General features: G+C 71.0%; 49 protein-coding genes and 2 pseudogenes (2 of these 51 running past the window's edge). 22 read left to right on the top strand and 29 right to left on the bottom strand.

Annotated elements, in window-relative coordinates; genetic code table 11:
• From GBN72_RS31255 to GBN72_RS31245, 3 genes are all read right to left on the bottom strand, one after another.
• On the bottom strand, positions 1-1594 hold the 5' portion of the coding sequence (locus GBN72_RS31255; RefSeq protein WP_246213023.1) for a sugar ABC transporter ATP-binding protein. It extends 23 nt beyond the left edge of the window; only the first 1594 of its 1617 coding nucleotides appear in the window; it begins with the start codon at positions 1592-1594; the stop codon falls past the left edge of the window.
• Complete coding sequence (locus GBN72_RS31250; protein ID WP_151775337.1) at positions 1591-2763, bottom strand: sugar ABC transporter substrate-binding protein; 1173 nt, start codon at positions 2761-2763, stop codon at positions 1591-1593. The genes GBN72_RS31255 and GBN72_RS31250 overlap by 4 nt, the downstream gene beginning before the upstream one ends.
• A gap of 67 nt (positions 2764-2830) precedes the next feature.
• Complete coding sequence (locus GBN72_RS31245) at positions 2831-3793, bottom strand: ABC transporter permease (RefSeq protein ID WP_246213022.1); 963 nt, start codon at positions 3791-3793, stop codon at positions 2831-2833.
• A 290-nt stretch (positions 3794-4083) separates the two neighbouring features.
• Here GBN72_RS31245 and GBN72_RS31240 point away from each other — a divergent pair, with 290 nt between their 5' ends.
• The 6 genes from GBN72_RS31240 (at position 4084) to GBN72_RS31215 (ending at position 9133) form a co-directional block, all read left to right on the top strand.
• Positions 4084-4827 (top strand): dienelactone hydrolase family protein, encoded by a 744-nt coding sequence (locus GBN72_RS31240; RefSeq protein ID WP_151775336.1) that lies wholly within the window; start codon positions 4084-4086, stop codon positions 4825-4827.
• An 82-nt stretch (positions 4828-4909) separates the two neighbouring features.
• Positions 4910-6208: an FAD-dependent monooxygenase gene (locus GBN72_RS31235; RefSeq protein ID WP_151775335.1), complete on the top strand. Its 1299-nt coding sequence runs from the start codon at positions 4910-4912 to the stop codon at positions 6206-6208.
• Positions 6205-6675, top strand: coding sequence for a YybH family protein (locus GBN72_RS31230; protein WP_151775334.1), 471 nt, complete (start codon positions 6205-6207; stop codon positions 6673-6675). Before GBN72_RS31235 ends, GBN72_RS31230 begins: the two co-directional genes overlap by 4 nt.
• Positions 6672-7523: a fumarylacetoacetate hydrolase family protein gene (locus GBN72_RS31225; RefSeq protein WP_151775333.1), complete on the top strand. Its 852-nt coding sequence runs from the start codon at positions 6672-6674 to the stop codon at positions 7521-7523. Before GBN72_RS31230 ends, GBN72_RS31225 begins: the two co-directional genes overlap by 4 nt.
• Before the next feature lie 4 nt (positions 7524-7527).
• The gene (locus GBN72_RS31220; RefSeq protein ID WP_151775332.1) at positions 7528-7914 is read left to right on the top strand and encodes a RidA family protein; all 387 of its coding nucleotides are present in this window, start codon (positions 7528-7530) and stop codon (positions 7912-7914) included.
• A gap of 10 nt (positions 7915-7924) precedes the next feature.
• Positions 7925-9133 carry a DUF3500 domain-containing protein gene (locus tag GBN72_RS31215; protein WP_151775331.1) on the top strand — a complete coding sequence of 403 codons (1209 nt, stop codon included), beginning with the start codon at positions 7925-7927 and terminating at the stop codon, positions 9131-9133.
• On the opposite strand, the gene GBN72_RS31210 is transcribed toward GBN72_RS31215, so the two are convergent.
• Both GBN72_RS31210 and GBN72_RS31205 read right to left on the bottom strand, forming a co-directional pair.
• Entirely contained in the window at positions 9118-9642 is a 525-nt protein-coding gene (locus GBN72_RS31210; RefSeq protein WP_246213021.1) for a MarR family winged helix-turn-helix transcriptional regulator, read from the bottom strand. The two genes, GBN72_RS31215 and GBN72_RS31210, sit on opposite strands and share 16 nt — an antisense overlap.
• A 51-nt stretch (positions 9643-9693) precedes the next feature.
• Positions 9694-10827 carry an FAD-dependent monooxygenase gene (locus GBN72_RS31205; protein WP_151775330.1) on the bottom strand — a complete coding sequence of 378 codons (1134 nt, stop codon included), beginning with the start codon at positions 10825-10827 and terminating at the stop codon, positions 9694-9696.
• A gap of 179 nt (positions 10828-11006) precedes the next feature.
• Between GBN72_RS31205 and GBN72_RS31200 the strand changes: the two genes are divergently transcribed.
• Entirely contained in the window at positions 11007-11801 is a 795-nt protein-coding gene (locus GBN72_RS31200) for a lysophospholipid acyltransferase family protein (RefSeq protein WP_151775329.1), read from the top strand.
• Positions 11802-11981: 180 nt separating this feature from the next.
• On the opposite strand, the gene GBN72_RS31195 is transcribed toward GBN72_RS31200, so the two are convergent.
• The gene (locus tag GBN72_RS31195; RefSeq protein WP_151775328.1) at positions 11982-12566 is read right to left on the bottom strand and encodes a TetR/AcrR family transcriptional regulator; all 585 of its coding nucleotides are present in this window, start codon (positions 12564-12566) and stop codon (positions 11982-11984) included.
• Positions 12567-12649: 83 nt separating this feature from the next.
• Between GBN72_RS31195 and GBN72_RS31190 the strand changes: the two genes are divergently transcribed.
• The 3 genes and pseudogenes from GBN72_RS31190 to GBN72_RS35690 form a co-directional block, all read left to right on the top strand.
• Positions 12650-13453, top strand: coding sequence for an SDR family NAD(P)-dependent oxidoreductase (locus GBN72_RS31190; protein WP_151775327.1), 804 nt, complete (start codon positions 12650-12652; stop codon positions 13451-13453).
• 358 nt (positions 13454-13811) lie between these two features.
• A pseudogene (locus GBN72_RS31185) lies at positions 13812-14040 on the top strand (CopG family transcriptional regulator).
• A pseudogene (locus tag GBN72_RS35690) lies at positions 14037-14249 on the top strand (DNA-binding protein); the annotation flags it as partial. The pseudogenes GBN72_RS31185 and GBN72_RS35690, both read left to right, overlap by 4 nt.
• Here the strand turns inward: GBN72_RS35690 and GBN72_RS34380 are convergent.
• The 4 genes from GBN72_RS34380 to GBN72_RS31165 all read right to left on the bottom strand — a co-directional run bounded on the left by GBN72_RS34380 (position 14212) and on the right by GBN72_RS31165 (position 25705).
• Positions 14212-14409: a hypothetical protein gene (locus GBN72_RS34380; RefSeq protein WP_164540968.1), complete on the bottom strand. Its 198-nt coding sequence runs from the start codon at positions 14407-14409 to the stop codon at positions 14212-14214. The pseudogene GBN72_RS35690 and the gene GBN72_RS34380 overlap by 38 nt on opposite strands.
• A complete protein-coding gene (locus GBN72_RS31175) occupies positions 14406-14768 on the bottom strand; it encodes a transposase (RefSeq protein ID WP_164540979.1) in 363 nt (120 codons plus the stop codon). The genes GBN72_RS34380 and GBN72_RS31175 overlap by 4 nt, the downstream gene beginning before the upstream one ends.
• A 131-nt stretch (positions 14769-14899) precedes the next feature.
• Positions 14900-19210 (bottom strand): FG-GAP-like repeat-containing protein, encoded by a 4311-nt coding sequence (locus tag GBN72_RS31170; protein ID WP_151775325.1) that lies wholly within the window; start codon positions 19208-19210, stop codon positions 14900-14902.
• A 384-nt stretch (positions 19211-19594) separates the two neighbouring features.
• Positions 19595-25705 carry an RHS repeat domain-containing protein gene (locus tag GBN72_RS31165; RefSeq protein ID WP_246213020.1) on the bottom strand — a complete coding sequence of 2037 codons (6111 nt, stop codon included), beginning with the start codon at positions 25703-25705 and terminating at the stop codon, positions 19595-19597.
• A 501-nt stretch (positions 25706-26206) separates the two neighbouring features.
• Here GBN72_RS31165 and GBN72_RS36135 point away from each other — a divergent pair.
• Positions 26207-26515 (top strand): transposase, encoded by a 309-nt coding sequence (locus tag GBN72_RS36135; RefSeq protein ID WP_151775324.1) that lies wholly within the window; start codon positions 26207-26209, stop codon positions 26513-26515.
• Between the two features lie 54 nt (positions 26516-26569).
• The gene (locus GBN72_RS31155) at positions 26570-26905 is read left to right on the top strand and encodes an integrase core domain-containing protein (RefSeq protein WP_151775323.1); all 336 of its coding nucleotides are present in this window, start codon (positions 26570-26572) and stop codon (positions 26903-26905) included.
• A 57-nt stretch (positions 26906-26962) separates the two neighbouring features.
• Here the strand turns inward: GBN72_RS31155 and GBN72_RS31150 are convergent, their stop codons facing one another.
• Positions 26963-29773, bottom strand: a complete 2811-nt coding sequence (locus GBN72_RS31150; RefSeq protein WP_151775322.1) for an AfsR/SARP family transcriptional regulator — start codon at positions 29771-29773, stop codon at positions 26963-26965.
• Between the two features lie 213 nt (positions 29774-29986).
• Between GBN72_RS31150 and GBN72_RS31145 the strand changes: the two genes are divergently transcribed.
• On the top strand, positions 29987-30814 hold the full coding sequence (locus GBN72_RS31145; protein ID WP_151775321.1) for an AfsR/SARP family transcriptional regulator: 828 nt from the start codon (positions 29987-29989) through the stop codon (positions 30812-30814).
• 706 nt (positions 30815-31520) lie between these two features.
• Here GBN72_RS31145 and GBN72_RS31140 read toward each other — a convergent pair.
• Positions 31521-32852, bottom strand: coding sequence for a class I SAM-dependent RNA methyltransferase (locus tag GBN72_RS31140; protein ID WP_151775320.1), 1332 nt, complete (start codon positions 32850-32852; stop codon positions 31521-31523).
• 250 nt (positions 32853-33102) lie between these two features.
• Entirely contained in the window at positions 33103-35178 is a 2076-nt protein-coding gene (locus GBN72_RS31135) for an APC family permease (RefSeq protein WP_151775319.1), read from the bottom strand.
• A 246-nt stretch (positions 35179-35424) separates the two neighbouring features.
• Between GBN72_RS31135 and GBN72_RS31130 the strand changes: the two genes are divergently transcribed.
• Both GBN72_RS31130 and GBN72_RS31125 read left to right on the top strand, forming a co-directional pair.
• Positions 35425-36096 (top strand): potassium channel family protein, encoded by a 672-nt coding sequence (locus GBN72_RS31130; protein ID WP_151775318.1) that lies wholly within the window; start codon positions 35425-35427, stop codon positions 36094-36096.
• Positions 36096-36764, top strand: a complete 669-nt coding sequence (locus GBN72_RS31125; RefSeq protein ID WP_151775317.1) for a potassium channel family protein — start codon at positions 36096-36098, stop codon at positions 36762-36764. The genes GBN72_RS31130 and GBN72_RS31125 overlap by 1 nt, the downstream gene beginning before the upstream one ends.
• 90 nt (positions 36765-36854) lie before the next feature.
• On the opposite strand, the gene GBN72_RS31120 is transcribed toward GBN72_RS31125, so the two are convergent.
• From GBN72_RS31120 to GBN72_RS31095, 6 genes are all read right to left on the bottom strand, one after another.
• Positions 36855-37634 (bottom strand): DUF3159 domain-containing protein, encoded by a 780-nt coding sequence (locus GBN72_RS31120; protein WP_151775316.1) that lies wholly within the window; start codon positions 37632-37634, stop codon positions 36855-36857.
• A gap of 3 nt (positions 37635-37637) precedes the next feature.
• The gene (locus tag GBN72_RS31115; protein WP_151775315.1) at positions 37638-38036 is read right to left on the bottom strand and encodes an OB-fold nucleic acid binding domain-containing protein; all 399 of its coding nucleotides are present in this window, start codon (positions 38034-38036) and stop codon (positions 37638-37640) included.
• Positions 38037-38116: 80 nt separating this feature from the next.
• Positions 38117-38815 carry an ABC transporter ATP-binding protein gene (locus GBN72_RS31110; RefSeq protein WP_151775314.1) on the bottom strand — a complete coding sequence of 233 codons (699 nt, stop codon included), beginning with the start codon at positions 38813-38815 and terminating at the stop codon, positions 38117-38119.
• A 197-nt stretch (positions 38816-39012) separates the two neighbouring features.
• The gene (locus GBN72_RS31105; protein ID WP_151775313.1) at positions 39013-39777 is read right to left on the bottom strand and encodes a DUF3710 domain-containing protein; all 765 of its coding nucleotides are present in this window, start codon (positions 39775-39777) and stop codon (positions 39013-39015) included.
• Position 39778: 1 nt separating this feature from the next.
• Positions 39779-40273: a dUTP diphosphatase gene (gene dut, locus GBN72_RS31100; protein ID WP_151775403.1), complete on the bottom strand. Its 495-nt coding sequence runs from the start codon at positions 40271-40273 to the stop codon at positions 39779-39781.
• Between the two features lie 14 nt (positions 40274-40287).
• A complete protein-coding gene (locus GBN72_RS31095; protein ID WP_151775312.1) occupies positions 40288-40872 on the bottom strand; it encodes a PaaI family thioesterase in 585 nt (194 codons plus the stop codon).
• 57 nt (positions 40873-40929) lie between these two features.
• Here GBN72_RS31095 and GBN72_RS31090 point away from each other — a divergent pair, with 57 nt between their 5' ends.
• A complete protein-coding gene (locus GBN72_RS31090; RefSeq protein WP_151775311.1) occupies positions 40930-41508 on the top strand; it encodes a DUF3093 domain-containing protein in 579 nt (192 codons plus the stop codon).
• A gap of 11 nt (positions 41509-41519) precedes the next feature.
• Here GBN72_RS31090 and GBN72_RS31085 read toward each other — a convergent pair whose 3' ends face one another.
• From GBN72_RS31085 to GBN72_RS31060, 7 genes are all read right to left on the bottom strand, one after another.
• Positions 41520-42590: a hypothetical protein gene (locus GBN72_RS31085; RefSeq protein WP_439959840.1), complete on the bottom strand. Its 1071-nt coding sequence runs from the start codon at positions 42588-42590 to the stop codon at positions 41520-41522.
• A 13-nt stretch (positions 42591-42603) separates the two neighbouring features.
• A complete protein-coding gene (locus tag GBN72_RS31080; protein ID WP_005481602.1) occupies positions 42604-42900 on the bottom strand; it encodes a DUF4193 domain-containing protein in 297 nt (98 codons plus the stop codon).
• A gap of 382 nt (positions 42901-43282) precedes the next feature.
• A complete protein-coding gene (locus GBN72_RS31075) occupies positions 43283-44548 on the bottom strand; it encodes a sensor histidine kinase (RefSeq protein WP_439959839.1) in 1266 nt (421 codons plus the stop codon).
• Positions 44549-44552: 4 nt separating this feature from the next.
• On the bottom strand, positions 44553-45206 hold the full coding sequence (locus GBN72_RS31070) for a response regulator transcription factor (RefSeq protein WP_151775310.1): 654 nt from the start codon (positions 45204-45206) through the stop codon (positions 44553-44555).
• A gap of 191 nt (positions 45207-45397) precedes the next feature.
• A complete protein-coding gene (locus GBN72_RS34375; RefSeq protein WP_164540975.1) occupies positions 45398-45571 on the bottom strand; it encodes a hypothetical protein in 174 nt (57 codons plus the stop codon).
• Positions 45572-45895: 324 nt separating this feature from the next.
• Positions 45896-46714, bottom strand: coding sequence for an inositol monophosphatase family protein (locus tag GBN72_RS31065; protein WP_439959842.1), 819 nt, complete (start codon positions 46712-46714; stop codon positions 45896-45898).
• 95 nt (positions 46715-46809) lie between these two features.
• A complete protein-coding gene (locus GBN72_RS31060) occupies positions 46810-47940 on the bottom strand; it encodes a ferrochelatase (RefSeq protein ID WP_151775308.1) in 1131 nt (376 codons plus the stop codon).
• 237 nt (positions 47941-48177) lie between these two features.
• On the opposite strand from GBN72_RS31060, the gene GBN72_RS31055 reads away from it, so the two are divergent.
• The 3 genes from GBN72_RS31055 (at position 48178) to sepH (ending at position 52215) form a co-directional block, all read left to right on the top strand.
• Entirely contained in the window at positions 48178-49428 is a 1251-nt protein-coding gene (locus GBN72_RS31055; RefSeq protein WP_151775307.1) for an MFS transporter, read from the top strand.
• Positions 49376-50707, top strand: coding sequence for a D-arabinono-1,4-lactone oxidase (locus GBN72_RS31050; protein ID WP_151775306.1), 1332 nt, complete (start codon positions 49376-49378; stop codon positions 50705-50707). Before GBN72_RS31055 ends, GBN72_RS31050 begins: the two co-directional genes overlap by 53 nt.
• A 482-nt stretch (positions 50708-51189) precedes the next feature.
• The gene (gene sepH / locus GBN72_RS31045; protein WP_151775305.1) at positions 51190-52215 is read left to right on the top strand and encodes a septation protein SepH; all 1026 of its coding nucleotides are present in this window, start codon (positions 51190-51192) and stop codon (positions 52213-52215) included.
• Positions 52216-52321: 106 nt separating this feature from the next.
• On the opposite strand, the gene GBN72_RS31040 is transcribed toward sepH, so the two are convergent.
• Positions 52322-53212 carry a sulfurtransferase gene (locus GBN72_RS31040; protein ID WP_151775304.1) on the bottom strand — a complete coding sequence of 297 codons (891 nt, stop codon included), beginning with the start codon at positions 53210-53212 and terminating at the stop codon, positions 52322-52324.
• A gap of 225 nt (positions 53213-53437) precedes the next feature.
• Between GBN72_RS31040 and GBN72_RS31035 the strand changes: the two genes are divergently transcribed.
• A complete protein-coding gene (locus GBN72_RS31035) occupies positions 53438-54232 on the top strand; it encodes a VOC family protein (RefSeq protein WP_246213018.1) in 795 nt (264 codons plus the stop codon).
• A 20-nt stretch (positions 54233-54252) separates the two neighbouring features.
• On the opposite strand, the gene GBN72_RS34370 is transcribed toward GBN72_RS31035, so the two are convergent.
• Positions 54253-54840, bottom strand: coding sequence for an AMIN-like domain-containing (lipo)protein (locus tag GBN72_RS34370; RefSeq protein WP_164540973.1), 588 nt, complete (start codon positions 54838-54840; stop codon positions 54253-54255).
• Positions 54841-55026: 186 nt separating this feature from the next.
• Between GBN72_RS34370 and GBN72_RS31020 the strand changes: the two genes are divergently transcribed.
• A complete protein-coding gene (locus GBN72_RS31020; RefSeq protein WP_174887236.1) occupies positions 55027-55833 on the top strand; it encodes an LURP-one-related family protein in 807 nt (268 codons plus the stop codon).
• A 101-nt stretch (positions 55834-55934) separates the two neighbouring features.
• On the opposite strand, the gene pdxR is transcribed toward GBN72_RS31020, so the two are convergent.
• Entirely contained in the window at positions 55935-57386 is a 1452-nt protein-coding gene (gene pdxR / locus GBN72_RS31015) for a MocR-like pyridoxine biosynthesis transcription factor PdxR (protein ID WP_151775299.1), read from the bottom strand.
• A 47-nt stretch (positions 57387-57433) separates the two neighbouring features.
• Here pdxR and GBN72_RS31010 point away from each other — a divergent pair, with 47 nt between their 5' ends.
• On the top strand, positions 57434-57671 hold the 5' end (the start) of the coding sequence (locus GBN72_RS31010; protein WP_246213017.1) for a carboxymuconolactone decarboxylase family protein. 281 nt of this gene lie beyond the right edge of the window; the window shows 238 of its 519 coding nt (coding positions 1-238); its start codon is at positions 57434-57436; the stop codon falls past the right edge of the window.

Below are 57671 nucleotides of genomic sequence, written 5' to 3'. Positions count from 1 at the left end.
GCTCGCGCAGCCTGGTGCGCGGGCTGTTGGTGTAGATGGCCTGGACGATGTCGTGGGGGGTGAGCTCACCGGTGAGCTCCCGCTCGACCACACCGTTGTCGAAGACGAGGACGCGGTCGCACAGCAGCGCGAGTTCGTTCTCGTCGGAACCGGCGACGAGCACGGCGCGGCCCTCGCGGGCGGCCTCGCGGACCGCCTCGACGATGGTCTTGCGCGCGCCCACGTCGACGGCCTGGGTCGGTTCGTGGAGCACCAGCAGCGACGGGTCGGTCGCCAGCCACTTGGCCAGGAGCACCTTCTGCTGGTTGCCCCCGCTCATGGTGCCGAGCGCCGCGTGCGGCCATGGGGGCCGGACGTCGAGACGCTCGATCCAGTCGGCCGCCCGCTGCTTCTCGGCGCCGCCGCCGAGCGGCCGCAGCTTGGCCGATGCCTTCGCGGTGCAGGTCTGCGGGAACGCGATGTTCTCCGTCACGGTCATCGCGCCGACGAGGCCCGCCGACTCGCGGCCCTCCGGGACGAGCGCGATGCCGTTGCCGATCGCGGACGCCGGCGACAGGCCCTTGAGCGCGACGCGTCCCGCGGGCAGGGTCACGGTGCCGCCCTTGGCCCTGGCCACACCGCTGATCAGGTAGGGCACGTCGTCGTGCCCGGACCCGCTGAGGCCCGTGACACCGACGACCTCCCCGGGGCGGAGGGTCAGGGACAGCTCGCGGACCCCGCCTCCCGTGAGCCCGTCGATCACGACGGGGGCGGCTTCGCTCTCCGCGGCCTCGGCGGTGCGGCGCTCGAGGCCCTCGACCTCCCGCCCGAGCATGAGGTGCGCGAGCTCGGACTTCGTCATGCCCTCCACCTCCTTGCCGGCCACGACGACCTCGCCGTCGCGGAGCACGGTGACCCGGTCGGCCGCCTCGACGACCTCCTCCAGGCGGTGCGTGATGAGCAGGGCGGAGGTGCCGGTCGCGACGATGCGGTCGAGCAGGCCGAAGAACCGCTCGAGCGACTCACGGCCGAGGGCGCGTGTCGACTCGTCGAAGATGACGATGCCGCCGCCTTCCTCGAGGTCCTGCACGGCACGGGCGATCGCGACGACCGCCTTCTCGTCCTCGTGCAGGTCCGCGACCTTGGCGTCGAGGGGGATCCGGCGCGGACCGAGCCGTTCGAAGACGGCCTCCGTCGCCTCGGCCTCGGCCTTCCAGTCGATCCGGCGCCAGAAACGCGAGCCCTTGTACCGGCCGAGCCGGGTGTTCTCCAGCACGGTGGCGTCCGGCACGAGGCCGAGGCTCTGATGGACGACGGCGACCCCCGCGGCGCGGGACTCGTCGGGCCGGACCGGGAGGCGCAGTTCGACGCCGTCGACCGTGACGCGGCTGCCGGGGTCAGGTCGGTGGAGGCCGGTGAGGATCTTGGCGAGGGTGGACTTGCCGCACCCGTTCTGCCCGACGAGCGCGTGGATCTCTCCGGGACGCACGTCCATGGTGACGTCGCGCAGCACGGTGGCGCTGCCGAAGGTCATGGAGACCGCCTCGACGGCCAGCCGGGGGCCCGGCGGGAGGGCGGCGTCTCCCGCCGGGGCCGGCACGGTGTGTCCGCTCACGCGATGCCCCACAGCTTCTTGAAGTCCTCGGAGAAGCCGGCCGGGCCGAACCACTCGCCGGAGAGCTCGGCCTCCTCGGTCAGCTCGACGTCGCCGATGTTGTCCTTGGTGAACAGCCGGGTGGGGATGGTGTACTCCGGCACCGGCTGACCGAGGATCAGGCGCAGCGCCGCGTCGGTGTTGACCCAGCCCTGGTAGGCCGCGGCCTGGGCGGTGGCGGCCGCCAGCGAGCCGGACTTGACGGCCTTCATGCCGCCGAGGGAGACGGAGCCGGTGACGACCTTGATGTCCGTGCGCGACGCCTGCTGGACACCGCCCTGGGTGGGCTGCAGGTACTGCTCGAACTGCGAGTCGACGTAGGTGATGGCCGGGTCCTTGAGCAGCGCGGCACTGGTCGAGGAGGGGATGAGCGCGAAGTTGGAGGACGTGACCTGGTTGACCGTCAGCTTGCAGTTCGGACAGTTCTTCTCAAGCGTGGCCCGGCCTTCGGCGACGTAGGCGGCGGGCGACGGGCCGTCGGAGCTCTGGTTGATCAGGATGTTGGCCTTGCCCCGGGAGTCCGCGGTGATCCAGTCGAACAGGCGGACCTGCTGCTCGCCGCCGGGAACCGGCACCCAGGTGAGCGTCTTGGAGGCCGGGTGCGCCGGGTCGGGCACCTGGTTGCTGATGACGACCGGGATGCCCGCCTTCTGCGCGGCATCGAGGCCGTTGCCCGCCAGCTTGTACGGGATGGCGTCCGCGATGACGGCCGCGGCCCCGGCGTCCGTCGCCTGGCCGATGCAGCCACCGATGTCGGTCGGCGTGCCCTTGCCGTCGCAGACCTGGACGCGCAGGCCCGCGGCCTCGGCGGCGGCGGTGAGGGTCTTCTCGGTGGTGGTGAACTGCGGGGCCTGCTTGGTGATCGGGATGTAGAAGATCGTCCTGCCGGCCAGGGAGTCGACCTTGTCGAGCTTCTCCGTCGGGACGGGGTAGGCGTCCAGCGGCTTCATCGCGGTGGCCAGTTCGTCGCCGGCCGCGGAGGACGGGGCGGCGTCGGCGGATCCGGTGGCTTCGGAGTCACCGCCGCAGGCGGTGAGGGTGCCGGCGAGGAGGGCGATGCCGGCGGCCGCGGCCCATGTGCGGGGGCGTCGGCGTGGGGTGAGGCGTGCGGGTCGGCGTGCGGATCTCATGGCGAAACTCCGTTGTCTGCTGAGGGCCGGGCGGGGCAGGAGTGTTCCGGGGAGGAACGGCGGGTGGTCAGCGCGAGCGGTTGCGCAGCACCGTCGAGATGGTGACGGCGACGACCAGGACGCCGCCGTAGAAGACACTCGTGATCCACGAGGTGGCTCCCAGGAGCTGGAGCCCGAGCACGCCGGTCGCCAGGAAGAAGACGGCTATGAGGGTGCCGATCGGGTTGAACCGTCCCGGCTGCAGGATCGCCGTGCCGAGGAACGTCGCCGCGAAGATCGGCAGCAGGTAGCTCTGCGACACGTTGGGGTCGAAGCCGCCGGTGGCCGCGGCGGAGAGCACACCGCCCACGCCGGCGATGAGGCCCGCGACGACGAAGGCGCCCACCCGCAGCCGCGTGACGCGCACACCGGCCAGCCGGCTGACCTCGCGGCTCTCGCCGACGAACCGCATGTTGCGGCCCAGCGGCGTGAAGTGCAGGACGTAGGCGAACCCGAGCATGAGCACCAGCCCGTAGAAGAAGCTGATCGGGAGGCCGGCGACCGGCAGGAGCGCGATGTCCTTGAAGTCCGTGGGGAGACCGCCGACCGGCATCAGGTCGGAGACCCACAGCGCCAACCCCAGCAGGAAGGTGCCCATGCCGAGCGTCACGACGATGGTGTTGACGCCCACCTTGACCACCAGCCAGCCGTTCACGGCGCCGACCACGGTGGACAGGACGAGCGAGGCGAGCACCGCGGCCCCCACGCTCCACCCGTGGTTGACGTTGAGGATCGTCAGCATGATGGCCGCGAGTCCGAAGTTGGAGGCGACCGACATGTCGACGAACTCGCCGACGACGATCGTGCAGAGCAGCGCGGCGGTCAGGAAGACGAGTGCCGCCTGGTTCTGACTGCCGAAGATCACCTTGAAACTGCCCGACGTCAGGAACGTGTCGGGACGCAGAACGGCGAAGAGGGCCGCGAGCACGATCCAGACGCCGATGACCGCGAAACGTGAGGCGAACCAGACCGCACCCTTACCGCTCTTCACGGACACGGGAGAGCTGGGGGCAGGTACCGGCGACGGCGTCACGCCGGTGGCCGGCTGTGCGGCCGAGGACATGTCTGACATGGGATCTGACGCTCCCTGACTAACTGGCGCGATGCGGGCTGTGATGTCGATCACCGATCGGATCGTGTACGAAACGATATACACAATCGCCTGCGACGCAACCCTTCGAGCACGTCAAATCGCAGTTGAAATCGTACACGATCTCCTTTACGGTTCTCGGGCACCCTGTGGTGCGCACCACATCGGCATGCGCGGAGAGGCGGAACACCGTGACCTGGAAAGTCGGCCGGGACGTCGAGTACCGGCACGAGGGGACCCGCATGATGGGCCTGGTCGTGCCCCCGCCGGGCCGGGCGGCCGACGACTCCGCCGCCGCGGTCCTGCTCCTGCACGACGCCTTCGGCATCAGCGAGGAGATGACCTGCCACGCGACGCGGCTCGCCGGGGCCGGACACCCCGTGTTCATGGCCGACCTGTGGGGCGAGCGCGCCGCTCCCGCCTCCCCGGCCGAGATAGGACCGCTGATCGGCTCCATGACCGGGAACCGCGACCGGTGGCTGGGGCGCGTCGCCGCCGCCCGCGCGGCGCTCGCCGGGCAGCCGGAGTTCTCCGGCCGCCCGCTGGTCCTCCTCGGCTACTGCTTCGGCGGCTCCTCGGCGCTCGAGTACCTCCGCACCGGGGCCGAGGTCGCCGGCGTCGCCGCGGTGCACCCCGGGCTCGACCTGCTCGGCCAGGACTGGAGCACCCCGGGTTCGGGCTCGGTGCTGCTGATGATCGGCGCCGACGACCCCATGGCGACCCCTGCCCTGCGCAGCCGGCTCGTGGACCACCTGAGCTCCGCCGGGCTCGACCACCAGCTCCACCTCTACAGCGACACCACCCACGCCTTCACCAGCCGGAAGGCCGCCGACTCCCCCCAGCCCGAGCTGTTCGCCCACAACCCGCTCAGCGCCGGACGCGCCTGGACAGCCACCACCGGCTTCCTCACCGAACTCTCCGCTCCCGCCTCCTGACGGCGCCCCACGCCCCTCTCCCCAACCCCCGACCCCGCACCCCGCACCCCGCACCCCGCACCCCGCACTCGACGAGGACGACATGACCACATCAGATCTCGACATCGCGATCATCGGCGCCGGGCCGGCCGGCCTGCTCACCGCGCTCCGCATGCACCAGCAGGGCTTCCGCCCGACCGTCTACGAGGTCGTGCCCGAGCTCAAGCCGCTCGGTGTCGGCGTCGACATCAAGACCGTCGGCACCGCCGAGATCGACGACCTCGGCCTGCTCGGGGAGTTCCGCGCGATCTCCGTCGACGCGGAGGACTCGATCTTCTACAACCACTTCGGCCAGGAGATCTACGCCGAGAAGTGCGGCGTGCACATGGGCTATCTGCACGAGCAGCGCTTCGTGCACCGCGGCACGCTCCAGATGCTGTTCCACAAGGCCGCGCTCGAGCGCCTGGGCCCGGACGCGATCCACCTCGGCGTCGGGGTCACCGGCTATTCGCAGGACGGCACCGGCGTGACCCTCCACCTCCGGTACGCCGACGGCAGCACCGGGCAGGCCCGTCACGCCGCGGTCGTCGCCGCCGACGGCATCAAGTCCGCCATCCGCAGGCAGATGTTCCCCGACCTCGCCGAGCCGCACTTCTCGGGCATCACCATGTGGCGCGGCACCACCCTCATGAAGCCCTTCCGCAACGGCCACACGATCCTGCACATCGGTGACCCGAACATCGCCTCGATGATCGTCTACCCCATCGCCGACGACTTCGAGGGCACCGGCAGGACGCTGGTCAACTGGGTCGCCGAGACCAACGGTGAGGAGACCATCGAGGACTGGAACCAGGTCGGCGACATCAGCGAGGTCATCCCGCTCTTCGACACCGTCGACCTGCCCTTCCTCGACGTCCGGCGGATGATGCGCGAGGCCCGCGAGGTCTACCTCTTCCCGCTGATCCGCCACGACCCGCTGGACAACTGGGTCGACGGCCGGGTCGTCCTGCTCGGCGACGCCGCCCACGCGATGTACCCCCGCGGCGGCAACGGCATCACCCAGGCGATGCTCGACGCCCGTGTCGTCGTGCAGAAGCTCGCCGAGACGCCGGACGACCCGCACGCGGCCTTCGTCGCGTACGACGCGGCCCGCCGCGAGGGCGTCAACCGGATCGTGCTGAACATGCGCGGCGAGGGGTACGAGGTCATCCGCCGCATGGTCGCCGAGCGCACCGGGGGCGCGCCCTTCGACGACATCGAGCAGGTGCTCCCGCTCGCGGAGGCCGACGAGATCTTCAGCAAGTACCACGCGCTGGTCGGCTCGCCCCGCCCCGGCTTCGAGGCCGGCGAGGCGACGGGCTACCGCACCGACGACCGCGCCGGGTACGGGGCCACGGCATGAGCGCCGCCCCGGTCGTCCTGGCCGACGAGGCCACGCGCGCGGCGATCCTCGAGGTGGAGGAGCGCCGCCGGCGGGCGCTGCTGGAGATCGACCTCGACACGCTGCGCGACCTGTACGACGACTCGCTGATCCACACCCACGCGCCGGGTCTGACCCACACGAAGGCCCAGCTCCTGGAACACGTCGCGAACCGGGCGCCCTACAAGGGCGCCATGCGCGGCGAGCTCACCATCCGGGTGATCGGCGACGTCGCGATCATGACGGGCCGTCTCACCAACCGCCTCGGCAGCCCGGACGGCTCCGAACGCACGGTCGCCGGCCAGGTGATCCAGGTGCTGCGGCGCTGCGAGGACGGCGCCTGGCGCTTCGTGAGCTTCCAGATGACCCCGGACGGCGAGCACGTCTGGACCCCCACCACCGAGGAGAAGGCCGGCCTCGACAGGATCGCCCAGGAGGAACAGCAGTGAAGATCGCACGCTTCCACACCACCGACGGGCCGACGCGGCTCGGCCGTGTCGACGGTGACCGGGTCACCGACATCTCCGACGTCGTCGGCGGCACGTCGCTGCGGACGGTCCTGCCCCTGCTGCCCTCGCTGAAGCAGGCGATCCTCGCGGCCGACGGGCCGTCGCACCCGCTGGCCGACGTGGTCCTCGAGGCCCCGATCGACGATCCGCAGAAGTACCTCGGCATCGGCATGAACTACAAGGAGCACGCCGAGGAGGCGCGCGCGGCGGGCATCCCGGTGCCGGAGAACCAGATGTGGTTCAACAAGCAGGTCTCCTGCATCGTCGGCCCCTACGACGCCGTCGTGAAGCCGGGCATCTCCGACGCCCTCGACTACGAGATCGAGCTCGGCGTGGTGATCGGCCGGCGCTGCAAGCACGTGTCCGTCGAGGACGCCCGCTCGGTCGTCGCCGGCTACCTCGTCACCAACGACGTGTCGGTCCGCGACTGGCTGCAGAAGAAGTCGCCGACGTTCACCCTCGGCAAGTCCTTCGACACCCACGGCCCGATCGGCCCCTGGCTGACCACCGACGACGAGATCGCCGACCCGCACGACCTGCGGATGACCCTCAGCGTCAACGGCGAGGTCCGCCAGGACTGGCCGACCAGCGACATGGTGCACGACATCCACGAGCAGATCGCCTACCTCTCGCAGGTCTTCACCCTCATGCCGGGCGACATCCTCGCCACCGGCACGCCGGCGGGCATCGGCGCGTCGCGGGGCGAGTTCCTCAAGGTCGGCGACGTAGTCCGCGCGGAGATCGAGGGCCTCGGCCACATCGAGAACCGCGTCGTCGCCGAGGGCTGAGCGCATGGGCACCCGCACCAGCGTCGACCTCCCCGGGTTCGGCCACGTCAACCCGATCCCCGCCGCCGGCCGGATCGGCCCGTTCGTCGCGACCGGCGCCATCACCGGCCGCGACCCGGCGACCGGCGAGATGGCCCCCGATGCCGACCGGCAGTTCGCGCACGTCTTCGCCCATGTCCGCACCCTGATGGCCGAGCTCGGCGGCACGACGGACGACATCCTCAAGATGACGTTCCACCTCGCCGATCCCGACGACCGCGAGGCACTCAACCGTGAGTGGCTGGCGATGTTCCCCGACCCGGCCTGCCGGCCCGCCCGGCAGGCGATCGCGGCCCGGCTCGACCGCGGCGCCGTCGTCCACTGCGACCTGCTCGCGGTGCTCAGCGACTGAGGAAGGAACCATGACGCACCTGCCCGATTCCGCAGGCTCCTCGCCCGGCCCCATGACCTACGAGGCACCCGTCACCATCAAGCGGATGCTCTTCGCCACCTGGGCCCTGCTCGACTCGCTCCGCCCCGACCTCAAGGCCGCGGCGATCGTGCCCGACATGGACGCTCCGGGCCGTGTCGACTGGGACTTCATCCCCAAACCCGACCGGGCCGGCATCCCGCTGCACGCGCTCGACCGGCACCAGAAGGTCATCGCGCACTCGCTGCTCAAGGCCGGCCTCGGCATGCGCGGCTACAGCCAGGCGCTTTCCGTGATGGCCACGGAGAACATGCTGCGCGAACTCGAGGTGACCGAGCGCGGCTTCGGCGTCCTCGCCGGCAACTTCCGTGACCCGGAAGGCTACTGGTTCAGCTTCTGGGGGCGGCCCGGCTTCGAGGACACATGGGGCTGGCGGGTCATCGGCCACCACCTGTCCCTCAACTGCACCATCGTCGGGCAGCGTTATCTGACGGTCACGCCGCTCGCGATGGGCGCGCAGCCCGTCGGCGCCGGCGTGCTGGACGCGCTCGGCGAGAACGAGCGCCGGGCTCTGTCGATCCTGCACTCGCTCTCCCCCGACGCCCAGGAGCAGGCCGTCGTCCACGACGTCGCGCCCGCCGACTTCGTCACCCGTCAGGTGCCCTACGTGGGGGCCGAGGAATGGCCCGACTGGGTCGACCTCGGGATCGTCGGCTACGAGACGACCGACGAGGACCGCGAGCGCCTGCGCTTCGTGAAGGCCGACCCGTCGGGCATCAGCGGCGCCGACCTGACCGGCGAGCAGCTCGATGCCGTACGCGGCCTTCTCCTCTACTACGTGGAGACCGGCCCCGACGAGCTGGCCCGGCAGTACCGCGAGCAGGTGCTGGCGGCCGACCCGCGCAACCTCCGTTTCGCCTGGGCCGGCGGACGCGAGGCGAACACCGCCCACTACTACCGGATCTCCACGCGTGACCTGCTCGTCGAGGCCGACAACGCGGTCGCCGCGGGCCAGCACGTCCACGCCGTCTGGCGTGACCTCAACAACGACCTCGGCCACGACCTGCTGCTCGACCACTATGCGCGGCACGGCCCGGACGGCCGGCACCTGCGGCGTCGGCTGGTGTCGAACCGGCCGGCCGAGGACGCACCGCTCGAGACCGGCGGGTGGTACGTCCCGGAGGTCTATGTGAAGCACTGACGCCGGCGGCGCGACGGCGGCTGGACCGACGCCTCGATCTGCGCCGGGCCCTGCGCCTCGCCCTGCTCGACGACGCGGAGGCGTTCGTGCAGAGCCGCCAGCGCCTCCGCGGCCTGCTCGATCGCCGACCGGTGATCCGCGCTCAGCCCCTCCAGGGCCACCCGTATCGGCGCCGCCCAGCTGTCCGCGATCGCCTCGTGCTCCGAGCACCCGAGCGCGGTGGGCCTGACCAGCGTGATGCGGCGGTCCTTGGGGCTGCTCTCCTTGACCACGTAGCCACGATCGGCCAGGACCCGGATCGCCGCGCTCACATTGGGCTGACGCAGTCCGAGCGCCTGCGCCAGCTCACCGACGGTGGATCCCGGCGCGTCGATCACCTGCTTGAGCAACGCCAGCTCGGTGGTCGGAATGGGGCCGACGCCCGCCCGCTCGGGTGTCCGCCGGTGGACGGTCCACCCGAGCTCGCGCAGGACGTCGGCCAGCTCACGCTGGTGCGGGGAAGGGCTCATCCGGCCCATCGTAACGAACGCCCCCGCGGCGAGGCACAGCTCAGAGCGTGCTCAGAGGGGCTGGGCCATCACCTCCAGGACGTGGTCGGTGGCGGCGATGTTGTCGAAGCCCGGCTTGCGGCCCATCTCCCACTCCGCGATGTCCAGCGAGGTGTCCACGACGAGCTTGCAGCGCTCGAACCGGCGGTCGGTGTACTCCGCGAAGGCCGCCTCCGGGTCGTCATGCCCGTCGAGGCAGTCGGCCAGCACGACGCCGTCCTCGATCGCCTGGGCGGCGCCCTGCCCGAGGTGCGGCGTGATCGCGTGGACGGCATCGCCCATCAGGACGACGCGGCTCCTGTGCCATGGGGCGTCCACTATCAGGGACTCCTCGGGCCTCAGCACGATGTCGCGGTCGTCGGTGACGAACTCGTCGCGGATGCGGCCCATGAGGCCACCGAACGGAGCGAGGTACTCGCGCAGTTTCCCGGCGCTGTCCATTCCCGAGCCGGGGCTCTGCTTCGCCATGTGGGCGTTGTAGAAGAGGTAGGCCAGATCCTTGCCGATGGGGACGAGACCGGCCATGCCCGCAGGGCCGGCCTGCAGGATGATGCTGTCGATCTCCGGCAGCAGGGGAATGTTGACGCGGTAGGCCGACTGCCCGATGTAGGAGGGCGCGACCTCGCCCTCCACGACGTGGCCCCGGGTCCTGGAGTGGACGCCGTCGGCACCGACGACGACGTCGAAGCGGCCGGCGGAGCCGTCGGTGAAGGTGACGTCGACGCCGGCGCCGTCGTCCTCGAGCTCCGTGAAGGTCGTCGAGTAGCGGAGGGTCACGCCCGCCTCGAGGGCGTGGGAGGTCAGGATCGCGTGCAGCTTCGGACGGGTGAGGCCGTTCATCGGGGGCAGGTCGACACCGGGGACGGGCGTGCCCGGCATCTCCTTGATGAAGGTGCCGTCGGTGGAGTAGAGGCCGCCCCAGCGCCTGGCCGGGTAGCCGGCCGCGATGCAGTCCTGGGCACAGCCGATCATGTCGAGCGCCCGCAGGGCGTTCATCGGCTGGATGATGCCGACGCCGTGGACGGACGAGCGGACGTCCGGGTGGAGCTCGACGACCGTCGTGTCGAAGCCCTTCTGCTGAACGGCGATGGCCGCCGCGAGACCGCCGATACCTCCACCGACGACCAGGATCGAACCTCGGGCCATGACAACTCCCCTCCGATCGCGCGGCGTTGACGCGCGTCAGGCGTGTTGTGGCGTGCGCCACGGGCCGAAAAATACGGAGACATATATATGTCTGTCAATGGTTCTGACGACGCGGGTCACCGTTCCCGCGGTGCGAGCAGGGGATGTTCGCGCCGCCGTCTGTCATGTACAACAGCTCCATGCTGCAAGGGGAGACAAGATCCGCCGGGGAGTCCCGCACCGGCAACGGAGCCGGGCCGGTCTACTGGTTCACGGCCGCGCTCGCGGGGACGCTCGTCCGGGCCGTCGCACGGCGCGACTGGCGGGGCCGCCATCACCTGCCGGCGTCCGGCGGCTACCTCACGGCGGTCAACCACACCTCGTACGCGGACCCGTTCTCCTACGGCCTGTTCCAGTACCACAGCGGCCGTCCCGCCCGGTTCCTGGGCAAGGCGCCACTGTTCTCGGTACCCGTACTGGGGGCGGCGCTGCGCAGCATGGGCCACATACCCGTGCACCGGCGCACCTCCCGCGCCTCGGACGCGCTGGTGGACGCCAAGGAGGCGCTGGCCCGGGGCTGCTGCGTGGCCGTCTACCCGGAGGGCACCTTCACCGACGACCCCGAACTGTGGCCGTCCCGGGCCAAGACGGGCGTGGCCCGGCTGGCACTGGAGACGGGGGCACCGGTGATCCCGGTCGCCCAGTGGAACGCGCACGAGCTCATCCCCGCGGCCGGCAGCGTGGTGCGCCGCTCCCGGCCCTGGTACCGGCGGACCGTGCTGCGGGTGATGGCCGGCCCGCCCGTGGACCTCTCCGACCTGCGAGGGAGGGAGATCACGGCACCGGTCCTCGAGGAGGCCGGGCTGCGGATCATGGACGCGATCACCACGCTGCTGGAGGAGCTCCGCGAGGAACCCCGCCCCGCCCGCAAGTCCCGCCCCGCCCACGAAGCCGGCCCGGACTCACGGGAGGACCGCCGGGCGGGCGCGGCCTGAGGGTTCCGCGTCAGCATCTCCCCGCCGGCCGGTCCGCCCGGCCGCCGAGAACCGCAGGCAGGTGACCGGGCGTCCCCGCCCTGCCGCACGCGGCGAAGACCCGAGGGCACCCCGGAACGAACGGTCGCACCGTGCGCTCCTACAGGAAGACGCCCCCGCCGCGCCTGCCCGCACGCCGCCTCAGCCGGAGTCCCGCACCGCCGCGAGGCACTGGTCGTAGAGGTCGGCCAGGTCGAGCCGTCCGTCGTGTCCGACCCACAGCTCGGTCGCCGTGTCCGCGCAGGCGAAGACCGTCGCGATGATCGCCTTGGCGCGCGGGTCGGGTGCCAAGCCGGTGGCGGCACCCAGCCGCACCTGGACGACCGGGATGAGTGCGGCCTGCCAGCGCAGACGCTTCTCGATGTAGCGGGCGTGCAGCGAGGGAGTGTCGAAGATGAGACGGGAGAGTTCCAGCGCCCGCTCAGCGGTGTGGTTGGCCGTCAGGAGGACCTCGAAGCCGGCGCGCAGGGCGTCCCAGGCGGACATCTCGGCAGGCTGCCGCTCGACCGTCCGCTTCAGCAGCTCGCCCAGGGCATCCTGATCCCCGCAGACCAGGTCCTCCTTGGTGCCGAAGTAGCGGAACAGGGAGCGCTGCGAGATCCCCGCCTCCCGGGCGATCTGCGCGATCGTCGTCTGCTCGTAACCCTGCTCGGCGAACAGGCGGACCGCCGTGTCCAGGATCGCCTGGGCGGCCACCTGTCGCGAGCGATCCCACAGAGTCGTCATGAACATCAGGCTATCGCCTCTGGACAGGAGCCGCCTACTTGGCATTAACTGCCAACTAGGCAGCGACTGAAAGAAGGGTCACCATGACAGCCGTCGACTATCACGGACAGACCACACTGATCACCGGTGCCAGCGCCGGTCTCGGTGCCGAGTTCGCCCGCCGGCTCGCCGCCCGCGGCTCCGATCTGGTACTGGTCGCCCGGCGCAGGGAACGCCTGGAGGAGCTGGCCGCCGAACTGCGCGCTCACCACAGCGTCCAGGTCCACGTCATGGAGATGGACCTGGCCACGGACACCCCCGGACAGGCGCTGGCCGCACGGGTGGAGCGGCTCGGCCTGCGCGTCACCAGCGTGATCAACAACGCCGGGTTCGCCACCTTCGGCCCGTTCCACCAAGCGCATCCGGAGCGGTTGCGCCGGGAGATCGCCGTGGACGTGACGGCCGTGGCCGACATCAGCCGCGCGTTCATCGAGCAACTGCGCGAGGAAGGGCGCGGAGTGCTGGTCAACGTGGCGAGCATGGCCGCCTATCAGCCCAACCCCCGCATGGCGCTCTACGGAGCGACCAAGGCGTTCGTGCTGAGCCTCACCGAGGCCCTGTGGGAGGAGTCCCGCGGCACCGGGCTGCGGGTGCTCGCCCTGTCCCCCGGCGCCACCCGGACCGAGTTCTTCGACGTCGTCGGCACCATGCGGGCCGCCGGAGGGAGCAAGCTCGCCTCGCCCGCCGACGTCGTCCGCACCGCGCTCACCGCCCTGGACCGCAGGAACCCGCCCCCCAGCGTCATCGCGGGACGCATGAACCGGGTGGCCGCCGCCCTCACCCGACGCCTGGCCACCCGACGCCAGGTGATCCGGGTCGTCAGCCGGCTCACCGCCGAGGGGACATGACGACGGCCGGGGGAGCCGGCGTGGACCGGCCCCCCGGCCGGACACGGCACAGCACGCCGAGAGCCGACCGGAGCCGCGGGCTCCAGGATCGCCACGCACGCCATGTGGTGGGTCATCGAGAAGAGGTCGAATTTCGGCGAGTCGCAAAGACATACAGGTCAGGGCCGGTGCACGTCCAAAGATCACGCCCGGTACGCACGATCAGCGTCAAATGAGCGTCACGGATCGCCAGGGCGGCAGGCAGATGATGTGCCAGCCGCCCGGACGGCGAGGGCGCCCAGAGCTCCCAGAGGCTTGCTTGATCGCCCAACCGAACGACATCGAAACCAGGAGAAGCACCAGCGGCAGGACAGGTGGCATGAGTGAAGCTACCGGCAAGTACTCCATCACCATGCCACGGGACATCGCCGAGGCCGCCCGCGACCGCAGCGGTCGCCCGTCAGGTTGAGCGCGACAATCTCAACGAGCTCATCGCCGTCGCGGAGGCGGAACACGGCCCCGTCACCGACGAGGAGATCCAGGCCCTGCGCGACGAGCTCCACCGGGCCCGGCAGCAGCAGGGCCCGGGCCGGACGGACGCCGCGTGACCCGTACCTCCCCGGCGGTACCGGGCGGCACTCTCGTCCTGGACAGCGAAGGGCTGGCGAAGGCCGTCCTGAGCGACCGCACGGTCACTGCCTGGCTCGCCCTCGCCCGCGCCGACGATCTCCGGGTCATCACCTCCGCGGCCACTCTGGTCGAGGTCGTTCACCCCCGGATCAACCGCCCCGCCCTGGAGTGGGCCCTCTCCCGGCTCGACCCGGCCGCCGCGGGTGGCCGGCGCCATCTTCAGCGCGGCCGGCACCCAGCTCGGCATCGCGGTGCTCGCCCATCGCGTAGCCGAGAGCCCGCCGGGAGAACGCGTCGTGGACCGAGGCGAGATCGAGCTTTCCCTCGCCGGTGACGATCTCGGTCATGCCGCCCCACCACAACACGTTCGGCGCGACCGCGTCGAAGCCACGATGCACCAGATCAGGGGCGGCCTGGCGCTTGCCCTGCCGGGTCGGCGACTTCCGCCTGCGCGGTGGAATCCGGCGATCTCCTTGACCTCGGGCTTGAGCTGGGTGTTCTCCGCCCGCAGCCGAGCGAGTTCATCGTCCCTGGAGACCGTGGCAGCCCTCGCCCTGCGGCGGGCACGCGACACCCACGACGCGAGCGTCGCCGGCTTGATGTTCATCTCCTCGGCGACCTGCGGGACCGGACGCCCCGACTCGGTCACGAGCCGTACCGCCCCCTCACGCACGTCCGGGTCGTACTGCTGCCTCTCCTGCGCCACGAGCCCCAACTTCCCTTGCAGACAGGTCTCTACGCAACGAGGGGAGGGTCACCTCGACCGCGTGCGGCTTCGTCGGCAGGGCAGGGGCCACGCCCACGGACGTTGGCCCCTGCGGGTGCTGGCGGCGGCACCTACCGTTCGAGGAGGCTCATGTTCTCGTAGTTCCAGCCGGTGGTTTTCTCCGCGCTGCCGACGGGTGCGTTCAGGTGGCCGTCGGTCTTGGCGGTCCATGTGTAGGTCTTGACACTTCCGTCGGTCCTTCCGTAGAGAGCTCCGAGGTCGTCACGCCCGTCGCCGTTGTAGTCGCCGGTGACCACCTGCATGCTGGTGCGGGTGAAGGCGTCGGCGGTGGTGGACCATGCGACCGTCCGGTTGCCGAAGGCGTTGGTGGCGTCGGTGGTGAAGGTGATGGCCGCGTCGGAACCGTCGACGTAGTCGTACCACAGGACGATGTCGTCGCGGCCGTCGCCGTTGAAGTCACCGTTGTTGACGAAGGTGCGGTCGAAGCTGCCCCAGGTGTCGCTCTCCCAGCCGTGGACGACCGTGTTGTCGAAGCCGCCGTCCGGCTTGCTGGGGAAGGTGATGAGGCTGACCCTGCCGTCGGCGAAGCTGTAGAAGGCGGCGAGGTCGTCGCGGCCGTCGCCGTTGAAATCGCCGCTGGTGGTCTTCATGCGGCTGCGGGTGTAGCCGCTGTCGCGGTACCAGGAGGAGAAGGGGGCGTTGAAGCGCCCGTCGACTCCGGCGGTGAAGGTGAAGATCTTGTCGCTGCCGTCCGCGTAGTCGTACCAGATGGAGACGTCGTCGCGGCCGTCGCCGTTGTAGTCACCGACCTGGTCGTACATTCGGGAGAAGGTCCAGCGGCCGGGTTCGACCTGCCAGGACTTGACCGCCCCGCTGAACGTGCCGTCGGCCTTCGCCAGCCAGGTGAACATGGCCACGGCCCCGGTGGCGTAGCCGTAGACCACGGCGATGTCGCCGCGGCCGTCACCGTTGAAGTCGCCGGCCATCCGCTTCATGTGTTCGGGGACCCAGCTGTCCACCGCGCCCTGGTAGGCCAGGGCCGGCAACTGGAAGGTGCCGTCGGAGTTGGTGTACCAGTTGTGCACCCGGTCGTGGCCGTCGGTGTAGGCGTACCAGCTGGCGATGTCGCTGCGGCCGTCACCGTTGAAGTCCTTGCGGACATGGGTGCCCGACGACCACAGGGCATGCCCCTTGGCGTTGTGGATCACCAGGTTGCCGCGGTCCTGGAGGAGGGCGTAACCGTTCGCGGCGCTGGTCTTCGACTGCCAGGCGACGGTCGAGTCGTCGGCCTTGTAGAGCACCAGGTTGCCGTTGCTCTGCATGACGGCCTTGGTGCCGTCGGTGGTGTTGGTCGACCACAGCTGCTTGCCGGTGGCGTTGGCCTTGACCAGCAGCTTGCCGCTGTTGAGTTCCAGGGTGACGGAGGCGGAACTGTAGGTCTGGCCGGGGGTGATCGTGGTGCCGGAGGGGATCCGCACGCCGCCGTTGGCGCCGTCGATCAGGACCGCGGAGCCCAGGGTGCCGTCACTCAGTCCGGGAACGAGGTGCATGCTGTTGTCGGTCTTGCGGATCCACAGGTCGGCGAGGTCGTCTCCGTTGAGGTCTCCGACGGATCCGATGTCGGGAACGGACGCCTTGCTGAGACCGCCACGGAGCTTGACCCGTCCGGTGGTGCCCCAGGTGGCGAGGTCGAGCTTGCCGCTGGGGTCCTTGGTGCCGTAGGAACGCCAGATGTCACCGGTGGCGTCGTCGCGGAGCCAGATGTCAGGGACGGTGTCGCCGTTGGTGTCGCCGGGGGCGACGACGGTGAACTTGTCCCAGTCGGTGCCGCCGACCAGGGTGGGCGGCCCGAAGGCGTCCAGTCGCTTGTTGTAGTGACCGTAGTAGGCCCACAGCTTGTTGCCCTGCTTGACCAGCAGGTCGGGGATGGAGTCCCCGTTGATGTCCCCGGGGGCGACAACCTGCGAGGCGTCGTGCCAGTGGTTGTACCCCGCCTCGCAGCCCTCGGGGTCCTCGTCGCTGGGAGGGGTCGGGAAGGGGCAGTCCAGGTGCAGCTCCTGGCGGCCCTCGTTGTAGTTGGTGGTGGCGATGCCGGTGCCGTTGTTGGGGTAGGACCACAGACGCTTGCCACCGGTGGTGGTGTCGTCCTCCAGGGTGATCAGGTCGGTGTAGCCGTCCTGGCCCCAGTCGGTGCGGTAAGTGATTCCGACGGCGTCGAAGGACTGGCCGCCATTGGTTGCGGCGGAGAACTTGCCGGTGCCCTGGCCCGCGTAGGTCAGCAGGGTGCCGTTGGAGTCGACGGCCCAGATGTCCTTGTGGGTGTCCCCGTTGAGGTCACCGGGTGCGTCGCGGTCGCGGGAGCGTGTGGCGTAGAACAGGTACGTCGCGGTGTCCGAGCGGTTGCCGGCGCTGTCCACGGTGTAGGCGAACAACCGGTGCGGCCCGAAGCCCGGGGGCGAGAAGGTGACGGAGGCACTGCCTCCCTTCGCGACATCGACGCTGTTCACGTCCGGGTCGAAGTCGGTCCACCACCGGTAGGACACCACGTCCGTGACGCCGTTGGGCGTGAGGGTGAAGGTGCCCGGGGTACGGGCCTTGCCCGTGATGGTCGGCCACCCGGCGGAGCCGTCCGGGAACTGGGGGGAACCGATCTTCGGCGGGTTGCTGGGCCGGGTGCGGTCGATGGTGAACTTGCAGGTCTGGGACCAGGCGGAATAGGCGTTGTCGTGGTCCTTGGCACGCACCTTCCACGTGTAGGAGCCACTGGGGGTGTCCGCCGCGGGCAGCAGCAGGGTGACGGCCCGGCGCTTGAGGGTGGACATGGTCTCGCTGACCACCGGGGTGGCCGAGCCGGACTTGAAGACCTGGAACTCGGCGGTCAGGTTTCCCGCGTCGAGGTCGTCGAGGGTGGCGTGCACGCTGACGGTGGTGTTGCCGATGGTGCCGCCGGCGGAGCAGGAGGTCTTGGGGTTGGTGCCCAGGCCGTAGGGGGTCCTGGGCGGGTTGTTGTACTTGGTCTCCAGCACCGCGGTCTTCGGGTCGAACTTCTTCCACCCGAAGGTGTCGCCCTCGTTCGAGGCGTACATGCCCAGCGTGATGCTGTTCCACTTCTTGCCGGCCGCGTCGGCCAGCTTGGAGGTCACGTCGAACTCGAGGGCCCCGGCCGGGCAGTCGTCGCTGCCTCGCCAGCCCTTGGCGTCGTCGACCGTGGCGAGCCGGCTGTGCTTGGCCGGCTGCTGGTTCCACGTGGTCCGCTTGGTGATCTTCCCGGTGTGCCAGACCTCGACGGGCCGGTCCTGGCACGACCAGGACCACACGTTCCTGATCCGGAACGTTGACGACTTGACCTTCGCGCCCTTGATCTCACCGATGTCGAACTGGAAGAAGGACCGGGACAGACCGTTGGTCTCGTTCTCGTAGCCCACCCGGGCGACCTCGTTGGAGTCCCAGTACGAGTTGTCCGGGTACTTCTTGTACACCCGCGTCCAGTGATCCCGCTCGCCCCAGGCCCAGGACGGATCGATGTACACGGGGTAGGCCGTGTCGGCACCGGTGAGGAGCTCCTGGTCAGGGGTGATCTCCAGCGTGCTGCCGTTGACCGCGGTCGCCATCTCGGCGTCCTGGGCCCCCGGCGCGGGCTCGAAGACGTCCCCCGGCCCGGCGTCCTCGGCCAGCGCCTGCGACCGTACCGCCGCGCCCACCGCCGAGGTGGTGGAGGAGTCCCACATCAGCGGCGAAGGACTGGTGAACACGTTCTGCCCGGCCGGATCGGTGGCCTCCACCGTCTTCGTGGCGGCGTCCACCGACACGTTCAGGCCCACCGTGCTCATCCGATACTTCAGTGTGGCCAGAGCCGGATTCGCCGCGGCCTGCGCGTTCTTGACCACGATGAGCTGGGAGAAGCCCTCGATCTCGGCCTTCAGCTGCAGGTCCACCCCCGGCAGGATCTCGCTGTACATGGCCACGTTGCCCTGGAGCGTGGGCTTCGGCAACGCGGACGGCCAGCTCAGCGACAACGTCCGGCCGTCCTTGATCCCGGACAACAGCGGCCCCGTGCCGCCGCCCGAGAAGGTGACATCCACCGCAGCGGCCTTGGGTACCACGGTGCCGTCGGCGGCGAACTGCAGCGTCGGATCGGTCGCCACCCAGGCGCCACCGCGCATGACCCGCACCGGGGCGCCGTAGCGCCTGGTGGAGAAGGACCCGTCCGGGTTCGCCCACACATCGGACACCTCCGTGCGGGCGACGACGACCTCCACCGGCTGCCCGGCGGCCTGCGCCTGCTGCAGCGCGGCGTCCTCCTCCGACAGCGACCCGTCCTCCACGGAACCGCTCGGAGCCGTGGAAACGGACGACTCGGCCGCGGGCACCGGCATGGCCGCACCCGCGAGCATGAGACTCGCCGACAGCAGAGCCGTCATCCCCCGAGGGATCAGTCCGTGTCGCCCGAGAGGTCTTCTGTATTTCCAGTACATTCCCTACTCCTCGTGTTCTCAGGTAACGACCGGAGCCAGGCGCGTGCACAGCACCGGTGCGGGACTTTCTCGAATGAAGATGAGAGGTTCCTGCTTTCGGGACCGGCCCGGTGGCCGGCGCCGGCAGGACCGGCGCCACCGGTGTGCGGCTGCAGCGATCCACAGCACACCCCTGACGTGGTGCATGAGCCGTTCCGCTCGCCGGGGAAGCACTCCGTGGGCTCTGTTGAACAGCCGGTCGATCATTCCGTGGAAATGCACAGGGCCGTGATTCCGGTCAGGAGGATTACCGGAGTGACCAGGAACCGGGTCTCCGGACCGGCCACCCTGTCACCTGGGGTACTTACCGAAGTCGACCAGCGCGCCGAAGGCGCCGTTCACCTTGTCGGAAAGGAATCCTCCGGCATTCTTGGCAGCGTTCGCCAACGTTCCCCCCTTGAGGGACCAGTTGGCGGCGATGGAGAATCCCAACTTGGCACCCGGGTGGAATCCCGCCTGGGCCGTGAACACCGGGTTGCCCCTACTGTTCCTCTTGTCGTGCATATAGCCGGCGCTCGCGGTCAGTCCCACTCCGTTGAGAGAGGCGGTCCCCTCCGCTTCGAAGCTCAGGCCCTTCAACTGTTTCGGGTCGTCGGCATTGCTGACCAGAAGAGTCACTGCTGCTTCGGACCCGACATGAGCGCCCGTCTTCACACTGACGGTCTCCTCCGTGTAGAACTTGATCTTCCTGTCCGCAGTCAGCGTCATGTTCGTGCACACGCTGGCACCGCCCCCCACGGGGCCGGCCGACACACCTGCGGAGAGGCAGACACCCACGGTGGACACGCCGGTCAAGTCGACCATCTTGTGGTAGAGCGTCTCGGCATTCGCCGTATTTCTCCCCGACAGCATGTCCCACGCGACCTTCTTCAGCAGCTTGGTCACGTCCGGATCCCGCATGGCCGAGCCGACCTTGTTCTTGGTGTCTTCCATGCCTGGTACGTCACTCGGCGACGAAGCCGGGCGCTCACGCTCCGGGTGGTACTCGGAATCCTTGTCCGGGATGCCGTTGGAGCAGCCGGTGATCACTCCGGACATGCACTCGGCAACTCCCATGCCTGTCGGGTCGCTGAAGGCAAGGGGGTTCTGCATGCCGTAGGTGTAGCCGTTGATCGACTGCGGTTTGTCGAGCTCCAGCAACGGGTCGACGCTGATGAAGCGTCCGGTGGTGGGGTCGTACTCGCGCGCTCCGATGTGGACCAGACCGGTGTCCCCGTCGTTGGTGCCGCCCAGGAAGCCCTTGTCCCCTCTCCAGGACGTCGGGGAAGTGCCGCGGGGGGCTCCGAAGATGTGGCTGCGGCGGTGTGTGACCGCCTGGGTGGTGGCGTTGATCTGGGTGGTGGCGGTGTTGTGGTGGTCGGCGAGCAGGAAGGTGATCTTTCCCGCGGTGCGCACCGCGACCGTACGACCGGCGAAGGCGTAGTAGCGGGTGCCGGTCACCGTGCCGTTCTTCAGCGTCGCCTCGGTACCGTCCGGCAGGTAGAGGGTCGTACCGGTGCTGTCCCGGCGGATCAGCCGTTGCCCGTTGGTGTCGTAGAGGTAGCTGGTCGCCTTGGCGCCTTCGGTCGTCGTGGCCAGGTGGCCCTCGGCGTCCCAGGTCAGGTCCTGGCTGCCGGCCGAGCGCGCGCGTGCCGTGGTGTTGCCGGCGTCGTCGTACTCGTACCTCTCGGTCGTGGTGCCGGCCGGTCCGGTGGTGGTCACCGAAGGCAGCTCGTGCGTGCCGGTGGGCGGTGCGGCGTAGGTGCGGGTGGTGTCGCCGCTTGCGGCCCCGGTGGCGTGCTGGGTCTCCGTCCTGCGGTTGCCGATCGCGTCGTAGGTGTAGGACGTCCAGTAGGCGTCGGGCCCGCCGACGTTCGAAGTGCTCGGCGCCTTGGCGCAGTTGTCCGTGGCGGTCCATGCCTGGGTGATGCGGCGCAGTGCGTCGGTCGTGAAGCACTGCGTGTCCACCTGCCGGGTGGTGTCCTGCCCGGTCCCGGTGACGACCTTGGTGATGTTGCCCGCCAGGTCGTAGCTGTACCCGGTGTCGATCACGCGTTGGGGCGCGATGCTGCGGTCGGTGGTGGTCTGCGTCAGCCGGCCGGTGTGCTCGTCGTAGGTGTTGGTGGTGATCAGCGGACTGGCGAACTCGCCTTGCTCCACACGGATGTCGCGTCCGTAGTGGTCGTAGGTCGTGCTGCTGACCAGTGCGTCGGCGGCCTCGGCGCCGGCGTACAGAGTTTCCGGCAGACCGGCCGGATTGTAGGCGTTCTCGACCCGCTCGTCGGCCGGCAGGCCACCGATTCCCGGGTGCTTGGTCCACCTCACCTCGCCCGTCCGGAAGTACGAGGTGGTCCACTTGTACGTTCCGGCCAGGGCGCCGTTCGCCGTTGTGGCCGGGATCGTCACCTCGGTCACCGACGGCTTGTACAGCGTCGAGTACGCGGTGACCTTGGTGGTGTACGCGTCCGACCCGTCGTACCGGGTGGCCGTGCCCAGCCGGCCGAGGCCACCGGTCGCGGTGTCGTACTCCCACTTCGCGAGCAGCTTCGTGCCCTGCTTCAGTGCGGTCCTGCGCCCCAGTGCGTCGTAGTCGGTGTGCAGGGTGATGTCACGCGAGTCGGTGACGTCGGTCACCCGATCCCCGGCGTCGTGGACGCTGACCGAGGCGCCCTTGTCCGGGTCCACGGAACGTACCTTGCGGCCACGAACGTCGTACTCGTAGGTCCAGACCGCGCCGGACGCGTCCTCGACCCTGGCCAGGTGGCCGCGCCGATCGTAGCCGAAGGAGGTGGACTGGGTGGTGGTACGCCCGGCGTCGGTGTACTCGTCGACCCGTACGGTCCGCCCGAGTGCGTCATTGACGGTCCTGGTGGCGGGGGCGCCCGCCGGCGGGACCACCGTGGTGGAGTCCCCTGTGTAGGCGGTGGTGGTCCGCCTGGTCTCGTCCCCGTACTTCCTTGAGATCACAGCGGTGACCCGCCCCGCGCGGTCGAAGACGGATTCGGCGGCGGACGGGTAGTTGAGCTCCTGGCCCGTCACCATGACGCCCTCGGCCGCACCGGTGGCGTAGAAGCTGCCGGAGTTGTGCCAGGCCAGACCACGTGAGTCGTACAGGGTGCGGTTGACCAATCGGCCGGAGTCGTCGGGGGACGGCTCCTGGGCCTCCACCTGCCGCAGCAGGCCGTCGTAGAAGACGTATGACGACCGGTAGGCGTCCGCGTGGTTCAGCTCCTCGGACCTGACGACCACCGGTGCGTCGCGGCGCACTTCGTAGGAGAAGCTGTAGCTGGGCCTGTCCGGGTAGGCGGCCTCCGTGTGCGCCGGGGTCCACACCTTCACCAGTCGGCCCAGCGGGTCGTAACGGCTGGTGGTCACCCGGCCGTTGGCGTCGGTGACACTGGTCGGCTGACCGCGCCACGGCTCGAGCACACTCGTGCTCCGGTGGCCGAGCGGGTTGATCACCTCGACCTCGGTCGGCACTTCACCGGCCGCGGGCTTGTAGGCGGTGCTGGTGACCTTGCCGTGGACGTCGGTGACCTTGAGGGCACGGCCGTAGATGTCGTAGTCGCCCAAGGCGGTGGTGCTGACGGTGTCGTAACCGGTGCCGGCACCCTTGATCCGCTCCGTCCTGGTGACAAGTCCCTTGGACGGAGGAGTCGTCAGGCTGGTGGCGCCGTCGTGGTAGGTGCGGGTGTCACTCACCACGTCGCCGGGCCGGCTGACCGTGGACCCGCATGTGACCGCCACCGTCTCGACCCGGGCCACGGTGTTGAGGAGCCAGGCGGTCTCGTTGCGGTTGTACGTGGTGGTGGTGCACTTCTCGTCGCCGCTCCTGGCCTCGTCCCCCGTCTCGGAGACTGTGGCCACCATGCCGTGGCTGTCGAAGGTACGGGTGAGCGAGGTCTTCCGCACCCCGCCCGTCACCGTGGTGCGTGTCTGCTCCTTCTGGGTGCCGGTCCCGTGGGCCACCAGGTCCGGCAGAGCCTCGTCCCAGGCGGTCTTACGCACCTCGGTCGCGGTCGCGGCCGAGCGCCACGGCGTGTAGGAGGTGGCCGACACCAGCGCACCGGTGTCCCCGTTGTAGGTGGCCTGCTCGCGCGGCATCCCGGCGAACTGCTCGCGGTCCGTCACCGACACTCCGGCCGAGTCGGTCACAGCCGCGCCGTCCATGCCGCGGAAGTAGCGTGTCTCGGCGAGCGTGGTCGGATCCGTACCGGCACCCTTTCGCGTCTGCACCCGCCCGTAACCGCGGGCGATCGAGTAGGTGCGGTCGGCCGGCCTGGTGAACTCGTCCGTGCTCCTGGCCCACTCGGCGTCCCCGAGGTAGGAGTACTTCGTGGAGACGTGCGGGGTGTCCGCGAGGTTGTCGTCCTCGACGACCTCGGTGACGACGTAGGAGTTGAACCAGTCCGTCTTCGCGGCCGACCCCTCCGCTGCCCACTTGACCGGGTAGCACCGTGTGCCGTTGGCGGCGTCGGTGGGCGGCAGGGTGGTGGAGGTGCAGCCCGGCGGGCTGTAGTTGACGCCGATGCCACCGCCGGTCTCGGTGATGATCTGGTTCAGGCGCAGCCGGATGAACGGAGCCAGGCCGTCCCCCGTCCTGTCCACGCGGTTGGCCATCTGCTCGCCGGCGAACGTCACCGGCGGCATGGCCGCCGTACCGCCCGTCCTTCCCGTGCGGGTGATCGAGCGCAGCCACATGGGGGTGGATATACCGTCCCCCGCAGCAGGGAAGTCCTGGGCCAGTGTCCAGGAGTCCACGTCCTTGTACGTACCTGCGGTCAGCACCTTCGTGGTGATCTCCGTCAGACGCTTGCGGGTCCAGAAGCTCGGTGCGTACCTGTCGTTGCACTCGGTTCCGGACTTGCACTCGAGGTCCTGGGGGGTGTCCGGCCAGTTCGCGGCGTGCGCCTCGTCGAAGGCCGAGCACGCGGTCAGGCAGCGCTCGGCGACCGTGAAGTGGACCTGGCCCATCGCCTTGCCGGTGTAGACGGCGTTGGAGCGCAGTCCGTAGTCGATGTGGTCGAGGTGACCGCCGCGTATGTACGGGGTACTGGTCGAGGCGCCCGTGTACTCGTCCACGTTGCGGCCGTAGTGGTTGGTCTCCTTGTTCCAGTAGTACGCCATGGCGTTGCCACGGGGGTCCACCACGTAGTCCAGTTGCCAGCGCCATGCCTGCTGGCACCAGGCGGAGGCGAAGGATGCCTCGTGGCACGGCTCTCCGGACTGGTTGCCGAACACCGGCACGGTCCAAGCCGAGTTGGTCACGGGATCGTCCGCCGCGGTGCCGTGGTCCGACCAGCCGGGCAGCCTGTTCAGACCGAAGAAGTACTGCGTGCCGTCGGTCGTGGTGATCTTCCAGTGCTCACCCACGCCGTCCACTCCGGCCGTGCCCTCGTCGCCGTTGGAGGCGCCGGTGAGCTTCTCCACCTTCTCGCCCGAGTCGTCCGCGGGACGCCAGCCCTTGCCCGACTCGTGCACCAGTTCGGTGGACTTGCCGTTCAGCGACAGCACGGCGTTGTCGGAGTACCAGCACATGTCGCCCACCTTGGCGGTGTTCGTCGCCACGGGCTTGTCCTTGTCGTCGTTGCAGGACGTGTAGCGGCGCTCGATGTATCCCGGCTGCCAGTCCCAGCCGTCCCCGATCCAGCTCGGCTGGTTGTTCGATGCCGCTGTGCGGCCGTCCACAGCCTGCGAGGAGTAGCCGAGTGAGACGCCCGGCTGCAACCCGCCCGGCACCGCCGGCACCGTGATGGGATGCTGCCAGGAGAAGGCGCCGGTGGAGTTCCCGGCGCTCCACGTGCCCGACGGCTGCAGGGTGGTCGCCTTGTAGGTGCCCGACGAGCCTTCCGCCTCGGCTGTCACGGCCAGCACGGTCGCACGGGCCGGTGAGAGCCCCTCGGCGCCGCTCGCCGCCATCGCCGCGGACGGTGTCAGCGTCGCCGTCAGCGTTCCGGCCTTCGTGTCGTTGCGGGTCTCCAGGGGTTTGCCCACCCCACAGCGCTTGGCCGCGGGCGTGCTCCACCCGCACTCAGGCAGCTCCACAAGCCGCAGTCGGCCGGCGAAGTCACCGCCGAAGGCGGTTCGGTAGGCGGAGTAGTCCACCGTCACCTTCAACGGCTGCTTGATCGTGGCCTTGTCGGTCCGCCTGATGGAGACCAGGGCGCCGTCGGCACCCGCCTCGCGGGCCGTCACCCGGTCCGCGACGGACACTTCGAGCACCGCCCCCTCACCGGCACCGATGTCCCGGGCCGCACCCCCCGCGGGAGCGACGCGTACCGGCAGGTCGCCGGCCTGGAGCGCCTGCGCGGCCCCGGTGCGGAGAGCGACCTTGGCAGACCCTGCCTTCGGCCAAGTGCCCTTGGACGGCTCCCAGGGGTGTGCTGCCGCGTCGTCCGGCTTCTTCGACCTGCCCTGTCTCACGGCCTCGACGGGCACCGCCTTCGGCTGACGTAACGACGGTGCCGGACCCTTGTCACCCGGTCCAGCGGCCGCCGTCGCCTGAGCCGGCAGCAACACCGCCAAGACCGCTGCCGAAGCGGCAACCGCGCACGTACGTAAGCTCGTTCGTCTCACACCCACACTTCCCCCCGTTCTCCACCGGACATCCGGCCGCCCCGGCAACACCCCAGCAAGCGGCCGGGGTGGGGACGACAAGAGGGCGGACACCATTGCCATGGCGGCGTGGCAGGCCACGCCGCCGTGGTGCGGCTTCTGAAACGTCGACGATTGCTGAGAGCAGTGTGCTGTCATCATCTTTCAGACTTCTGTCACCCGACTCGGCCTCCACCTGTCAGCGGTGATCGCCGCCGGCGGGGATTGCGCCCTCGCGCCATTTGTTCGGCCGATGGTCGGGGGAGGCCGTCGCGTGTCTTGGCATCGCACGGCGGGGGCGCGGCGCGGACGCGACCACCATGCGGCGCGATGCGGACCGCGCCGACGACACACGCGGCCTGGGCTTGCTTCGCTTTGGCGGACATCCGGGATCAGGGGTTGAGGCCCCCGGAAGGATGTCCACCATGGAGAGCATGGGGGAAGAAGAAGCCACGCCCTCGCCGCTCGTTCACACCGGAGTTCAAGGCGGAGATCGTCGAGTTGTGCCGACGTGGGGACCGCACGATCGGTCAGGTCGCCCGGGACTTCGACCTGACGGAGACCGCGGTGCGGTTGTGGGTCGGCCAGGCCCGGGCCGACCACGGTGAGAAGGACGGCCTGAGCCCAGGCCAGAGCTGATTTTTCACGCCGACAGGGGCTGTCGGTACACCAGCCGGGAACTCGCAGCCGCCGATCGCATGGGCATACGGCTGTCCGTGGGGCGGACCGGAGTCTGCTGAGAATTTCAGTCTGTTCGCACCGGATCCCGCAAGGATCGGGGAGCCCCGGCCGGGCGGTCGACGATCAACGCCAGGACACTCACGGGGTCGGTCAAACGCTCTCGCCGAGTCCTTCCTCGCTGCCCTCAAACGCGAACTCGTCCCCGCCGGCGGCCACGTGTGGACCAGCAGAGCCTCCGCCCGTACAGCGATCCTCGAGTACGTCGAAGGCTGGTACAACGTCCGCCGCCTGCACGGCAGCCTGGGCTGTCGCAGCCCCGCCGACTACGAATCCGCTCTCGCGGCCTGACCGGCACAACCACCGTGTCCGTCAAAGCGGAGCAAGATCAGCCGGAGCGTCGTCGGCTCAGGAGGATGTGATGAGGGTTTCCAGCTCGGCCAGCCTGGCCTCGACCCGCGACGCATCCGCCGGAGAGATGTTCCGGAAGAGGCTGATGGCCCTGCGCAGCGACCCCAGGGCTTCTTCGGACGAGCCCATCAGCAGTTGAGCTTCCGCCAGTTGGGCGAGGGTCTCCGCCTCATAGATGAGCTCGTGCCCGGCGCGCATCCGCAGGGCCTTCTGATAGTGCACGACCGCCTGGTCAGGTTCGCCGAGACTACGGTGCACGAACGCCAGGCTGTCCAGCGCCGCCGCCGCCCCCATGGGGTCACCCAGACGCTCGAACAGGACGTATGCCTGGGCACAGTCGTCGCGGGCCGCGGTCAGTTCCCCCAACTGTGCCTCGTACCAGCCCGCGTTGTTGAGCGCCATCGCCTCACCGGGCCCGTGCCCTATGAGACGGCAGACCTCCAGCGCTTTGAGGCTGTGCGCGAGGGCCTCCTCGTTCTCGCCCTGCTGGCCCGAGAGGACGGAGAGCTCGGTCTCGACCACGGCGACGCCAACGGCTTCGTCCGCGTCCCGGTAGATGCCCAGCGCCTGCTCAAGGTGGTCGCGGGACTCCGCGAAGCGGCCCAGCCTGTTGAACGCCTGCCCCAGCCCGAAGTGTGAGTAGGCGCGAGGCAGGGCCTCCCCGCTCCGTCGGGCTGCCGCCAGCGCGAGCTCGTGCATGCGTGCCTGTTCGGGCAGCCTGCCGTAACGATAGAAGTAGGTCCGAACGGCGCGGGCGAACTGCCACGTGAGGTTACTGCCGGACTCGGCGCTCTCCTCGACCGCACTGGTCAGCGCCCGGCGCTCCGCGTGGAACCAGTCGGAGACCGCCTCACTGTCGGTGAACTCGCAGACGGTCACTCCTTCCCCGGGGGAGGGAACGGGCAGCGGAATCTGAAAGAAGGGGTTCAGTACCAGATCACCGCGCATCGCCGAGTGCAGATAGTGCTCCAGAGCGCGTTGCCGGGCGGCATCCTTGTCGGCCCGGGCGATCTCCGTGGTGGCGACTTTGCGCGCATACGCCCACACCAGGTCGTGCACCACGAACCGGTCCCTGCCGAGCGGGTTGATCAGATGACTCCGGACGAGTTCGGACATCGCACGCCGCGCACGCGACAGGTCTGCGCCCAGGAAGCTGGCGGCGGCCGCCAGCGTGATCTCCGGATTGACGTGCATGCCCAGGAGGCGGAAGAGGCGGCCCGATTCGGGTGTGAGGGACCGGAAGGACCAGGAGAACACCGCCTCCAGATTGCTCCTGCCCTCTCCCTGGGAGAACGCTTCCAGCCGCTGCTCCGGATGGATCATGTCGTCGGACATGAGGAGGGCCAGGTCCTGGGAATGGGCGATCACCTGGGCCAGAACGATGTTGAGCGCCAGGGGCAGCCCTCCGCAGACATTCGTGATCTTCTGGATCGTGGCTCGTTCAGGGGTCGCCGCGGTGTGTTCCAGTCTCCGCGTGATCAGCTCACCGGCGTGCTCCGCGGTGAACGGATCCAGAGTGACGAGCCGTGCCCCGTGCCCGACCATGATGTCCGACAGGACGTTCCGGCTGGTGACGACGACCAGGGATCCGGGAGACCCGGGAATCAGCGAGCGGACCTGTTCCGAGTCCCGGGCGTTGTCCAGGACAATGATCATCCGGCGGTCCGCCAGGAGACTGCGAAACAGCCCGACCCGTGCGTCGAACGTCGCCGGGATGCGCATCGCCGGAACACCCAGCGACTCCAGGATCGTCCGCACCGCGTCGTTGGGGGCGACGGGTGCGTCGTCAGGGCCGAAGCCGCGCAGGTCCAGGTGGAGCTGGCCGTCCGGGAACAGTTGGCGGTTGGCGAGACACCAGCGCACCGCCAGCGCCGACTTCCCCACACCGCCCATACCGGTGATCAGACAGACCAGGGGGGAGGTGCCAAGCCCCGGCCTGAAGTCGTCGAGATGACTCTGCAGTTGCGCCATCTCCGCGCGCCGACCAGCGAAGTGCTCGACGCCGGGCGGAAGTTGGCATGGCGTCGCCCAGCTCGGTGCGAAAGGCGGGGTACTTGTCGGTCGGCCCGTCCCCGCCTCGCCGCCCAGGACCTCGATGTGCGCGCGCTGCAGCTCTTCCCCGGGTTCGAGGCCCAGTTCCGCGATGAACTGCTCGCGCACCCGTCTGTATGTCTGGAGAGCGTCCGCACGTCGGCCGGATCGATGCAGTGCCGTGATGAGCAGAGCGGACAGACGCTCCCGCAGCGGGTGATCGGGGTGCAGAGGCATGAGCGCGCGCACGACATGGTCGTGCCGCCCGGCTTCCAGGGCGAGCTCCGCGAGTAACTCCACGGCGCCCAGCCGCTCCTCCTCCAGCACGGGGACCATGGTGGTCGCGAGCCAGTCACCCGCCGCGTCGGCCAGCGGAGGACCACTCCACTCGTCCAAGGCGCGTTCGAGCAGGTCGACAGCGGTGGCCGGATGAGCGGCCTGTGCCGCACGGACCAGTTGCCGGAACCGGTGGAGGTCCACCAGGTCCGGCTCGGCTTCGAGCGCGTAGCCCGACGACGAGGTGATGAGCTCTGCCACATCGTGCTGCTTCAGGAACTGACGCAGCCTGGATATCTGCACCTGGACCGAATTGCGCGCCGTGCTCGGCGGATCCTCACCCCACAACGCCGTGACCAGTCTGGCGGCCGGCACCACGCGGCCCGGGGTGAGGAGCAGCGTGGCCAGGACGGTCCGCTGCTGCGGTGTGCGCGGACGGTGCACCAGCCCTCGACTACTCAGGCCGATCGGACCCAGCACCCGGAAGCGGGTGTCGTTCATGCGATCACCTTCTGCTCGACAGCACTCCAGGGCTGTGCTGGGCCCGGATCATACCCGGCTTTCAGCGCAGGATCAGCGGCTTGCAAGTGCCCCGGGAGAAAGTGTTTCAGCAGGTGGCGCGGCGGAACCGGGCGGCCCGCCCGGCGGCGGAACGCCGCCCGATTGCGCCGTTGCCGACAGCGAGTTCACCACAGGTGCAGGAGGCCAGGCCGGATGAAGATACGTCTACTGGGTGCGGTCGAAATTCACGGACGCGACGGAGCTGTCCGGCTGCCCTCGGAGAAGGCACGTGCGCTGCTCGCGCTACTGGCGTGGCGGCCGAACGCGTTCCTCTCGGACGAACGGGCGGCGGAGGAGATCTGGGGAGGCGATCAACCGGTGCATCCCACGGGCGCCCTGTACACATGCGCGACTCGCCTCCGCAGAGCGATCGCCGAGCCCGGGCAGTCGCCCAGATACAGCGTCGTGGCACGGCGGCGTGGGGGCTACCAGCTTCTCGTCGATCCTCAGGACATCGATCTCCACCGCTTCCGCGGACTGCTGGCCGAAGCACGGCATGCGGTGCGCCGCGATGACGACGCGGAAGCCCTTGAGATGTTCGACGCGGCGTGCGCCCTCTGGTCCGGCCTGCCCCTGCCGGATCTCTCCATCGAGTGGGCTGGGAGGGCACGTGCCGCCCTCGAGAGGGAGTGGCTCGGCGCACGTACGAGCAGGATCGCGGTCCTGCTGCGGATGGGCCGTCAGGGGGAGGCGATCCCGGAACTGTTCCAACTGGCCGAGCAGGACCCGCTCGACGAGAGGATCGCAGCGATGCTGATGCTCTCGCTGCACCGGGACGGGCGGCAGCACGAAGCGCTCCGGTGTTACTCAAGGATTCGTGCCGCGCTGGTCGAGGAACTGGGTGACGAGCCGGGTGCGGACCTCAGGTTCCTGCACACGAAGGTGATCGCCCGTGCTCCGGAGCTCGCACGGCCTGGCGGGATTCGCGTGGCCGGGGAGCCGGAGGACCAGCTCCTTCTTCGCTTTCTGGCGATGGCTTGACGAACACGTGCGGGGATATACGGCGCGGGCGTGCGGGAAGAACCTGCACCGAGATCAGGGGGCTCCTCGTGCGGCGGCGCGGGCCCGTGGCGTCCGCGCCTCCCCTTTCTCGCCCGGCGCAGGCAGGATCGCCGCCGCTTCCCCCGAACGGTCCGCCTTCTCGACGGGGACGCCGGGCCCTCGTTGATGGCGTGCGCACGTCACTGGAAGCGCCCCCACCGCTCCCTCGCACCTCTCGTCCCGTCCCGGCTCACGCGGATCCCTCACCCGGAGCGGCTCGCGGTGTTCCGGCACGCTCGTGCACAGGCTCACTCGTGCGTCCGCGCTCCTCTCCGGGCCTCGTCCCGACGAACGCACCCACAGGCGCACCCGTGAAACGCCACCCGATCGAAAGCCCGTGCCCTGCGCGATGGCCCTCAACATCACCCTACGTAATCAGAAGCAGTCGCCAGCGGTCGGGGCTCTCTCAGCCCTGATACAGGGGCGCTGCTCCTGGCAGGTGGGAGCACCCGCATCGGAGCCGCCGGCCCTCCAGCATGGCGTCATTTCGAGCGTCATATGAGCGTCAGGGTTCTCGGCAAGTCGGCCCACGACAGCTCTCACACGGGTCCCGGCAGCGGGAAACCGCAGGTGGGGGGTACCCCGCCCCACCTGTCGTGCACGGCAGAACACGTCGAGAGTCGACCCAGTGCGGAGAAACCGCAGGTCAAAGGCCCTTCTTCACCGGCTCAAGGATCGCGACGCACTCCACGTGGTGGGTCATCGGGAACAGGTCGAACACCCGCAGCGTCCGCACCCGGTAGCCGCCGTCGCGGAAGTAGGCGATGTCGCGGGCGAGGGCGGCCGGGTCGCAGGCGACGTAGGCGATGCGGCGGGCGCCGAGGGAGGCGAGGTGGCTGACGGTCTTGCGGCCGGCGCCGGCACGCGGCGGGTCGAGGACGATCAGGTCGACCTCGGTGATGCCGGTGCGCGGCAGCACCGCCTCGACCTTGCCCTGCTCGATGCGGACCCGGTCGAAGCCGTCCAGGTTGTGGCGGGCGTCCTCCACCGCGCGCTTGCCGGACTCGATGCCCAGCACCGCGCCCTCGTCGCCGAGGCGGTCGGCGAGCGCTCCGGCGAACAGACCGACGCCGCAGTACAGGTCGAGGGCAGTCTCGCCCTTGCGCGGCAGCAGGCCCTGCATCACGGCGGTGACCAGGGTGTCCGCGGCCTTCGGGTGGACCTGCCAGAAGCCGCCGCTGCCGACCCGGTAGGTCCGGCCGTCGGCCCGCTCGCGGACGAAGGGACGGCCGTGCACCCGGTGCACGCCGCCGTCCTTCTCGCCGACCCGCATCACCGAGACGGGCCGGTCCAGCTCGACGATCGGCAGCCGGGCGCCCTCGCGCGGGGTGAGGATGACCTGGCGGTCCTGGGAGCCGGTGGCGGCGATGGCCTCCACGCTCTCCATGCCGGACCACTCACGCCGCTCGATGCCCAGTTCGCTGACCCCCTCGGCGGCGATCATGCAGTGGTCGATCACCTGCACCTCGTGCGACCGGTGCTTGCGCAGACCGGCCTGCCCGGTGCCCGGGTCGACGGCGTACTGGACGCGGGTCCGCCAGGACGGGACCTGGCCGGCCGGCACCTTGTCGCCCTCGGCGGGCATCACGGTGCCGTCCCAGCCGGCCTCCTCCGGGGTGAGCCCGGCCAGCCGCTGCAGCTGCTCGGCGACGACCTCGCCCTTGAGCCGCCGCTGCGCGCCCGGCTTGGCGTGCTGCCAGTCGCAGCCGCCGCACTTGCCGGGGCCGGCGAACGGGCAGGGAGCCTCGACGCGGTCCTTGGACGCCTCGATGATCCGCACGGCGTCGGCGCGCAGGAACCGCGCGCCCTCCTCGCCCTCCGTCACCCGGGCCACGACGCGCTCACCGGGCAGCGTGTGCCGGACGAAGAGGACCTGGCCCTCGTCGGTCCGGGCGATGCAGTGCCCACCATGGGCGACGGGGCCGATCTCGACCTCGTACTCCTCCCCCACCAGCGACTTCTTCTCCTGTGCCTGCATGGCGGGGTGACTCCACAACCTCGGTGACGAATCGGGCACGCGCACCCGTGGCGCGCGTCCGGACAACAGCCGACCAGTCTACGCGCTCGGCGGGACGCGCCGCTCCGGCCGGCGACGGCGACGCGGGCCCGACCGGAGGAGGCGGACGGGGACCGGACGCCTCCTCCGGAACGGATAAGGACCGGGCCACCGCCGGAGCAGGAACGAACCGGCAGCCGCCGGAGACGGAGCGGGAGGGAACCGGCCGTGGTCAGCCGGTCCCGCCCTCCTCCGGCCCGCCCTTGTCCCGCCGCTCACCGTTGCGGGACGGCACGGCCGGACCGCGCCGCACCGAACCCGGCGCGTTCCAGTCGGCACGCCGACGTGCCCGGAGCCGGGCCGCCTCCGAGGACTCCAGCTGATACGGGACCGAGGTGACCATCACACCGGGCTGGAAGAGCAGCCGGCCCTTGAGCCTCAGCGCGCTCTGGTTGTGCAGCAGCTGCTCATACCAGTGGCCGACCACGTACTCGGGGATGTAGACGGAGACCATGTCCCGGGGCGACTCCCGGCGCAGGTTCTTGACGTACTCGACGACCGGGCGCGTGACCTCCCGGTAGGGCGAGTCCAGGACCTTCAGCGGGACGCCGATCCGGCGCCGGTCCCATTCGGCGCGCAGCTCCCTCGTCTCCGCCGGGTCGACGTTGACGGTGAGCGCCTCCAGGGTGTCGGAGCGCATCATCCTGGCGTAGCTCAGCGCCCGCAGGGCCGGCTTGTGGACCTTGGAGACCAGGACGACGGAGTGCACCCGGGAGGGCCGCCGGCTCTCGTCGCCGGGCTCGTCGGGCGCCGCGATCTCCTCGGCGACCCGGTCGTAGTGGCGCCGGATCGCCGTCATCGTGCCGTAGAAGACCACCATGCCCAGCAGGGCCACCCACGCGCCGTGGGTGAACTTGGTGAGCAGCACCACGACCAGCACCAGCCCGGTGAAGGTGGCACCGAAGGCGTTGATGGCGCGCGAGCGGTGCATCCGCCGGCGGGTGGCCTGGTCCCGCTCCGTCGCCAGGTGACGGTTCCAGTGCCGGACCATGCCGATCTGGCTGATGGTGAAGGACACGAACACGCCGACGATGTACAGCTGGATCAGCCGCGTGGAGTCCGCGTCGTAGACGACGACCAGCAGGGCGGCCGCGCCGGCCAGCAGCACGATGCCGTTGGAGAAGGCCAGCCGGTCGCCGCGGGTGTGCAGCTGGCGGGGCAGGTAGCGGTCCTGGGCGAGGATCGAGCCGAGCACCGGGAAGCCGTTGTAGGCCGTGTTGGCGGCGAGGAAGAGGACCAGCGCGGTGGCCCCGGCCAGGATCAGGAACGGCAACGTGTTGTGCCCGAAGACGGCCTCGGCTACCTGCGAGATCACCGGGTGCTGGACGTAGTCCGCGCCCACCGGCTGCCCGTCCTTCAGCAGCTCGTGGGCGGGCGACTCGGCCATCTTGACGCCGGTCGCCATGGCGAGGGCGATGATGCCGCAGAACATGGTGACGGCGATCGCGCCCATGAGCAGCAGCGTGGTCGCCGCGTTGCGGGACTTCGGCTTGCGGAACGCGGGCACGCCGTTGGAGATCGCCTCCACGCCGGTCAGCGCGGCGCAGCCGGACGAGAAGGCCCGCAGCAGCAGGAAGACCAGGGCGAAACCGGCGATCCCCCCGTGCTCGGCGTGGATCTCGTAGTCGGCGGTGGGGGCCTTGAGGTCGTCACCGAGGAGGATCCCGCGGAAGGCGCCCCAGAGGATCATCACGAAGACGCCCGTGACGAAGACGTAGGTCGGGATGGCGAAGAGCTTGCCCGACTCCTTCACGCCGCGCAGGTTCATCAAGGTGAGCAGGACGATCACCCCGACGGCGCAGGCGACCTTGTGCTCGACCACGAACGGCACGGCCGAGCCCAGGTTCTCGATGCCGGAGGCGATGGACACCGCCACCGTGAGCACGTAGTCCACCAGCAGGGCGCTGGCGACCGCCTTGCCGGCCCGGCGGCCGAGGTTGGTGGTGGCCACCTCGTAGTCGCCGCCCCCGCTGGGGTAGGCGTGGACGTTCTGCCGGTAGGAGGCCACGACCGTGAACATCAGCACCACGACCGCGGCGGCGATCCAGGGGCTGAACCGGTACGCCGACACGCCCGCGATCGACAGGACCAACAGCACCTCTCCGGGAGCGTAGGCCACGGAGGAGAGGGGGTCGGAGGCGAAGACGGGCAGGGCGACCCTCTTGGGCAGAAGGGTTTCCCCCAGCCGGTCGCTGCGAAGTGCGCGCCCGATAAGGATGCGTTTGGGCACGTCGGTCAGTTTGGACACGACAGAGGATCGTAGGCGGGCCCGGGGGGAGGTCCCAGCCAGGGACATCAGGAACGCGTTAAGGGAGTGAAAACATCACCAACCCTTTACCCGATGGGTGCGGGGGGTGGTTTGCTCCCGACGCTGCGTGTGTACCTTGGGCGGCTGTCTGAGACCCTGTTCCTGCCGACCGGTGACACCGGCCGGCCGTGACAACTCGGCCAACGCAGTGCAGTAGCGACAAATCGGAACACCGGAAGGACGGTCGTGCACATCGTCATCATGGGCTGCGGACGCGTAGGCGCCGCGCTCGCCCAGACCTTGGAGCAGCAGGGGCACACGGTCGCCGTGATCGACCGCGACCCCACGGCCTTCCGCCGGCTGGGTTCCGGTTTCGGAGGCCGCCGGGTCACCGGCGTGGGGTTCGACCAGGACACCCTGCGTGAGGCCGGGATCGAGGAGGCGGGCGCCTTCGCCGCCGTCTCCAGCGGCGACAACTCCAACATCATCGCCGCCCGGGTGGCCCGCGAGATGTTCGGCATCGAGCACGTCGCCGCGCGTATCTACGACCCCCGGCGGGCGGAGGTGTACCAGCGTCTGGGCATCCCGACGGTGGCGACGGTCCGCTGGACGGCCGACCAGATGCTGCGCCGGCTGCTGCCGTCGGGCGCCGAGCCGCTGTGGCGCGACCCGACCGGCGGCGTCCAGCTGGCCGAGGTGCACACCTCCCCGGCGTGGATCGGTCACCGGATCAGCAGGCTCCAGGACGAGACGGGCGTGCGCGTGGCGTTCCTCACGCGGTTCGGCGAGGCGATGATCCCGTCGTCGCAGACCGTCCTCCAGGACGGCGACCTGGTCCACGTCATGATGCGGACCGAGGACGTGGCCGAGATCGAGGCCGCGTTCGCCAAGGGTCCGGAAGAGGAGGCGGGGCACTGATGAGGGTCGCCATTGCCGGAGCCGGCGCCGTCGGCCGCTCGATCGCGGGCGAGCTGCTGGAGAACGGCCACGAGGTGCTGCTGATCGACAAGGCGCCGACCGCCATCTCGGTGGAGCGGGTGCCGCGCGCCGAGTGGCTGCTCGCCGACGCCTGCGAGATCACCTCGCTGGACGAGGCGGCGCTCCAGCGCTGCAACGTCGTCATCGCCGCGACCGGCGACGACAAGGTCAACCTGGTGGTCTCGCTGCTGGCGAAGACCGAGTACGGGGTGCCGCGGGTCGTCGCGCGGGTCAACAACCCGAAGAACGAGTGGCTCTTCAACGAGGCGTGGGGCGTGGACGTCGCCGTCTCGACGCCGCGTCTGATGTCGGCCCTGGTCGAGGAGGCGGTGAGCGTCGGCGATCTGGTCCGCCTGCTGCGGTTCAGCCACGGCGACGCGAACCTGGTCGAGCTCACCCTGCCCCCGGAGTCGGCGCTGGCCGGCACCCGGGTGGGCGACGTGGCGTGGCCGCAGGACACCTCGCTGGTCACCATCATCCGCGGCTCGCGGGTGCTGGCGCCCTCGCCGGAGGACTCGCTGGAGGCGGGCGACGAGCTCCTGTTCGTGGCCGCGCAGGACCGCGAGGAGCAGCTGGAGAGCCTGCTCTCGGTCCGCAACGGCGCCTGACCCACCGGAGCGGCCGGGCCGGGACACCCACCCAGGGTGTCCCGGCCCGGCCGCTCCGGCGTTACCCGGCCCCGTGGGGCGCGGGCGCGGTCAGCTGTCGCGCCGGTGCCGGCCGCCCTGCTCCGGCGCGGCCGCCTCACCGGACCCGGCCTCCGCGTCGGCGGCCTCCGCGGCCGCCTCCGCCCGCTCCCGCTCCTCCATCTCGGCGAAGACGTCGATCGGAGCGGGCGCCTTGGCCAGGAACACCCAGGTCAGCCAGACCGCCAGCAGGAACGGCGGGATCTTCAGCGAGATCAGCACCCAGCCGAGTTCGGTGGTGTCCGCCCACCAGTAGAGCGGGAAGAGAATGGCGCACTTGGCCAGCAGGATCAGGCCCCAGGCGACGCTCGCCTTCGCGTATGCCTTCTTCCGTCCGGGATTGCGCTTCCGCCAGGACAGGTTCTCCTTGAACAGCGGTCCCAGGATCACGCCGATCAACGGGAAGCCGAGCGCCGTGGAGAGCAGGTAGGCGACCGCGAGCCCCAGCGTGTAGAGCATGCCGGGCAGGTAGAAGTCCTTGGCGTTGCCCGTCATCATGGCGAAGACCACGCCGAAGGCCACGCCGAAGACGCCGCTGAAGGCGTGCTTGACGGTGTCCTTGCGGATCAGCCGGACCACGCCCATCAGCAGCGACACCGCGAGCGCGGCGATGGCCGAGATGTGCAGGTCCTTGTTGACGGTGTAGATCGCGACGAAGAGCAGCCCCGGCACGACCGTTTCGATCATGCCGCGGATCCCGCCGAACGCCTCGCCCAGCGCGGCCTCGGTCGCAGCCCGTGAGTCGTGCTCCGGCTGCTGCGTCTCTTCGGTCGGCTTGTCGAGCGACGTCACCGGCTACTCCCGTCCGAGGGGTCTCAGTTCGTAGTGGGGGTTGAACAGCACACGACGGCCGTGGATCAGGGTGATCCGGCCCGACGCGATCAGCCTGCGTCCGGGTTCGACGCCCACGATGGAGCGTCTGCCCAGCCAGACCAGGTCCAGGGAGGCGGAGCCGTCGAACAGCTCGGCCTCCAGGGCCGGGACCCCCGCCCGCGGGCGCAGGGTGACCGTGCGCAAGGTACCAGTGACCGTAACGACCTCACGGTCGCTGCAGTCACCTATTCGGGTCATTCCCGCGGTGTCCGTCTCCTCCTGCAGCTCCTCGCGCTCCAGGTCCTCCTGGGACGAGGAGAGCCGGTCGATCATGCGGCGGAACCGGCCCACCGGCTTGTCGGAACGGGGAACAGCGCTCATGTCTGCAGCCTACCGGGGGTGCGCAGACGCCGGAACCCAAGCGGAATGCGGCCTTCCACACGATTCGCCGGAAGCGGCGCTCACGCCTCCACGACCGCCTCCACCACCGATTCCACGACGTGGCCGTCGGCCAGCTCCAGCACCCGGTCGGCGAGGTCGAGCAGGGTGTTGTCATGGGTGGCGACCAGCGCGGTCACGCCCTCGCTGCGGACCACGGCGCGCAGCAGCTCCATGACCGAGTGGCCCGTCTCCGCGTCCAGCTGGCCGGTGGGCTCGTCGGCGATCAGCAGCGCCGGGCTGTTGGCGAGGGCGCGGGCTATCGCCACCCGCTGCTGCTGCCCGCCGGAGAGCTCGGCGGGGCGCTGGGCGGCGTGCCCGGCGAGGCCCACCAGGGAGAGCAGCAGTTCGACGCGTTCCTCGCGCTCGGCCGGGTCCGCGTCGCGCAGACGCAGCGGGACGCCGACGTTCTCGGCGGCGGTGAGGATCGGTATCAGCCCGAAGGACTGGAACACGAAGCCGATGCGGTCACGGCGCAGGGCGAGCAGCTTCTCCTCGCCCAGGGACGACAGGTCGTGGCCGTCCACCACCACGGTGCCGGAGTCGGGGCTGTCGAGGCCGCCGACGATGTTCAGCAGGGTGGTCTTGCCGGAGCCGGAGCGGCCCTTGAGGGCGACCAGCTCTCCCTCGGGTATGTCCAGGGAGACGCCACGGAGGGCGGAGACGGCCGCGGCACCCGTGCCGTAGGTCTTCCGCACGTCCTGGACCCGCACCATGCCCATGCGCAACCCCTCCCTGCCCCCGGGGTGTCCACCACCCCTCTCACGCCCTCCAACGCCCGGCACCGGCCCCCGGTTCCCGGGGTGCGGGCACGGGCCGCCCGCCCGCCCCCGACGCGTCGTGACGGCGCCGGGACGGGGTGGCCGGGGCATCCCGCGGCCGCGCCCCGCTCACGGGGGCGCGGCGGCGGGCCGGGGCGCTAGCGGACCTCGGAGATCTCCGGGCCCCGCTGGAGCTGGCCGATGCCGCCCGCGAAGCGGGAGCCCTGGTCCTCGGCCGGCGCCTGCATGCCCTCGGGCACCATCTGCGCGTCGTTCGGCAGCTTGAGGACGATCGGGTCACGCGGCGCCATCGGGCCCTCGCCGCGCACCACGACCGTGTCGCGGAAGATGTGCTCCAGCAGACCCGCGGCCTCGGGGTGCACGGCACCCTGGCCGGAGATCACACCGCGCAGGAACCACCGCGGGCCGTCGACGCCGATGAACCGGACGACCTGGAAGCCGCCGGTGCCGTCGGGCAGCTTCACCGGGACCTGGGCGCGCAGCTCCCAGCCCAGCGGTCCCTCGACCTCGTCGACGATGCCGCCCTGCTGGGTGATGCCGGAGGCGATCTCCTCGCGCACCTCGCCCCAGATGCCCTCACGCTTGGGGGCGGCGAAGGCCTGCAGCTGGACGGCGCTGTCGCGCAGCACGACGGTCGCGGCGACGATGGCGTCACCGGCGACCTCCACGCGCAGCTCCATGCCGTCGACTCCCGGCACGAACAGGCCGCCGAGGTCGACCCGGCCCTCGCCCGGCTCACGGACCTCGGAGCTGTCCCACGGGCCGTCGGGGCGCGGGGCCGGCTCCAGCCTCACCCGCTCCGCCTCGGCCTCGTCCGCCCCGCTGCCGACACCGCCGACGACCTGCTCGGCCTCGCCCGCCGCGCCGTCGGCGGCTGTGCCCTTCTTGCGACGTCCGAACACGTCACTGTCCTTCCCGGTCGGATACGACCGAACCGTATCGATTCCCACCCGCCAAGTCGCCCACCGCGGCATGACCGCCGGTGGACCCGAAGCCCCCTGCGGCCCGTACCGAGCCGGGAAGCTCCGCCACCTCCTGGAAGCGGACCCTCTCGACCTGCTGGACGACCAGTTGCGCGATCCGGTCGAAGCGCTCGAACCGCACGTTTTCGCGCGGGTCGAGATTCACCACGATCACCTTGATCTCCCCACGGTACCCGGCATCCACCGTCCCTGGGGCGTTCACAAGGGCCACACCGCACCGGGCCGCCAGACCCGAGCGCGGGTGCACGAAGGCCGCGTACCCCTCGGGCAGGGCGATCGACACCCCGGTGGGGAGCACGGCCCGCTCACCGGGGGCCAGCTCACAGGCCTCGGTCGTGCGCAGATCGGCGCCCGCGTCACCGGGGTGCGCGTACGCGGGCAGCGGCACCTCGGGGTCGACGCGGCGGATCAGCACCTCGAGGCCGTCGCTCACGGGTTGACCTCGAAGGCCCGTGCCTGGCGGCGGACGTCGGGGTCGTCCATCACCGCGCGGATCTCCTCCTGGCGGCCGTTCTCGATGAAGTGGTCGACCTTGACCTCGACGAACAGCGCGTCGGCGCGGACCGCCACCGGGCCGTCGGGGCCGTCCAGGCGCCCTTCGGCGGTGGCGTAGATCTTGCGCCCGGCCCGCGCCGTGACCTCGGCGGCGATGTGCAGCACGCTGCCCACCGGGACGGGGCGCAGGTAGTCGGTCTCCAGCCGGCCCGTGACCGAGATGGTGCGCAGCAGCCAGTTGAGGGAGCCCAGCGCGTCGTCCAGCGCGGTGGCGAGGATGCCGCCGTGGGCCAGACCGGGGGCGCCCTGGTGCTCGGGGCGCACGGTGAACTCGGCGGTGACGTCCACGCCCTCTCCCGCCCGGGTGGCCAGGTGCAGGCCGTGGGGCTGACCGGAGCCGCAGCCGAAGCAGTTCTCGTAGTGGGAACCGACGGGCTCGCCGGGGGCGGGCGCCTCGGGGTGCCGCACGGGGGCGGCGGCGTCGACGGGGGGCTGGACGGCCGTGTTCGTTGCACTCACGGCGCTGACCTTACCCGCGCGTACGCGAGGGGCCGCCACCGTGCCAAGCTTGGTTCCATGGAGCGTTCCCCCTCGCAGTCCCCCCAGCAGTCCGCGTCCCCGTCCGCCTCCTCGGCGTCGCCGTCCCCGTCCTCGGGACGGTCCGCGGTGCCGGCCTCGCCGGAGCCCGTGCCGGTCCGGGCCGCCGTCTCCTACGACGAGCGCCTGTCGGCGCCGTGGCACTGGTGGTTCTACTGCCTGCTGCTGGGCCTGGCGGCCGCCCTGGTGGTCTATCCGTTCGGGGTGCTGCCCATGCTGGGCGGTCTGGCGGTCGGCGCGGCCGGCTCGGCCATGGTGGTGAGTTCGTACGGTTCCGCGCAGATCCGGGTGGCGGGCGGCTCGCTGATCGCGGGCGACGCCCGGATCCCGGTGTCGGCGCTGGGCGAGGCCGAGGTGCTGGATCCGGCCGAGGCGCGCGCCTGGCGGTCCCACAAGGCCGATCCGCGGGCGTTCATGCTGCTGCGGGCCTACGTGCCGAGGGCGCTGCGGGTCGAGGTCGTCGACCCGCAGGACCCGACTCCGTACCTCTACCTGTCGACGCGTGAGCCGGATCGGCTGGCGGCGGCGGTGGAGGCGGCCAGGGCGACGGCCGCGTAAGGCCGCCCCCGTCATTCGCTCCGGGGGTTCCCGGGCCCGTGGTCCGGATCCCTCCGCTCGGGCGCGGAGTGGTCCGGAGCCGGGCTCCCCGGCCCGTCCGGAGCGGAGTGCCCCGGGCCGTCCGGATCAGAGAGTCCCGGTGCCTCCGGAGCGGAGTGTCCCGGCGCCTCCGGAGCAGGGTGCCCCGGCTGATCCGGGTCAGGGTGCCCCGGTGCGGGATGTCCCCGTCCGATCTCGGGCAGCGCCAGGGGCTGTGCGGGCTTCTCCAGCGGGGGCAGGCCCTCCAGCCGCTCCCACGGCACCTGCGCCTTCCGCAGGTCCGCGCGGATGTGCTCGGCGAACCGCCTGGTGTCCCGCCGGTTGATCACGGCGCCCACGGCGGCGCCCAGCAGGAAGGGCAGCAGGTTCGGCACGTTGCGGACCAGGCGTCTCTTGATCTGCCGCCGCAGCGCCTGCTTGAGGCCGCTGTCGACGACCTTGGGGAGACTGGCCGGGTTGCCGGCCTTGACGCCGTGCTCGGAGGACCAGGCCGTCAGATAGGCGGTGCTGCGGGCCCGGAGGTCGCCCGGAGGGCGTTGCCCGTAGATCTCGTGCAGTTCCGCCACGAGCTTGAGTTCGACCGCGGCCACGCCGGTGATCTCCGTGGCGAGGCTGGTCGCCATGGCCGGCGGGACCGGCAGCATGTTCACTGCGCCCACGCCCGCACCCACGGTCGCCGTGGCCCTGGCCGCTCCGGCGACGAGCCGGTCGGCGATCTCCTCGGGGCCGAGGCCCGGGAAATGCTTGCGCAGGGTGTCCAGGTCGCGCACCGGGATACGGGGCGCGATGGCGATCATCCGGTCGGTGACGGCGCCGAGGGCGGCGTGCAGCCGGTCCGCGGCCCGCCGCCGGGCGGCGGGGCCCTCCGGCGCGGCCGGCGCCGGGAGGCCGCCGCCGGCCGGTTCGAGCGGGGCTCCTTCGCCGGTCACGGCACGGGGGCCCCGCTCTTCGACGTCACGCGCGCCGTTCGAGCCGACGGGCGGCTCGGGGTCCGCTCCCCGCTTGCGGGGGCGGCGCTTCCAGGGTGGGGTCGAGCCGGTCACGGCCGACCCCGCCTCAGTCGCAGTCGCGGCAGATCGGCTGACCGTTCTTCTCGCGGGCCAGCTGGCTGCGGTGGTGCACCAGGAAGCAGCTCATGCAGGTGAACTCGTCCTGCTGCTTGGGCAGCACCCGGACGGCGAGTTCCTCGTTGGAGAGGTCCGCTCCGGGCAGTTCGAGGCCCTCGGCGGCCTCGAACTCGTCGACGTCCACCGCGGAGGTGGACTTGTCGTTCCGCCGCGCCTTCAGTTCTTCCAGGCTGTCCGAGTCGACGTCGTCGTCGGTCTTGCGTGGAGTGTCGTAGTCGGTTGCCATGTCGCTCTCCCCCTCTGGGTGGTCTTGGGTGTCTCCAGCGCACGTAACGCGTGAGAGGCCGGACTTGTGCCCGACCCGAGGCGGAGATTTTGCCTCACATCAAGGTCTGTTACTCAATCGACACCCAACCGGACTCCCGAAGAGTGACCGGCTCGGATGGCGAACCGGACCGTACACCCTGCGAATGCCCCAGTTCAAAGGCGTCTCTCCGTGTACTGCCCGGCATCAGGACGCCCGAAAACCCGGATTTTCCTCATTTTCGGAGCGGCTTTTCGTCACGGAGAGTAGAGGCTCTCCGTGACACATCTGTGATCGATCCCACAGCTTCCGTTCGGACGCGACACTCCGGGATTCAGCGCAGAGCGAACAGGGTGTCACTCGTTCAGAGGGGCAGAGTGACCCTCATCACCAGTCCGCCACCCTCCCTGGGGACGGCCGTGATGTGCCCGCCGTGCGCCCGGGCCACCGAGCGGACGATCGAGAGGCCGAGGCCGACACCCTTGTCGCTGCCGGTCCGCTCGGTCCGCAGCCTCCGGAATGGCTCGAACAGGTTGTCGATCTCATAGGCGGGCACCACGGGCCCCGTATTGGTGACCACCAGCACCGCCAGGCCCTGCTCGGCGCCGGTCGTGACCTCCACCCAGCCGTCCTCGGGCACGTTGTAGCGCACCGCGTTCTGCACCAGGTTCAGCGCGATCCGCTCCAGCAGGACGCCGTTGCCCTGGACCACCACGGAGGACCGTGCGCCGCGGAACTCCACGCCCCGCTCGGCCGCCTCGCCGCGCACCTGGTCCAGGGCGCGGGTCGCCACCTCCGCGAGGTCCACCGGCTTGCGCTCGACGATCTGGTTGTCGCTGCGGGCCAGCAGGAGCAGCCCCTCCACCAGCTGCTCGCTGCGTTCGTTGGTGGCCAGCAGAGTCCGCCCGAGCTGCTGGAGCTCGGGAGGCGCACCGGGGTCGGACAGGTGCACCTCCAGGAGCGTGCGGTTGATCGCCAGCGGGGTGCGCAGCTCGTGCGAGGCGTTGCCGACGAAGCGCTGCTGGGCGGTGAAGGCCCGCTGGAGTCTCTCCAGCATGTCGTCGAAGGTGTCCGCCAGCTCCTTCAGCTCGTCGTCCGGACCGTCCAGCTCGATGCGCCGGGACAGGTCGGATCCGGCCACCGCGCGGGCGGTACGCATGATCCGCCCCAGGGGCGAGAGCACCCGCCCGGCCATCGCGTAGCCGAAGGCGAACGCGATCACCGCGAGTCCCAGCAGCGCCAGCAGCGAGCGGCTGAGCAGGTCGTCGAGGGCGGCCTGACGCTGGAGGTCGACGCACCGGGCGATCTCCGTGTTGAACTGCTCGAGCGAGAGCTGGCCGGTGTTGACCGCGGGGCAGCGGTCGCTGCTCACCCGGATGGGTTCGATGTACTGGACGATCTTGAACGGGGGCTGGTTGCCCGTGGAGATCGCCTGGGCGGCCAGCAGGTAGATCATCGAGAGCAGCACGATGCCGGCGATCAGGAACATACCGCCGTACAGCAGCGTGAGCCGTATCCGGATCGTCGGACGCAGCCACGGGAAGGCGGACCGCTGTTCCTTGGGGTCCCAGCTGGGGCGCGGCGGGACGCGCGGCGGCGGGGGCAGGGGCGGGGTCGGGGTGGCGGCCACGGCGTCAGATCCGGTATCCGGAGCCCGGCACCGTGATGATCACCGGCGGCTCGCCCAGCTTGCGGCGCAGCGTCATCACCGTCACCCGCACCACGTTGGTGAACGGGTCGGTGTTCTCGTCCCAGGCCTTCTCCAGCAGCTGCTCCGCCGACACCACGGCGCCCTCGCTGCGCATCAGCACCTCGAGCACCGCGAACTCCTTGGGCGCCAGCTGGATCTGCCGGCCGTCGCGGGACACCTCGCGCCGGTTGGGGTCGAGCCGGATCCCGGCCCGTTCCAGCACCGGCGGCAGCGGCATGCTGGTGCGGCGGCCCAGCGCCCGTACGCGCGCCGTGAGCTCGCTGAACGCGAAGGGCTTGGGCAGGTAGTCGTCCGCCCCCAGCTCCAGTCCGGCGACCCGGTCGCTGACGTCGCCGGAGGCGGTGAGCATCAGCACCCGGGTGGGGGCTCCCAGCTCGACGACCCGTCGGCACACGTCGTCGCCGTGCACCAGCGGGAGGTCACGGTCGAGGACGACCACGTCGTAGTCGTTCACTCCGATGCGCTCGAGGGCCGCGGCGCCGTCGTACACGACGTCGACGGCCATCGCCTCACGGCGCAGACCGGTGGCCACCGCATCCGCGAGCAGCTGCTCGTCCTCGACGACGAGTACGCGCACGTCGGCCTTCCTTCCTGACTTCCACCGGCCTGACCTACCGGTGGGACCGCCTCCATCCTGCCTCTTGGGCCGGTAAGTCGGCCGTAAGGCGACAAGGGGCGCAGAAAGGCGAAGGGGCCCCGGCGGATGCCGGGGCCCCTTCCTGGTGCCGGTGTCTGCGTGGTGCTCGGGTCGCGACGCCCGGTGGGCTGTCAGACGCTCGCGGCGCCGACCTCCACACCGTGCTCGGCGGCCAGACGGCGCAGGTCGTCCAGCTCGCCCTGCTCCACCTCGGCGGCGAACTCGTCGCCCTCGTCGCGTGCCTGCGTGAGGTGCGACTCGGCAGCCCTTATGCGCTTCAGCAGCCCTGCGGTGAATGCGTCCATGCGGCGCCCCCTCGTCCTGGGTCGTGGGTCGGGAAGGGACGATCACGCGGGCGGTGCGTCCGGCCGTGCCTCCGGGAGAACGGGACGGGCGGACGACGGGGCCATGACGTGCCGCATGGTGGTACGGCACGTGCGGAGCGTGATCGCGGGGTTGGAAACCGTCCTCCCCACGCGTCACCGTGTGGAAACCTTCGGCGGCAAAGAAATCTGGCATAGGCCAGACGTTCGACTCCGGGCCTCCGCGGGTTCACGCCCGCGGGGCCGTCCGGTCCCCGACGGCTGCCGGGGCCGGCCCGGGACCGCGCGGTGGCAGGCGCGGCACCCTCAGTCGTGCCACGCCCCGAGCCGCTCCAGCAGGGCCTGCAGCGGCTCGAAGACCCCCGCGGTCGCCGCCACCGTGAGGTCGTCCGACGGGCGTTCGCCGGCCCGTCCGCCGGTGACGGCTCCGGCCTCCCGGGCGATCAGGTCCCCGGCCGCGCGGTCCCAGGGGTGCAGGCCGCGCTCGTAGTACCCGTCGAGCCGCCCCGCCGCCAGGTCGCAGAGGTCCACCGCCGCGGAGCCGCCCCGGCGGATGTCCCGCACCAGGGGCAGCAGCTCACGCGCCACCTCGGCCTGGTGGGCGCGCACCGCGGTGACGTAGTTGAACCCGGTGGAGATCAGCGCCTGGTCGAGGGGCGGCGACGGCCGCACCGCCAGCTTCCGCTCCCCCTCCCAGGCCCCGGTCGCCCAGGCGCCCCCGCCGAGCAGCGCGTGGAAGGACTCTCCGCGCATCGGGACCTCCACCACGCCCGCCACGGTCTCACCGTCCACCTCCGCGGCGACCGAGACCGACCAGGCGGGGAGGCCGTAGAGGTAGTTGACGGTGCCGTCGAGCGGGTCGACCACCCAGCGCACGCCGCTGGTGCCGACCGAGGACGCCCCCTCCTCGCCGAGGAAGCCGTCGTCGGGCCGCCGGGCCGATATGAGGTCGATGATCAGCTTCTCGGCGGCGAGGTCCATCTCGGTCACCACGTCGATGGGGCTGGACTTTGTGGCAGCCACCGCGAGGTCCGCGGGGCGGCCGTCGCGCAGCAGCCGGCCGGCCCGCCGGGCCGCCTCCCGGCCGATCTCCAGCAGTTCCTGGCGCAGATCCGTCTGGTGCAGGTCCGTCACGGTGTCCTCGCGTCCTCTCGGTCCGGTGTCGGGCAGGCGGGCGGCGGAGCGGAACCGGGCGGCGCACAGGCGCCGCCCCGCCGCGCTCAGGCGTACGGGCTGTCCGCCCCCACCGCGGCCGGCTTCGGGTCGCGCGCCGCCGGGCAGCAGCCCACCGGGCACACGTTGTGGCTCGCGCCGAGCGCGCCCAGCGCGCAGGGCGTCACCCGCTGTCCGCGCTCCACCGCGGCCCGCTCCACGATCATCTCCCGGATCGCGGCGGCGAACCGGGGATCGGCGCCGACGGTCGCCGAACGGCGCACCGCAAGCCCCAGTTCCCCGGCCTTCGCCCTGGCCTCGGTGTCGAGGTCGTAGAGGACCTCCATGTGGTCGGAGACGAAGCCGATCGGCACCATCACCACGGCCGGGACGCCCGCGGCGTGCCGCTCCTCGAGGTGGTCGCAGATGTCCGGCTCCAGCCACGGGATGTGCGGGGCTCCGGAACGCGACTGGTAGACGAGCTGCCAGGGCCGGTCCGCACCGGTGCGCTCGCGTACCGCGTCGGCGATCGACCGGGCGACGTCGAGGTGCTGCTTCACGTAGGAGCCGCCGTCCCCGTGCTCCTCGACCGGGCCGGAGCTGTCCGCGGCGGCGGTCGGGATGGAGTGCGTGGTGAACGCCAGGTGGGCGCCGTCCCGCACCTCCTCGGGGAGGTCCGCCAGGGCCTCGACCACGCCGTCGATCATCGGCTCCACGAAGCCCGGGTGGTTGAAGTAGTGCCGCAGCTTGTCCACCCGAGGCAGCTCCAGGCCCTCCGCCTCCAGGGTGGCCAGGGCGCCGGCCAGGTTCTCGCGGTACTGCCGGCAGCCCGAGTAGGAGGCGTAGGCGCTGGTGGCCAGCACCAGGATGCGGCGGCGGCCGTCCCGCACCATCTCGCGGAGGGTGTCGGTCAGGTAGGGAGCCCAGTTGCGGTTGCCCCAGTAGACCGGCAGGTCCAGCCCGTGATCCGCGAAGTCCTCGCGCAGGGCGTCCAGGAGCGCGCGGTTCTGGCCGTTGATCGGGCTCACGCCACCGAACAGGAAGTAGTGCTGCCCCACCTCCTTGAGGCGTTCCTTGGGGATGCCGCGGCCCCGGGTGACGTTCTCCAGGAACGGGACAACGTCCTCGGGGCCCTCCGGGCCGCCGAAGGAGAGCAGCAGCAATGCGTCGTAAGGGGAGGATTCGAGCACATCTGGCATGCCCCGATCTTCCCACCAGCGACCGGCGACGGGGAAACCGGGCCATCCGGCCCCCGGGAATCCCGGGAAACCGGCCGACCGGCCCGGGACGTCCTGCGGCCTGCGCCCCCTCTGCCTCCGCGCACCCTGTTCGAACGCCCCCGCACCCGGGGCACACCTGATCGAAGCGGCCGTAAGCTGTATTGGCCAACCACCTCCTGACCAGGGCAGCGACGCCCCTTTTTCCCCGGAGAGCCCGTGCCCACGCCCTACCGCGCCCTCTTCGCGCCGCCCGGCACCCGCGCCTTCGCCGCAGCGGGTCTCGTCGGCCGGCTGCCGCTGTCCATGATGGGCATCGGCGTGGTCACCATGATCTCCCAGGTGACCGGCCGGTACGGACTGGCCGGCGCCCTCTCGGCGACCATCGCGCTCTCCTCGGCCGTCCTCGGGCCGCAGATCTCCCGGCTGATCGACCGCCACGGCCAGAGCCGGGTGCTGCGCCCCGCGGTGCTCGTCGCCCTGACCGGAGCCGCCGGCCTGCTGGTGGCGACCCATTTCCGGTGGCCGGACTGGACCCTGTTCGTCTTCTCCGCCCTCGTCGGCTGCGTGCCCAGCCTGGGCTCGATGGTGCGCGCCCGGTGGGCGGCCCTCTACCGCGGCACCCCGCTGCTGCACACCGCCTACTCCTTCGAGTCGGTCGTCGACGAGGTCTGCTTCATCGTCGGCCCGATCGTCTCGATCGGACTGTCCACCGCGTGGTTCCCGGAGGCCGGACCGCTGCTCGCGGCCGTGTTCATGGCGACCGGCGTGTTCTGGCTGACCTCCCAGCGGGCCACCGAGCCGCGTCCGCACCCGCCGGAGGAGCACGTGCGCGGCAGCGCCCTGCGCTCGCCGGGACTCCAGGTGCTGGTGGCGACCTTCGTCGCCACCGGAACCGTCTTCGGCGCGGTCGACGTGGTGACGGTGGCGTTCGCCGAGGAGTTGGGGCAGAAGGCCGCGGCCAGCCTGGTGCTGGCCGTGTACGCGGCGGGCTCCTGCGTTGCCGGACTCGTCTTCGGCGTTCTGCGCGTCCAGGGCCGTCCGGAACGGCGCTGGCTGGTGGGTGTCTGTGCGATGGCCGCGAGTATGATCCCCCTCCAATTGGTCGGGAACCTGCCGTTCCTGGCCGTGGCGCTGTTCCTCGCGGGCCTGTTCATCGCTCCCACGATGATCACCACGATGTCCCTGATCGAACAGCACGTGCCACGCGCGCAACTGACCGAGGGCATGACCTGGATCAGCACCGGGCTCGCCGTCGGCGTCGCGCTCGGCTCGTCGGGGGCCGGCCTCGTGATCGACGCGGCCGGCGCGAGGGCGGGGTACGTGGTTCCGGCGGTCGCCGGAGCCGCCGCGGTGGCGGTCGGTTTCCTCGGGTACCGCCGGCTGTGCAGGCCGGCGCCGTGGCGGGGAGGGACCGTTGTCGAGCAGCACGGCGAGCGCACGGGCAAGGCGGAGCAGCACCTGGCATAACTGGGCGGGCAACGTCACCGCCCGCCCGGCGGAACGGACCTCGCCGGGCAGCGCCGAGGAGGTCGCCGCGGCCGTACGCCGCGCCGCGGAGAGGGGGCTGCGGGTCAAGGCGGTGGGCACCGGCCACTCCTTCACCGCGGCCGCGGCCACCGACGGCCTCCTGATCCGGCCCGAACGGCTGGCCGGCATCCACCGGATCGACCGGGCCGCCGGGACCGTCACGGTCGGCGCCGGAACCCCGCTCAAGCAGCTCAACGCCGCCCTCGCCGGCGAGGGCCTGTCGCTGACCAACATGGGCGACATCATGGAGCAGACGGTCTCCGGCGCCGTCGGCACCGGGACCCACGGCACCGGCCGGGAGTCGGGCTCGCTCGCCGCGCAGATCGCCGCCCTCGAACTGGTCACCGCGGACGGCTCGGTGCTCACCTGCTCCCCGCAGGAGAACCCCGAGGTGTTCGCCGCCGCGCGGATAGGCCTGGGCGCGCTGGGCGTCGTCACCTCGCTCACGTTCAACGTGGAGCCGGTCTTCCTGCTGACCGCCCGCGAGGAGCCGATGAGCTTCGACCGGGTCACCTCGTCCTTCGACGAACTCTGGGCCGGCAACGAGCACTTCGAGTTCTACTGGTTCCCCCACACCGGCAACTGCAACACCAAGCGCAACAACCGCAGCGCCGGGCCTCCCCGGCCGCTGGGCCGGGCGGGCGCCTGGTTCGAGGACGAGTTCCTCTCCAACGGCGTCTTCGAGGTGGTCAACCGGCTCGGGCGGGTGGCCCCGGCCGCCATACCCGCGATCGCCCGGGTGTCCAGCCGCGCGCTCTCCTCGCGCACCTACACCGACATCCCCTACAAGGTGTTCACCTCACCGCGCCGGGTGCGGTTCGTGGAGATGGAGTACGCCCTGCCGCGGGAGGCGGTGGTGGAGGCGCTGCGCGAACTGCGGTCCATGGTGGACCGGTCGGAACTGCGGGTCAGCTTCCCGGTGGAGGTGCGCACCGCGCCCGCCGACGACATACCGCTGTCCACGGCGTCCGGCCGGGACAGCGCCTACATAGCCGTGCACATGTACAAGGGAACTCCGTACCAGGCGTACTTCACCGCCGCGGAACGCATCTTCACCGCCTACGAGGGCAGACCCCACTGGGGAAAGGTCCACACCCGCGACGCGGAGTACCTGGACGGGGTCTACCCCCGTTTCGGTGAGTTCCGGGAACTGCGGAACCGGCTGGACCCCGAGCGGCGTTTCCAGAACGACTACGTGAGGCGGGTCCTCGGCGAGTGACACCGAGTGACGACGGGCCGCCGGAGGAGGAGATGGCGGTGCGGGAGATTGGAACACCGGGAACGGGGCAGGGATCAGGGGCGTGGACCGGGGCGTGAAGTACGCCACGTTTCAAGGGCCGTTGGGCCCTTGGGGCGTCGGGCCGTGACGATCTTGGGGCGACCCGCCCCGATTCGACCGGCGCGCCAATCCACGCACGTGGCCCAAATGGAGTAGTGTTCAGAGCCCTGGGCCCGGACTCCCGCCTGGGCGCCCGCGATCCGTCAGGAACGCCGGGGAGGGAGGCTGTTGCGCAGGGTGACCGATGTGGGTCACTTGACGTTGCAACCAGGTAACCGTGCCATGGCGGTGTGCCTGGGCCCGGCGCCCGACACGCCGGGCAACTCGGCAAGGTTGTGGCAGGCTGCACCCGGGCAGGCCACACTCGACTAGCGGAAGCAGCGACGCACGTGACGTCGGCAGGCACCACCCGGGAGGTCCCCATGCCCGAACTGCGTGTCGTGGCCGTCTCCAATGACGGCACACGGCTGGTGCTCAAGGCTGCGGACAGCACGGAGTACACGCTTCCGATCGACGAACGGCTGCGCGCCGCCGTGCGCGGCGACCGGCCCCGTCTCGGACAGATCGAGATCGAGGTGGAGAGCCACCTCCGTCCCCGCGACATCCAGGCCCGTATAAGGGCGGGTGCCACCGCGGAGGAGGTCGCCCAGCTGGCCGGCATCCCGGTGGACCGGGTGCGGCGTTTCGAGGGCCCCGTGCTGGCCGAGCGCGCCTTCATGGCGGAGCGCGCCCGCAAGACACCGGTGCGCCGCCCGGGCGAGAACACCGGTCCCCCGCTGGGCGAGGCGGTCGCGGAACGGCTGCTGCTGCGCGGCGCCGACAAGGACACCGTGCAGTGGGACTCCTGGCGCCGCGACGACGGCACCTGGGAGGTGCTGCTGGTCTACCGCGTCGCCGGGGAGCCCCACACGGCGAGCTGGACCTACGACCCGCCGCGCCGTCTGGTGGCCGCGGTGGACGACGAGGCGCGTTCGCTGATCGGCGAGTCCGACGACCTGGGACCGGCGGAGCCGGCGCATCCGTTCGTGCCGCGCATCGCGCGGCTGCCGCGTGACCGGGGAGACCGGCCGGAGCGTGCGGTGGTGCCGGCCCAGGCCCCGCCGTCGGATCCGGTGGAGGAGAGCGGGGACTCGCTCACCAGCCTGCTGGAGGCGGTGCCCAGCTTCCGGGGCGACCTGGTGGTGCCGGAGCGTCCCGGGGAGGGCCCGGACGGCCCGGACACCGAGCCGGACGTCGAGGAGCCGCCGGCACCGGCCGCGTCGGCGGGGGCGGGCGCGGCGTACGCGGACGTCCTGATGCCGCGGGCGGTCAGCAGCCACCGGGACCGGCTGATCGGGGCGACCGACCGGCAGGCCGAGGCGGACGGGGTCCGTCCGGGCCGCCGTGCCGCGGTACCGAGTTGGGACGAGATCGTCTTCGGCACCCGGCGCAAGAAGAACTCCGAGTAGGGCGTCCGCGGGCGCGCGGGCCGCGGGGCAGTCCCGCGGACGCGCGGGCCGTGGGGAGTCCTGCGGCGGCGCGGGCCGCGGGAGGGTCCCGCGACCCGCGGCCCTTCTACCGGGGATCCGGGCCGGTGGCCACGGGCCGCTGCGGATCGGCGGTCCACTCCGACCACGACCCCGCGTAGAGCGCGGCCGGGACGCCCGCCACCGCGAGTGCCAGGATCTCGTGCGCCGCCGACACCCCGGAGCCGCAGTAGACGCCGAGCCGCGTGCCCGGCGTCACACCGAGCGCCTTGAAGCGTTCGGCGAGTTCACCGGCGGGCAGGAACCGGCCGTCCACCGCCGTGTTCTGCGTGGTGGGCGCCGAGACCGCGCCGGGGATGTGTCCGCCCACCGGGTCGATCGGCTCGACCTCGCCCCGGTACCGCTCCCCGGCGCGCGCGTCGAGCAGCAGCCCCGAACCGGCGATCCGCGCGGCGCCCTCGGCGTCGAGCAGCCCGGAGCCGCCGGCACCCGGCACGGGCACGAAGTCGCCCTCGTGCGGGACCGTCTCCTCGGTGCTCAACTGCCCTTCCCACACGCCGAGTCCGCCGTCCAGGACCCGTACGTCGGGATGCCCGGTCCACTGCAGCAGCCACCACGCCCGGGCGGCTCCCCATCCGAGACCGCCGTCGTACACCACGACGGGCCGCCCGGCCGACACACCCGCGCGGCGCATCGCGGTTCCGAAGGTCGCCATGTCCGGCAGCGGGTGGCGTCCGCCCGCACCCGGCGGAGCGGCCAGTTCGCCGTCGAGGTCGACGAAGACCGCGCCGGGCAGGTGCCCCGCCGCGTACTCCGCCCGCCCGTCGAACGGCGGCGCACCGGAGGCCGACGCCAGGCTCAACTGCCAGCGCACGTCGAGCAGTACGGGGCGTCCCGGCCCATCCATCAGGCGGGCCAGCCTCCGCGCGGAGATCAGCGGCCGGGCGACGTCGGATTCGTCGTGAAGGATGTCGTCCATGGCCGCATCCTGCCCTACCGGCGGCACCGGGAGTGGCAGGTCCGCACGACATTGGCTAACCTGCTCCGCCACGGCCTTCCGTCACGGAACGCATCGCCTGGGCCACACTGTGTACCTGTCGGCATGGGTACGCGTTCAGCGGGCAGTGGGCACTTCGGAGAACCAACGCGCCGAGGACGGACGGGAGCCACCATGGGGACCGCGAGGGGAACAGGGACGGCCGAGGTGACCGAGACGACACGCGTGCCAGGCACCGCGAACGCGCCGGGCGCACCCGGCACACCCGGCTGGGTCACCTTGGTGGCGCCCCGCCCGGAGCGGCTCAAGGGCTTCTACGAGACGCTCCTCGGCTGGGAGTTCCGGCCCGGTCCGCCCAGCCTCGGCATGAATCTGCGGGCCTTCGTCGGCGACCGCCCGGTCGCCGCCATCGGGCAGGCGCCGCAGCACCGCGCCTCGCGCGCCGCCGCCTGGACCCCCTTCCTGCTCTCCGCCGACATCGACCTTGCGGCCATGGCCGTCGGAGCGTGCGGGGGAACCATCGGCGTCGGCCCGCTCAACGACCGTGAGGGCGGCCGCCTGGCGATCGGAGCCGACCCCTCGGGGGCCGTCTTCGGCATCCGCAGCGTCGCCCCGTTCGGCAGACCCGGCGAGGGTCCGGGCACCCCGGCCTGGCACGAGCTGCTGACCTACGAGCCCTACCGGATCGCCCCGTTCTACCAGCGCGTCTTCGGTCTCTCCTCGGTGCGGGAGACCAACCCGGAGGGCGCCGAGCGGGTGGTCCTGCACGCCGGAGGCCGGCCGATCGCCTCCATCCGTGGCCTTGGCCGCGGCGAGACCTTCGACCGTGGACCCCACTGGGTGACCTGGTTCCAGGTCCGGGACGTCGACGCCGACGCGCTGCGCGCGGTCGACCTCGGCGGCCGGATCGCCGAGGCCCCGCACGACGGCCCCTACGGACGGACGGCCACGGTCGTCGACCCGGAGGGCACGCCCCTCGGGCTGCTCGACCGGCGCCGCTGACGGGACGTCCGGCGGCCGGCTCAGTGGCCGACGTCGACCACGATCCGGTTCGGCGCCCCGAGGGCGAAGACGCGGTAGGAGGAGTACTCGCCGAGGGCGAGGCCCAGGTGGAACTCGCGGACCGACGCGTCGGCGTAGGCGAACTGCCCCTGGCCCTTGAGGCTGGGGAAGCCGTAGGTCCGGTGACGCGGGCCGGTGTACACGAGCCTGCCGCCGGAGAAGTCGAAGCCGGTCGCCCGGTGCAGCGTGATCTTCAGGTACTCCGCACCCTTGACGGGCACCGTCGCCCCCTCGCCCGCGGCGAGACGGCCACCGACCTGAAGGGCCGTCGTCCACCGTGGGACCGGGCCACGGCCGAGGTCGATCACGAGCCGGTCGTGGCCGGGGTGGGTGGCGGCGCGGACGCCGAGGACGCACACGTCCTGGCAGTCCGCGCCGGCGGAGGCCGTCCCGGTCGCCGTCGCGGCTGTCGTGGCGGTCGTCGTGATGGCCGCCGTCGTGGCCGCCGTCTCCGGTACGGCGGCGGCCTGCGGCGCGGTCGGACACAGAACCGCCGCGGCGAGCGCCGCGGCGGACGCGCGAAGTCGCCGGTATCCCTTGTGGTGCACGCAAGTCCCCCTCGGGGCATGACGGTCGGCTCCCCCACGAGACGGTACCCGGGAGGAGGGAGGCCGGAGACGGGAAGAAGGGAACAGGCCGCCCGGTGGCCCGCCGGAAGACCTGCAGGCCCGGGAGCCTTCGAGAAAGATCGAACGCTCGTAGCATGCTCGATCGAACTTCCGTACTATCCGCTGGTGACCACACATCCCACACATCCGGCCGGCTGGTACCCCGATCCCCATGGAGCCCTCCAGCTCCTGCGCTACTGGGACGGCGTCCGCTGGACCGAGCAGACCGCGCCGGCACAGGGCGCGCCCCAGCAGGTCCCCCAGATGCCCGACCCCCGCGTCGCCCAGCAGGTCCAGCAGCAGGCCGGGGTGCACGCCCCCGTGACCGGCACGGGCTCGCTCCTCACCGAACCGGTCCTGGTGGTGAACCAGAAGGCCAAGCTGGTCGAGCTGGTCAACGAGTACAAGGTGATGGACCAGCAGGGCAACCACCTCGGTTCGGTCGTCCAGGTCGGCCAGAGCGCGCTGCGGAAGGTGCTGCGCTTCGTCAGCAGCCTCGACCAGTTCCTGACCCACCGCCTGGAGATCCGCGACGCCTACGGCCAGCCGCTGCTGCTGCTCACCCGCCCCGCGAAGTTCATCAAGTCCCGGGTCGTCGTGACCCGCCCCGACGGTGCCCCCGTCGGCGAGATCGTCCAGCAGAACGCGATCGGCAGGATCAACTTCTCGATCAACGCGAACGGCGCCAAGCTCGGCGAGATCCGGGCCGAGAACTGGCGTGCCTGGAACTTCGCCATCGTGGACCACGCCGGCGTCGAGGTCGCCCGCATCACCAAGACCTGGGAGGGTCTCGCCAAGACCCTCTTCACCACCGCCGACAACTACGTCCTCCAGATCCACCACCAGCTCCCCGAGCCCCTGCGCAGCCTCGTCGTCGCCACGGCGCTCACGGTGGACACCGCCCTCAAGCAGGACTCCCGCGGCTTCGGATGACCCGGCCTCCGGTGGGGCACGGCGCCGGCCCGCCACGATGCCCCACCGGCCGCAGGTACACCGTCGCCGGCCCAGCCCTCCTCACGCCTCGTCCTCATCGCTCAGGGGACGGCGCCGGACGGCGGCAGGGCCCGCAGCAGCGCCTCGAGCGCGGCCCGGTAGGCGTGTTCCGCCGGAGCGGCGTAACCGACGACCAGGCCGTCGGCGGCCGGCCCGGTGGCCCGCGGGTGACGGAACGCGGCGAGGCCGTCCAGGGCGATGCCCTGCCAGGACGCGGCCTTGACGGCGGACGCCTCCGTGCCGGGCGGCAGCCGGAGGACCGCGTGCAGCCCCGCCGCGATGCCGGTCGCCGTGATGTGCGGGGCCTGTTCGGCGAGCGCGGTGACCAGCTGGTCGCGGCGGCGCCGGTAGCGCTGCCGCATCCGGCGGATGTGCCGGTCGTACTGTCCCGAGGCGATGAACTCGGCGAGCGTCAGCTGGTCGAGGGTGCTCGCCCACGCCTCCCGCTCGCCCTTGGCGGCCAGCACCCCCTCCACCAGCCGCTCGGGCAGGACCATCCAGCCGATCCGCACGGCCGGGGACAGGCTCTTGCTGACCGAACCGAGGTGGACGACCCGCTCCGGGTCCAGGCCCTGCAACGCGCCGACCGGCTCGCGGTCGTAGCGGAACTCCCCGTCGTAGTCGTCCTCCAGGACCAGGCCGCCGGTGACGCGGGCCCAGTCGACGGCCGCGGCGCGCCGGGCCGGGTGCAGCGGACCTCCGGTCGGGAACTGGTGCGCGGGGGTGAGCAGGACTCCGCGCACACCCGGTGAGGAGGCGGCCAGCTCCTCGACGCGGGCGCCCTGACCGTCCAGACCGAGCGGCACCGTGCGCACCCCTGAGCTCTCCAGGATCTCGCGGTGGAAGCCCAGCCCGTACGACTCCACGGCGAAGGGACCGCGCAGCACCCCGCCGCCCGCGCCGGGCGAACCCTCGAACAGCAGCCGCAGCGCGTGCGCGAAGCCGGAGCACACCACGATCCGCTCGGGCCCGACGCGCACCCCGCGAGCGCGCGCCAGGTAGTCGGTGAGCGCGCGGCGCAACTCGACGCGGCCACGCGGATCACCGGGGCCGAAGACCTCGTCGGGTGCGGCGCCCAGCGCCCGCCGGGAGGCCGCGAGCCAGGCGGCGCGGGGGAAGGACGCCGCCTCGGGAGTGCCCTGGCGCAGGTCGTGGACGGGGGTGGCGGGCCGTGCGGGGACGGGTTTCGGCGTGCGGGGGCGCTCGGGCGGCGCGGCGCGCTCGGCCACCCGGGTCCCGGAACCCTGGCGTGCGGTCAGCCAGCCCTCGGCGACCAGTTCGGCGTAGGCGTCGGCGACCGTGTTGCGGGCAAGGCCCAGGTCGGCGGCCAGCGAGCGGTAGGGCGGCAGCCGGGTGCCCGGAGCGAGGCGCCCCTCCCGGACGGCGTCCCGCAGGGCGCGGATGAGCACGGCGCGGCGGCTTCCGGGACCGGACAGGTCCAGGTGCAGGTCGCTGCCGATGCGCTCCGCCGAATTGACCCATGATTCCGGCACGGGAATGCACCTTAGCGGAGGTCTTTCCCGCCCCTAGATTCGTGGTCATGACGAACAGCACGAGCACCTCGACCGCTCTCCGCCCCGCCGCCCCGACCGCTCCCGCGCACACCCCGCGGATCAACTTCGCCAAAGCCGCCCCCAAGGCGTTCAAGGCCCTCATCGGCTTCGACGCCGCCGCCCGCGAGGGCCTCGACCCGGCCCTGGTCGAGCTGATCCAGATCCGTGCCTCGCTCCTCAACGGCTGCGCCTACTGCCTCCACATGCACACCTCCGACGCCCGCA

The organism is Streptomyces abyssomicinicus (assembly GCF_008974245.1).
In the GTDB taxonomy this organism is placed as follows: Bacteria; Actinomycetota; Actinomycetes; order Streptomycetales; family Streptomycetaceae; genus Streptomyces; species Streptomyces abyssomicinicus.
The sequence above is the reverse complement of the archived record's forward strand: the minus strand, read 5'-3'. Positions and strand labels throughout refer to the sequence as shown.

Coding starts and splice junctions, on each gene's coding strand:
- GBN72_RS31250 (WP_151775337.1), bottom strand. CDS start 2,763: ATGAGATCCGCACGCCGACCCGCACGCCTCACCCCACGCCGACGCCCC.
- GBN72_RS31235 (WP_151775335.1), top strand. CDS start 4,910: ATGACCACATCAGATCTCGACATCGCGATCATCGGCGCCGGGCCGGCC.
- GBN72_RS31230 (WP_151775334.1), top strand. CDS start 6,205: ATGAGCGCCGCCCCGGTCGTCCTGGCCGACGAGGCCACGCGCGCGGCG.
- GBN72_RS31220 (WP_151775332.1), top strand. CDS start 7,528: ATGGGCACCCGCACCAGCGTCGACCTCCCCGGGTTCGGCCACGTCAAC.
- GBN72_RS31215 (WP_151775331.1), top strand. CDS start 7,925: ATGACGCACCTGCCCGATTCCGCAGGCTCCTCGCCCGGCCCCATGACC.
- GBN72_RS31210 (WP_246213021.1), bottom strand. CDS start 9,642: ATGAGCCCTTCCCCGCACCAGCGTGAGCTGGCCGACGTCCTGCGCGAG.
- GBN72_RS31205 (WP_151775330.1), bottom strand. CDS start 10,827: ATGGCCCGAGGTTCGATCCTGGTCGTCGGTGGAGGTATCGGCGGTCTC.
- GBN72_RS31200 (WP_151775329.1), top strand. CDS start 11,007: ATGCTGCAAGGGGAGACAAGATCCGCCGGGGAGTCCCGCACCGGCAAC.
- GBN72_RS31195 (WP_151775328.1), bottom strand. CDS start 12,566: ATGACGACTCTGTGGGATCGCTCGCGACAGGTGGCCGCCCAGGCGATC.
- GBN72_RS31190 (WP_151775327.1), top strand. CDS start 12,650: ATGACAGCCGTCGACTATCACGGACAGACCACACTGATCACCGGTGCC.
- GBN72_RS34380 (WP_164540968.1), bottom strand. CDS start 14,409: ATGACCGAGATCGTCACCGGCGAGGGAAAGCTCGATCTCGCCTCGGTC.
- GBN72_RS31170 (WP_151775325.1), bottom strand. CDS start 19,210: ATGACGGCTCTGCTGTCGGCGAGTCTCATGCTCGCGGGTGCGGCCATG.
- GBN72_RS36135 (WP_151775324.1), top strand. CDS start 26,207: ATGCGGACCGCGCCGACGACACACGCGGCCTGGGCTTGCTTCGCTTTG.
- GBN72_RS31150 (WP_151775322.1), bottom strand. CDS start 29,773: ATGAACGACACCCGCTTCCGGGTGCTGGGTCCGATCGGCCTGAGTAGT.
- GBN72_RS31145 (WP_151775321.1), top strand. CDS start 29,987: ATGAAGATACGTCTACTGGGTGCGGTCGAAATTCACGGACGCGACGGA.
- GBN72_RS31140 (WP_151775320.1), bottom strand. CDS start 32,852: ATGCAGGCACAGGAGAAGAAGTCGCTGGTGGGGGAGGAGTACGAGGTC.
- GBN72_RS31125 (WP_151775317.1), top strand. CDS start 36,096: ATGAGGGTCGCCATTGCCGGAGCCGGCGCCGTCGGCCGCTCGATCGCG.
- GBN72_RS31115 (WP_151775315.1), bottom strand. CDS start 38,036: ATGAGCGCTGTTCCCCGTTCCGACAAGCCGGTGGGCCGGTTCCGCCGC.
- GBN72_RS31110 (WP_151775314.1), bottom strand. CDS start 38,815: ATGGGCATGGTGCGGGTCCAGGACGTGCGGAAGACCTACGGCACGGGT.
- GBN72_RS31090 (WP_151775311.1), top strand. CDS start 40,930: ATGGAGCGTTCCCCCTCGCAGTCCCCCCAGCAGTCCGCGTCCCCGTCC.
- GBN72_RS31080 (WP_005481602.1), bottom strand. CDS start 42,900: ATGGCAACCGACTACGACACTCCACGCAAGACCGACGACGACGTCGAC.
- GBN72_RS34375 (WP_164540975.1), bottom strand. CDS start 45,571: ATGGACGCATTCACCGCAGGGCTGCTGAAGCGCATAAGGGCTGCCGAG.
- GBN72_RS31060 (WP_151775308.1), bottom strand. CDS start 47,940: ATGCCAGATGTGCTCGAATCCTCCCCTTACGACGCATTGCTGCTGCTC.
- sepH (WP_151775305.1), top strand. CDS start 51,190: ATGCCCGAACTGCGTGTCGTGGCCGTCTCCAATGACGGCACACGGCTG.
- GBN72_RS31040 (WP_151775304.1), bottom strand. CDS start 53,212: ATGGACGACATCCTTCACGACGAATCCGACGTCGCCCGGCCGCTGATC.